General features: G+C 55.8%; 53 protein-coding genes and 5 tRNA genes (2 of these 58 running past the window's edge). 26 read left to right on the forward strand and 32 right to left on the reverse strand.

Annotated elements, in window-relative coordinates:
- Positions 1-110 carry the 3' end of an HTH-type transcriptional activator IlvY gene (gene ilvY, locus SR894_RS15765; protein ID WP_133729771.1) on the forward strand. Its footprint begins 769 nt before the window's first position, so 110 of the gene's 879 nt are visible here — the last part of the coding sequence; the start codon falls outside the window, past its left edge; it ends in the stop codon at positions 108-110.
- A 69-nt stretch (positions 111-179) separates the two neighbouring features.
- Here ilvY and SR894_RS15770 read toward each other — a convergent pair whose 3' ends face one another.
- The 3 genes from SR894_RS15770 to uraH are packed head-to-tail and all read right to left on the reverse strand — an operon-like array spanning position 180 to position 2,497.
- Positions 180-914, reverse strand: a complete 735-nt coding sequence (locus SR894_RS15770) for a GntR family transcriptional regulator (RefSeq protein ID WP_223288059.1) — start codon at positions 912-914, stop codon at positions 180-182.
- Positions 915-929: 15 nt separating this feature from the next.
- A complete protein-coding gene (locus SR894_RS15775; protein ID WP_223288060.1) occupies positions 930-2,132 on the reverse strand; it encodes a urate hydroxylase PuuD in 1,203 nt (400 codons plus the stop codon).
- Between the two features lie 11 nt (positions 2,133-2,143).
- Entirely contained in the window at positions 2,144-2,497 is a 354-nt protein-coding gene (uraH, locus tag SR894_RS15780; RefSeq protein WP_223288061.1) for a hydroxyisourate hydrolase, read from the reverse strand.
- Positions 2,498-2,634: 137 nt separating this feature from the next.
- Here uraH and uraD point away from each other — a divergent pair, with 137 nt between their 5' ends.
- The gene (uraD, locus tag SR894_RS15785) at positions 2,635-3,174 is read left to right on the forward strand and encodes a 2-oxo-4-hydroxy-4-carboxy-5-ureidoimidazoline decarboxylase (protein ID WP_223288062.1); all 540 of its coding nucleotides are present in this window, start codon (positions 2,635-2,637) and stop codon (positions 3,172-3,174) included.
- Between the two features lie 105 nt (positions 3,175-3,279).
- On the opposite strand, the gene SR894_RS15790 is transcribed toward uraD, so the two are convergent.
- From SR894_RS15790 to SR894_RS15800, 3 genes are all read right to left on the reverse strand, one after another.
- The gene (locus SR894_RS15790) at positions 3,280-3,636 is read right to left on the reverse strand and encodes a phasin family protein (protein ID WP_223288063.1); all 357 of its coding nucleotides are present in this window, start codon (positions 3,634-3,636) and stop codon (positions 3,280-3,282) included.
- 180 nt (positions 3,637-3,816) lie between these two features.
- On the reverse strand, positions 3,817-4,506 hold the full coding sequence (locus SR894_RS15795; protein ID WP_223288064.1) for a glutathione binding-like protein: 690 nt from the start codon (positions 4,504-4,506) through the stop codon (positions 3,817-3,819).
- A 114-nt stretch (positions 4,507-4,620) separates the two neighbouring features.
- Positions 4,621-5,313: a glutathione S-transferase family protein gene (locus SR894_RS15800; protein WP_223288065.1), complete on the reverse strand. Its 693-nt coding sequence runs from the start codon at positions 5,311-5,313 to the stop codon at positions 4,621-4,623.
- Between the two features lie 378 nt (positions 5,314-5,691).
- On the opposite strand from SR894_RS15800, the gene SR894_RS15805 reads away from it, so the two are divergent.
- Positions 5,692-7,383, forward strand: coding sequence for an L-lactate permease (locus tag SR894_RS15805; protein ID WP_133729763.1), 1,692 nt, complete (start codon positions 5,692-5,694; stop codon positions 7,381-7,383).
- Positions 7,384-7,478: 95 nt separating this feature from the next.
- Here the strand turns inward: SR894_RS15805 and SR894_RS15810 are convergent, their stop codons facing one another.
- Both SR894_RS15810 and glcC read right to left on the reverse strand, forming a co-directional pair.
- On the reverse strand, positions 7,479-8,003 hold the full coding sequence (locus SR894_RS15810; RefSeq protein WP_223288066.1) for a gamma carbonic anhydrase family protein: 525 nt from the start codon (positions 8,001-8,003) through the stop codon (positions 7,479-7,481).
- 40 nt (positions 8,004-8,043) lie between these two features.
- Entirely contained in the window at positions 8,044-8,823 is a 780-nt protein-coding gene (gene glcC / locus SR894_RS15815) for a transcriptional regulator GlcC (RefSeq protein ID WP_223288067.1), read from the reverse strand.
- A 205-nt stretch (positions 8,824-9,028) separates the two neighbouring features.
- Here glcC and glcD point away from each other — a divergent pair, with 205 nt between their 5' ends.
- From glcD to SR894_RS15835, 4 genes are all read left to right on the forward strand, one after another.
- Positions 9,029-10,528 carry a glycolate oxidase subunit GlcD gene (glcD, locus tag SR894_RS15820; RefSeq protein ID WP_223288068.1) on the forward strand — a complete coding sequence of 500 codons (1,500 nt, stop codon included), beginning with the start codon at positions 9,029-9,031 and terminating at the stop codon, positions 10,526-10,528.
- A 68-nt stretch (positions 10,529-10,596) separates the two neighbouring features.
- Complete coding sequence (gene glcE / locus SR894_RS15825) at positions 10,597-11,691, forward strand: glycolate oxidase subunit GlcE (protein ID WP_223288069.1); 1,095 nt, start codon at positions 10,597-10,599, stop codon at positions 11,689-11,691.
- 14 nt (positions 11,692-11,705) lie between these two features.
- Complete coding sequence (gene glcF, locus SR894_RS15830; RefSeq protein ID WP_223288070.1) at positions 11,706-12,938, forward strand: glycolate oxidase subunit GlcF; 1,233 nt, start codon at positions 11,706-11,708, stop codon at positions 12,936-12,938.
- Between the two features lie 85 nt (positions 12,939-13,023).
- A complete protein-coding gene (locus SR894_RS15835) occupies positions 13,024-13,428 on the forward strand; it encodes a heme-binding protein (protein ID WP_223288071.1) in 405 nt (134 codons plus the stop codon).
- A gap of 126 nt (positions 13,429-13,554) precedes the next feature.
- Here the strand turns inward: SR894_RS15835 and SR894_RS15840 are convergent.
- From SR894_RS15840 to SR894_RS15865, 6 genes are all read right to left on the reverse strand, one after another.
- A tRNA-Asp gene (locus tag SR894_RS15840) sits at positions 13,555-13,631 on the reverse strand.
- Between the two features lie 77 nt (positions 13,632-13,708).
- Positions 13,709-13,784: transfer RNA gene (locus SR894_RS15845), tRNA-Val, on the reverse strand.
- Positions 13,785-13,865: 81 nt separating this feature from the next.
- Positions 13,866-13,942, reverse strand: a tRNA-Asp gene (locus SR894_RS15850).
- A 40-nt stretch (positions 13,943-13,982) separates the two neighbouring features.
- Positions 13,983-14,059 (reverse strand) — tRNA-Asp (locus SR894_RS15855).
- Positions 14,060-14,132: 73 nt separating this feature from the next.
- Positions 14,133-14,208, reverse strand: a tRNA-Val gene (locus SR894_RS15860).
- A 104-nt stretch (positions 14,209-14,312) separates the two neighbouring features.
- Entirely contained in the window at positions 14,313-15,089 is a 777-nt protein-coding gene (locus tag SR894_RS15865) for an alpha/beta fold hydrolase (RefSeq protein WP_223288072.1), read from the reverse strand.
- 164 nt (positions 15,090-15,253) lie between these two features.
- Here SR894_RS15865 and ccoN point away from each other — a divergent pair, with 164 nt between their 5' ends.
- From ccoN to fnr, 11 genes are all read left to right on the forward strand, one after another.
- Positions 15,254-16,678, forward strand: a complete 1,425-nt coding sequence (gene ccoN / locus SR894_RS15870) for a cytochrome-c oxidase, cbb3-type subunit I (RefSeq protein ID WP_133729755.1) — start codon at positions 15,254-15,256, stop codon at positions 16,676-16,678.
- Between the two features lie 19 nt (positions 16,679-16,697).
- Positions 16,698-17,306, forward strand: a complete 609-nt coding sequence (ccoO, locus tag SR894_RS15875) for a cytochrome-c oxidase, cbb3-type subunit II (protein ID WP_088699417.1) — start codon at positions 16,698-16,700, stop codon at positions 17,304-17,306.
- Positions 17,307-17,309: 3 nt separating this feature from the next.
- Entirely contained in the window at positions 17,310-17,534 is a 225-nt protein-coding gene (locus tag SR894_RS15880; RefSeq protein WP_088699416.1) for a cbb3-type cytochrome oxidase subunit 3, read from the forward strand.
- Complete coding sequence (ccoP, locus tag SR894_RS15885) at positions 17,531-18,460, forward strand: cytochrome-c oxidase, cbb3-type subunit III (RefSeq protein ID WP_088699415.1); 930 nt, start codon at positions 17,531-17,533, stop codon at positions 18,458-18,460. The genes SR894_RS15880 and ccoP overlap by 4 nt, the downstream gene beginning before the upstream one ends.
- 220 nt (positions 18,461-18,680) lie before the next feature.
- Positions 18,681-20,117 carry a cytochrome c oxidase accessory protein CcoG gene (gene ccoG, locus SR894_RS15890; protein ID WP_223288073.1) on the forward strand — a complete coding sequence of 479 codons (1,437 nt, stop codon included), beginning with the start codon at positions 18,681-18,683 and terminating at the stop codon, positions 20,115-20,117.
- Between the two features lie 6 nt (positions 20,118-20,123).
- Positions 20,124-20,657, forward strand: a complete 534-nt coding sequence (locus tag SR894_RS15895; protein WP_223288074.1) for a FixH family protein — start codon at positions 20,124-20,126, stop codon at positions 20,655-20,657.
- Positions 20,654-23,155 (forward strand): heavy metal translocating P-type ATPase, encoded by a 2,502-nt coding sequence (locus tag SR894_RS15900; RefSeq protein WP_223288075.1) that lies wholly within the window; start codon positions 20,654-20,656, stop codon positions 23,153-23,155. Before SR894_RS15895 ends, SR894_RS15900 begins: the two co-directional genes overlap by 4 nt.
- On the forward strand, positions 23,152-23,397 hold the full coding sequence (gene ccoS / locus SR894_RS15905) for a cbb3-type cytochrome oxidase assembly protein CcoS (RefSeq protein WP_223288076.1): 246 nt from the start codon (positions 23,152-23,154) through the stop codon (positions 23,395-23,397). Before SR894_RS15900 ends, ccoS begins: the two co-directional genes overlap by 4 nt.
- Entirely contained in the window at positions 23,394-24,086 is a 693-nt protein-coding gene (locus SR894_RS15910) for a sulfite exporter TauE/SafE family protein (protein WP_223288077.1), read from the forward strand. Before ccoS ends, SR894_RS15910 begins: the two co-directional genes overlap by 4 nt.
- A 78-nt stretch (positions 24,087-24,164) precedes the next feature.
- Complete coding sequence (gene hemN / locus SR894_RS15915; RefSeq protein WP_223288078.1) at positions 24,165-25,598, forward strand: oxygen-independent coproporphyrinogen III oxidase; 1,434 nt, start codon at positions 24,165-24,167, stop codon at positions 25,596-25,598.
- 84 nt (positions 25,599-25,682) lie between these two features.
- Entirely contained in the window at positions 25,683-26,429 is a 747-nt protein-coding gene (gene fnr / locus SR894_RS15920) for a fumarate/nitrate reduction transcriptional regulator Fnr (RefSeq protein ID WP_133729747.1), read from the forward strand.
- Here fnr and ttcA read toward each other — a convergent pair.
- The 3 genes from ttcA to SR894_RS15935 form a co-directional block, all read right to left on the reverse strand.
- Complete coding sequence (gene ttcA, locus SR894_RS15925) at positions 26,422-27,342, reverse strand: tRNA 2-thiocytidine(32) synthetase TtcA (protein WP_223288079.1); 921 nt, start codon at positions 27,340-27,342, stop codon at positions 26,422-26,424. The genes fnr and ttcA overlap by 8 nt on opposite strands.
- Positions 27,343-27,604: 262 nt before the next feature.
- Positions 27,605-28,258, reverse strand: a complete 654-nt coding sequence (locus SR894_RS15930) for a 3'-5' exonuclease family protein (RefSeq protein WP_223288134.1) — start codon at positions 28,256-28,258, stop codon at positions 27,605-27,607.
- Between the two features lie 5 nt (positions 28,259-28,263).
- The gene (locus SR894_RS15935; RefSeq protein ID WP_223288135.1) at positions 28,264-30,120 is read right to left on the reverse strand and encodes a DUF294 nucleotidyltransferase-like domain-containing protein; all 1,857 of its coding nucleotides are present in this window, start codon (positions 30,118-30,120) and stop codon (positions 28,264-28,266) included.
- 708 nt (positions 30,121-30,828) lie between these two features.
- Between SR894_RS15935 and SR894_RS15940 the strand changes: the two genes are divergently transcribed.
- The 4 genes from SR894_RS15940 (at position 30,829) to SR894_RS15955 (ending at position 37,569) form a co-directional block, all read left to right on the forward strand.
- Positions 30,829-31,089, forward strand: coding sequence for a DUF4212 domain-containing protein (locus SR894_RS15940; RefSeq protein WP_133732148.1), 261 nt, complete (start codon positions 30,829-30,831; stop codon positions 31,087-31,089).
- Between the two features lie 6 nt (positions 31,090-31,095).
- Complete coding sequence (locus SR894_RS15945; protein WP_223288080.1) at positions 31,096-32,877, forward strand: sodium:solute symporter family protein; 1,782 nt, start codon at positions 31,096-31,098, stop codon at positions 32,875-32,877.
- A gap of 134 nt (positions 32,878-33,011) precedes the next feature.
- On the forward strand, positions 33,012-33,521 hold the full coding sequence (locus SR894_RS15950) for a hypothetical protein (RefSeq protein ID WP_133732146.1): 510 nt from the start codon (positions 33,012-33,014) through the stop codon (positions 33,519-33,521).
- Between the two features lie 106 nt (positions 33,522-33,627).
- Complete coding sequence (locus SR894_RS15955; protein WP_223288081.1) at positions 33,628-37,569, forward strand: hybrid sensor histidine kinase/response regulator; 3,942 nt, start codon at positions 33,628-33,630, stop codon at positions 37,567-37,569.
- A gap of 38 nt (positions 37,570-37,607) precedes the next feature.
- Here SR894_RS15955 and SR894_RS15960 read toward each other — a convergent pair whose 3' ends face one another.
- From SR894_RS15960 to SR894_RS15970, 3 genes are all read right to left on the reverse strand, one after another.
- Positions 37,608-38,270: a response regulator gene (locus tag SR894_RS15960; protein ID WP_007113812.1), complete on the reverse strand. Its 663-nt coding sequence runs from the start codon at positions 38,268-38,270 to the stop codon at positions 37,608-37,610.
- Between the two features lie 248 nt (positions 38,271-38,518).
- Entirely contained in the window at positions 38,519-40,468 is a 1,950-nt protein-coding gene (gene acs / locus SR894_RS15965; protein ID WP_133732144.1) for an acetate--CoA ligase, read from the reverse strand.
- A gap of 194 nt (positions 40,469-40,662) precedes the next feature.
- The gene (locus SR894_RS15970) at positions 40,663-41,211 is read right to left on the reverse strand and encodes a SprT family zinc-dependent metalloprotease (RefSeq protein ID WP_223288082.1); all 549 of its coding nucleotides are present in this window, start codon (positions 41,209-41,211) and stop codon (positions 40,663-40,665) included.
- A 63-nt stretch (positions 41,212-41,274) separates the two neighbouring features.
- Here SR894_RS15970 and SR894_RS15975 point away from each other — a divergent pair, with 63 nt between their 5' ends.
- A complete protein-coding gene (locus SR894_RS15975) occupies positions 41,275-41,934 on the forward strand; it encodes a YecA/YgfB family protein (RefSeq protein ID WP_133732142.1) in 660 nt (219 codons plus the stop codon).
- A 185-nt stretch (positions 41,935-42,119) separates the two neighbouring features.
- Here SR894_RS15975 and SR894_RS15980 read toward each other — a convergent pair whose 3' ends face one another.
- The 7 genes from SR894_RS15980 to ampD all read right to left on the reverse strand — a co-directional run bounded on the left by SR894_RS15980 (position 42,120) and on the right by ampD (position 51,557).
- Entirely contained in the window at positions 42,120-43,241 is a 1,122-nt protein-coding gene (locus SR894_RS15980; RefSeq protein ID WP_133732141.1) for a phospholipase D-like domain-containing protein, read from the reverse strand.
- A gap of 41 nt (positions 43,242-43,282) precedes the next feature.
- Positions 43,283-44,002, reverse strand: a complete 720-nt coding sequence (locus SR894_RS15985) for a class I SAM-dependent methyltransferase (RefSeq protein ID WP_223288083.1) — start codon at positions 44,000-44,002, stop codon at positions 43,283-43,285.
- Positions 43,999-44,697, reverse strand: a complete 699-nt coding sequence (tsaB, locus tag SR894_RS15990; RefSeq protein WP_223288084.1) for a tRNA (adenosine(37)-N6)-threonylcarbamoyltransferase complex dimerization subunit type 1 TsaB — start codon at positions 44,695-44,697, stop codon at positions 43,999-44,001. The genes SR894_RS15985 and tsaB overlap by 4 nt, the downstream gene beginning before the upstream one ends.
- A 141-nt stretch (positions 44,698-44,838) precedes the next feature.
- Positions 44,839-45,492, reverse strand: coding sequence for an adenylate kinase (gene adk / locus SR894_RS15995; protein ID WP_133732138.1), 654 nt, complete (start codon positions 45,490-45,492; stop codon positions 44,839-44,841).
- A gap of 272 nt (positions 45,493-45,764) precedes the next feature.
- Positions 45,765-47,810 (reverse strand): dihydrolipoyllysine-residue acetyltransferase, encoded by a 2,046-nt coding sequence (aceF, locus tag SR894_RS16000; protein ID WP_223288085.1) that lies wholly within the window; start codon positions 47,808-47,810, stop codon positions 45,765-45,767.
- A gap of 58 nt (positions 47,811-47,868) precedes the next feature.
- Positions 47,869-50,541, reverse strand: coding sequence for a pyruvate dehydrogenase (acetyl-transferring), homodimeric type (gene aceE / locus SR894_RS16005; protein WP_133732136.1), 2,673 nt, complete (start codon positions 50,539-50,541; stop codon positions 47,869-47,871).
- A gap of 437 nt (positions 50,542-50,978) precedes the next feature.
- Entirely contained in the window at positions 50,979-51,557 is a 579-nt protein-coding gene (gene ampD, locus SR894_RS16010; RefSeq protein WP_223288086.1) for a 1,6-anhydro-N-acetylmuramyl-L-alanine amidase AmpD, read from the reverse strand.
- A gap of 93 nt (positions 51,558-51,650) precedes the next feature.
- On the opposite strand from ampD, the gene nadC reads away from it, so the two are divergent.
- Positions 51,651-52,505, forward strand: coding sequence for a carboxylating nicotinate-nucleotide diphosphorylase (nadC, locus tag SR894_RS16015; RefSeq protein WP_223288087.1), 855 nt, complete (start codon positions 51,651-51,653; stop codon positions 52,503-52,505).
- Positions 52,506-52,508: 3 nt separating this feature from the next.
- Here the strand turns inward: nadC and SR894_RS16020 are convergent, their stop codons facing one another.
- Entirely contained in the window at positions 52,509-53,033 is a 525-nt protein-coding gene (locus SR894_RS16020) for a GNAT family N-acetyltransferase (protein ID WP_133732133.1), read from the reverse strand.
- A 140-nt stretch (positions 53,034-53,173) separates the two neighbouring features.
- On the opposite strand from SR894_RS16020, the gene tsaA reads away from it, so the two are divergent.
- Positions 53,174-53,908 carry a tRNA (N6-threonylcarbamoyladenosine(37)-N6)-methyltransferase TrmO gene (tsaA, locus tag SR894_RS16025; protein ID WP_223288088.1) on the forward strand — a complete coding sequence of 245 codons (735 nt, stop codon included), beginning with the start codon at positions 53,174-53,176 and terminating at the stop codon, positions 53,906-53,908.
- A gap of 19 nt (positions 53,909-53,927) precedes the next feature.
- Here tsaA and purC read toward each other — a convergent pair whose 3' ends face one another.
- The 3 genes from purC to dapA all read right to left on the reverse strand — a co-directional run bounded on the left by purC (position 53,928) and on the right by dapA (position 56,622).
- Positions 53,928-54,644: a phosphoribosylaminoimidazolesuccinocarboxamide synthase gene (gene purC, locus SR894_RS16030; RefSeq protein WP_008955951.1), complete on the reverse strand. Its 717-nt coding sequence runs from the start codon at positions 54,642-54,644 to the stop codon at positions 53,928-53,930.
- 32 nt (positions 54,645-54,676) lie between these two features.
- Positions 54,677-55,660, reverse strand: coding sequence for an outer membrane protein assembly factor BamC (bamC, locus tag SR894_RS16035; protein ID WP_133732131.1), 984 nt, complete (start codon positions 55,658-55,660; stop codon positions 54,677-54,679).
- A 77-nt stretch (positions 55,661-55,737) separates the two neighbouring features.
- The gene (dapA, locus tag SR894_RS16040) at positions 55,738-56,622 is read right to left on the reverse strand and encodes a 4-hydroxy-tetrahydrodipicolinate synthase (protein WP_133732130.1); all 885 of its coding nucleotides are present in this window, start codon (positions 56,620-56,622) and stop codon (positions 55,738-55,740) included.
- A gap of 280 nt (positions 56,623-56,902) precedes the next feature.
- Here dapA and SR894_RS16045 point away from each other — a divergent pair, with 280 nt between their 5' ends.
- Positions 56,903-57,379, forward strand: a complete 477-nt coding sequence (locus SR894_RS16045; RefSeq protein WP_133732129.1) for a peroxiredoxin — start codon at positions 56,903-56,905, stop codon at positions 57,377-57,379.
- Positions 57,380-57,446: 67 nt separating this feature from the next.
- Here SR894_RS16045 and SR894_RS16050 read toward each other — a convergent pair whose 3' ends face one another.
- Positions 57,447-57,671 carry the final stretch of an AI-2E family transporter gene (locus SR894_RS16050; protein ID WP_133732128.1) on the reverse strand. 885 nt of this gene lie beyond the right edge of the window, so the window shows 225 of its 1,110 coding nt (coding positions 886-1,110); its start codon lies off the right edge, out of view — the gene reads right to left on this strand; the stop codon is at positions 57,447-57,449.

Raw genomic sequence — 57,671 nt, forward strand, 5'->3', positions numbered from 1 at the left:
TCCGCGTGCTCGACGTGACGCCGGAACTGGAGCCCTACGATATTGGTTTATTTACCCTCAAGAAAAACCTAAAGAACCCGCTGGTCGACGCCTTTTGGCGCTTGATGTAAGCCCTCTTTAATAAGCCCTTCTTACATAAGCCCCAGGCGCTGTTTTTTAGCGATCCGACACAACCGTGCTTAACCCCCAAATATCTGCTGCAAATCCGGCACGTTTTCTTCCTCTTCCACCATGGAGAGTGACGCTTCGATGGCTTTTAGGTGGCGGCTCATAAAGGCTTTGGCGCGCTCGCCGTTGCCTGCTTCCAGATAGCCGATCAGATCGTCGTGGTCGTGGGATTCACAGCCTAAGTGGCCACGATGGCCGTAGACGGCGAGTATCAGCGATGAGCGGGAGCAGAGCCGCTCGACAAACTCTGCCAGGGTGGCGTTGCCTGATAGCTGCGCTAAGCGCACATGGAAGTCTGCCGATAGCCGAATGGCCACGCTCTGCTGGCCACTACGCAGCGCTTGGCGCTCTTCGCGAGCCATTTCGCGCAGCTCCGCGGCCTCTTTTTCGCCCATGCGCCGGGATACGTCGGGCATTAACCCGCACTCGATTAACTGGCGGGCATCGAAAACGTCTTTGGCTTCATCGGCAGTGGGCCGAGTGACGCTGGCGCCTCGGCGCGGTGTCAGCGTGACTAACTGCTCCAGCGCCAGGCGCTGCAGGGTTTTACGAATACCGGTGCGGCTAATGCCAAAGACATCCGCCAGCGCATCTTCGCGCAACCGTGCGCCGGGCTTTAAACGCTGCTCGACGATAGCATCGCTCACGGAGCGATAAATGGCGTCGTGGCGCTCATCACCCTCTTTGCTAGTTTTAGCTTCTTTAGCAGTAGCGCGCCGTTTCTCCGGCGCCTGCGCATCACTCATAGTTAGCCTCTCTGATTACTCCTCCCAAGCAGCAATGATATCGCGCTCTTCATCGCTCATGTTGGTCATATTGCCTAACGGCATATAGCGGCTGGCCACGACCTGCTGAATCTGCGTTTTCTGCCCCAGAATTTCATCCCAGCTTTCGAAAGCAAACCCGGCGGGCGGTGCCGAAAATCCGGCATGTTCAGGGTTGCGAGCATGACACTGAACACAGTGCTGCTCAATCAAGCCGGTGATTTGCGCCTGATCCGGCCCTTGCACGCCGTCATTACCACTAGGCGGCGATGAACTTGGTGCGGCCACCCAAAAGGCTAACAGAATGAGCCCTACCCCAACGGCGGGATACGCTGGCTGGGTTTTGCCTGCATGCATCAACACAAAGAATTGACGAATCAAAGCACCGGCAAAGATAAACAACACCATCACGACCCAGGCAAGCTCATGGGAGTAGATAAAGGAGTAGTGATTACTCACCATCAACAACACGACCGGCAGCGTGAAGTAGGTATTATGCACCGAGCGCTGCTTGCCGCGTTTGCCATCCAAAGGATTAGGCGCGTCGCCCGCCTTCATGGCTTTTACCATGCGGCGCTGGCCGGGAATAATCCAGAAAAAGACGTTAGCCGACATTGCCGTCGCCATTACCGCCCCTGTGAGCAGGAAGGCTGCCCGACCAGTGAACATCTGCGTGCTCAGGTAGGCAACGACCACCATCATTACGGCAACCGCAACGCTGAGCAGGCCGTCACGATCCATATTGGGGCTAATGCGTTTACACAGCTCGTTATAAACCACCCAACCACCCAGCAAAAATGCCAGCGCCAGCAGGTTGGCCTGCCAGCCCGTCATGTTGGCGGCCCACTCCCAGGGACTATTGGGGTTTACCAGATAGAAGCCCGGATTAACCATGTAGAGAATGACGAACAGCGCAAAGCCGGAAAGCCAGGTGGTGTAGGCTTTCCAGAATGACCAGTGCAGATCATTGGGCAGCTTGGCCGGTGCCGTGGCGTACTTCTGGTTGTGGTAGAAACCGCCGCCATGCACCGACCACATTTCGCCAAACACGCCCTTGTCGCGATCTTCCTCTGCCTTCGGTGCGCGCAGGCTATTATCCAGCATTACAAAGTAGATCGACTCGCCGATCCAGGCGATGGCCGCAATCACATGCAGCCAGCGCAGCAACAGGTTCACAAAATCAATAATATAAGCTTGCATGCCCGGCCCTCTTAACTACCGCGGTAGGTGGAATAGCCATACGGTGAAAGCAGCAGTGGCACATGATAGTGCTGGCTGGCATCAGCGACGCCAAAACGCAGCGGGATAACGTCCAAAAAGCGCGGCTCATTAGCCTCACTACCTTGGGCACGCAGATAGTCGCCGGCATGGAACACCAGCTCATACTCTCCCGCCGTTAGCGCATCGCCCTCTAGAATAGGTGCATCGCAGCGGCCGTCGCTGTTAGTGACTACGGTACTGAGATGTTGGCGCTCATTACCGGTAAGGCGGAATACTTCGATAGTAATCCCCTGGCCTGGCTGACCTTGGGCGGTATCCAGTACGTGGGTGGTTAAGCGTCCCATAGCCACTCCTTATTGATAGCGTTGTTTGACCAATTGGTCAAAGAGTACCTTTGATACTATTTGTTGTATACAGTAATTCCATCCCCGCACATTGTGAATCAACGACGCTTTAACATTGCCCGCTTTGGAGAGTGCCAGTGCCAACATCACAGCCGTTACTGCTTTCACCCGCGCCCAGCAAGTGCAGCCTTGAAATGCTTACCCATCACTATGGAGATGTTTATGAGCACTCCCCCTGGGTGGCCGAAGCGGCCTGGCAGCACGGCCTGACTGAAGCCCACGACGAGCCTGACGCATTAGCCGAGCTGATGGGGCTTATGTTGCAGCAGGCGAGCAGTGAACAGCAAATCAAGGTGATTCAGGCGCACCCTGACCTTGCAGGCAAAGCTGCTATGGCCGGTGAGTTAACCCAAGACTCAACCAGCGAGCAAGCAGGCGCCGGGCTTGATCAATGCAGCCCTGAGGAATTCGCGCGCTTTGAATACCTCAATACGACGTACAAGGAGAAATTTGGCTTTCCGTTTGTCATTGCCGTTAAAGGGCTGGATCGGCACGCCATTCTAGCCGCCTTTGAAGAGCGCCTGAACAACGATACGGCCACCGAACGGGAAACGGCTATTGAGCAGATCATCCGTATTGCACGTTTACGCTTAATTGACCGGGCGACAAAATCCTAGTGTTAAACAACACAGGATAAGCGCTCATTTTGTATACAGAAACGCCGCGCCCATTGGGGCGCGGCGCAATTTAGCGGTACTACTTTTCGACGTCTGCCTATTCGATTACTGCTTGGCAGTCTCTACCGCTTTCTTAGTGGTTTCTTCTACTTGCTTCTGGCTATCTTCAGCAAAGCTTTTGCAAATGGAGGTCACTTTTTCTGTGTCTCCTTTCACACGCTCCATAAAATTACTTGCCGTTTTCTGCTGGCTTTCCATGGCTTTCTTGAAGCTGTCTGCGTCTTTTACATCAAGCCAGGTGCGCGCTTGCGAGATCGCCATATCCGAGTAGGCACGTGCGGCGTCCATCTGGGCTGTAAACAGCTGGTCATAGTAGTCAAGCGCTATCAGCGTGTACGAGCGCATCGGTGAAACAAAAATAGACTCAAACTGTTGCGTGGTTTTCTCAGTCGCTTTATTCATAATCGTATCTCCAAGAGTGAGCTAGCACATAAACACGCCTTGATTAGGCGGTTCTTAGCCAGGCTTTTGCCTCTGCTGTCCTTAAAGCTAGCAGTGCTTTTTGTGCAGCGCAACATGATTTTTCTTCATGCTGCGCCTGCTCACTCGCAGATCGTTAGTAAGACTGAGTGTAGCCTGCTACTAGCGGTTACCGAACAAATGCTTACGCGCCTGCTCATCCATTTCTACGCCGGACTGGGGGTTAACATCTTCGACCAATGCGTAAGCTCTACGTACGGCTGGGCGTGCTTTGATCATGTCAAACCAGCGCTCTAAATCAGGAAACTCTTCCAAGGTTTGACGCTGTTTTTCCCAAGGCACAATCCAGGGATAGATCGCCATATCGGCAATCGAGTAGTCATCACCACCCACATAAGTATGATGCGCCAAACGTTGGTCTAATACGCTATAAAGCCGATTGGTTTCACGCACGTAACGTTCAATGGCGTAATCGATCTTTTGCGGCGCATAGTGGCAAAAGTGGTGATTTTGGCCTGCCATGGGCCCTAGCCCGCCCATTTGCCAGTGCAGCCACTGCAATACGATATAGCGTTCGCGACCAGACGCGGGTAAGAAAAGGCCACTCTTGTCGGCCAGGTACTCAAGGATTGCGCCAGACTCAAACATCGACAGCGGCTGGCCGCCATCCTGTGGTGAGTGATCGACAATAGCGGGAATGCGGTTATTGGGGGCAATAGTGAGAAATTCAGGATCAAACTGCTCACCTCGGCCAATATTAATCGGCTTCACTCGGTACGCCAGATTGGCCTCTTCGAGCATAATGGAGATTTTATGGCCGTTAGGTGTTGTCCAATAATACAGGTCAATCATTGCCATCTCCTTGTTGAAAACCTTGATTCACTCGCCATGAGCCTACCAAGCTTTCAAAATTTATCGGGCGGTACCTTAGCGTACCGCCCTGATCAGGTCATCCAGCCGTTAGCGCTATATATCGCGTACGGTTATGGCATTACCGGCAGCCCCATTGTGCACGCTGAGCATACGCTTAAACCACTCATCCACCGGGTCGCCAGGCTCGACTACCGCCTGTGTCGATACGACGTGAGCCCACATCATACTGCCAAACAGAAGGTAATCTGAGCCGCTGGGTGCATCACCGTCTAAAAATGCGCTCTCCCGCAGCAGGTCACGCACCGGTGCCAGCGCCTGCTTAAGCTGCTGCTTACCTTTTTCGGGTTGTTGGAACTCTTCAAGCGTGCAGCCAAACCGCGCTTCGCGGGTTTCACGGAAATAACTACGGTCTTCGGGGTGGACGGCGGCAAATAAATCCATGCCGATAATGCGGAATAGCGCAGGATTCACGCTGCGCTCAACAAAGTATTTGAACAGTAATACCCGCTGATAGCTGACGCCTTCACCCAACACGGATGCCTCGGGATACGCCTTATCCAGGTAGCGCATGATCTCGAAACTGTCGGTAACGACCTGATCGCCGTCACAAAGCACCGGCACTTTGTCGTAGTTGGCAAACGCCAGCGCTTCTTTATCGAGGAATCGCCACGCTACGGAGGTGAATTCCAGCCCTTTATGGGCGAGTGCCATACGTACGCGCCAGCAATAAGGTGAGAAGCGGAGCCGTTCGTCCCGGCCGCAAAGATCATAAAGAGTCATTGCCACTGTCATAACCTCCGTGTGGTTGATCATAGTGAATAAACAGCACTTCAGCCGATAACAATGAGCGTAAGCCAGCTATGACGCAACTGGCGAGTTCTGTACTTATCCTTTTGCTGGCAACTGTACTGTCTATTAGTCTAATGACTCAGCGCGTTTAGACTTCCAGCCATTCATCAAAAAACCATTTAAGAACATACACATAAGAAAACAACAGCCGTGTAAAACCAGCTATCAAACAAGCACTTCAGTGGTAAGACCAATTTTCCAATGTAGTCATATGGTTAGCCTAATCGTATCTTTCACCTACACCCGACTGGCGGTACAACTGCTAGACGGAAATTGCGGAGCATACCAAATCAATAACAAGGGGCAGTTCCTTCCATGAATGAAACGATACTTGCACTTCTGGCTTTCCTGCCGCTGTTGCTGGCCGGTATTTTGCTCATAGGGTTTAAAATACCTGCCAAGATAGCGATGCCGATTGTTTTCCTGACCGCGGCCATTATTGGCTTAACCGCTTGGGATATGTCCTTTAGCCGCGTGGCGGCGTCGACCATTCAAGGCCTGATTCAAACTGCGGGTCTTTTGTGGATCATCTTTGGCGCCATACTGCTGCTTAACACCCTTAAGCACTCCGGTGGCATCACCGCTATCCGTAATGGCTTTTCAGGCATTAGCCCTGACCGTCGCGTACAGGCGCTGATTGTTGCCTGGCTGTTCGGCTGCTTTATCGAAGGGGCGTCAGGCTTCGGTACGCCCGCCGCCGTTGCGGCACCGCTAATGGTCGCTCTTGGCTTTCCGGCGCTGGCGGCGGTGGTCGTGGGCATGATGATTCAATCGACGCCGGTCTCGTTTGGTGCGGTGGGCACGCCTATTGTGGTCGGGGTCGGTAGTGGCCTGGATCGTGCTGGCATTAGCGCCGAACTCGACTCGGTAGGCTCAAGCTGGGATGTCTTCTTCCAACTTGTCACCAGCGAAGTGGCGATTACTCACGGCATCGTGGGCATTTTAATGCCGCTGATTCTCGTTACCGTGATGGTGCGCTTCTTCGGCGCCAACCGCTCCTGGAAAGAAGGACTGTCGATTACCCCCTTCGCCATCTTTACCGGTATCTGCTTTGTAGTGCCTTACATGCTGGTGGGCGTGCTTTTGGGCCCTGAATTCCCGTCAATGATCGGCGCGATGGTGGGCTTGGCGATTGTCGTACCCGCTGCCAAACGCGGCTTTCTGATGCCTAAAGATACCTGGGATTTCCCCGAGTCCTCTTCTTGGCCAGACGAGTGGATCGGCAACCTGCAGATCAAGCTTGACGACGTTGTCGGCAGAGCGCCGATGTCCACCTTTAAAGGCTGGGTACCCTATGTGCTGCTCGCACTGTTTTTAGTGGCCTCTCGCATTATTGAGCCCCTCAAAACAGCACTTACCTCTATTAACCTCAGTTGGAACAATATTCTTGGTGAAGCGGGCATCAGCGGTGGGGTTCAGCCGCTCTACTTGCCCGGCGGTATTATAATTGCCGTGGTCATTGTGACCTATTTCCTGCACCGCATGAATCCGCAAAAGATTAGCGCTGCGGTGTCTGAATCTACCAAAACGATTTTTGGGGCGGGTTTCGTTTTGATCTTTACCGTGCCGATGGTGCGCATCTTGATCAACTCCGGCGTTAACGGCGCAGACCTTGTTTCAATGCCGGTAATGATGGCCCAGGCAGTGGCTGATAGCGTTGGCGGTATTTACCCCTTCTTTGCGCCAATGGTAGGGGCGATGGGCGCCTTCATTGCAGGCTCCAACACGGTCTCCAACCTGATGCTGGCGGAATTCCAGTTTAGCGTTGCGGAAACTCTGGGGCTTTCCACGGCCATGATGGTAGCGCTGCAGGCAGTGGGTGCAGCGGCGGGTAATATGATCGCCATCCATAACGTAGTCGCAGCATCGGCAACGGTCGGCTTGTTAGGCCGCGAAGGGGCTACAATCCGTAAGACGATTCTGCCCACCATCTACTACCTCATCTTTACCGGCATCATCGCGCTGGTGGCGTTCTACGTGATTGGGGTCACGGACCCGTTGATGTGATGTAGCGGTCGTAACCACTACGCTAGAACCGCAAACCCCCAGGCCTAAACCTGGGGGTTTTGTCGTTTTGGTGTGATCAATCTAGCCAGCTAGCGTCAGTCTATTCGCTTTAGCTCCTGACTATGGCGCATACCGCGCTCGACATAGCCTTGGGCATTATTTTTCAAACCCGCAATGGCCTCATCGGAAAGCGCCCGCACTACTTTGGCAGGCGAGCCAACGATTAACGAGTTGGGCGGAAACACCGCGCCTTCCTTAATAAAAGCACCGGCACCGACCAGGCTATTTTCACCAATCACCGCGCCATTGAGCACTACCGCCTGTATACCGATTAAACAGTCATCGCCAACGGTGCAGCCATGCAGCATGGCCTGATGCCCGACCGTCACCCCTTTGCCTACTTTCAGCGGAAAGCCTGGGTCAGCGTGGAGAACCGCGCCATCCTGGATATTGCTCTCTTCGCCTATTTCAAGATGGTCGCTATCACCGCGCAACACGGCCTGATACCAGACACTTGAGCGTGCTTTTAAAGTGACCTGGCCGATAACATCCGCCGTTTCTGCAATATACACGTCGTCCTGAATATCGGGCCGATACTCGCCGTATTGATAAATGGCCACGTTGACCTCCTGGGTTGTTGTTGGTGTATTAATGATTGAACTACTGCCACTCTTCAAGGCGCATTGAGGAGCGCTCTAGCCGTTCGTGCTCCTCTTCTAAATCGCGCAGCAGTTGGCTAATGCTGGAGAGGTGCTCCAGCGCCACCTGTTCTGCCTGCTCCGCCTCGCCGTTGACTACCGCCTCATGCAGCTGCGCATGCTGCTGATTGATCATCGTTCTGGGCGCCGGCAAGTGATAAAGATGCTTGACCGAGGCAAATACCGAGCTGAGCAGTAAATCGGTCAGGCTCTGCAGCGTATGCACCAACACCGGGTTGTGGGATGCCTGGGAAACCGCCAGGTGAAAGGCGTGATCAAGTCGAGCTAGGCGCTCGACATCAATGGTTTCTGCACTTTCCGCGTAGTCGGCCATTTCGCGATAGCGTCGGGTGATCAGCACCCGGTCGGCGGAGGTGCCACGACTCGCGGCTAACCGCGCCGACTCCCCTTCCAGCAAGGCGCGCACCTCTAACAGGTCAAATAGCGTGCGCGGATGATCTTTAAACAGGTGCATCAATGGGCTTTGGTTACCCACCGGTAAAAGCGTGGCAACCGTCGAGCCATGGCCCTGGCGGGTATCGATAATTCCTTTACTGCGCAGAATTCTCAACCCCTCGCGCAACGAAGCACGTGAGACGCCCAGCCGATCGCACAGCCGCCGTTCAGAAGGAAGCAGTTGGCCGGGTCGAAAAACGCCATCAAGAATTAAACGCTCAAGCCGGGTAGCCACCTGATCCGGCATTCGCAGCCCGGGCGACAAAGCTTGATTCTCCTCTGGCATGTTAGCTCTCCTGATGGGCTTTATGTCCAGCTTGCCAGTACTTAACCCAGTACTAAACAAAGAAGACAACACAGTCGACTAATTACTGGTCAGACCAATGCACCACAACCTAGACAGGCGGGTAAAAAAAGCCCAAATTGAGGCCATGTTATCTACAGACCGTTTTAGCATTTACCTTTAACGATAATAAGCATGGGATGTCTTAATGAATATCCTCTTTGATGAGCGCCTGGACGGCGAACTGGTTCGGCGCGATAAAAGCGAGGTTTTAACCGACCTGCAGCAAGCCGTCCCCGACATGACGCTGCTGCACCGTGAAGAAGACCTGCGCCCCTTTGAGTGCGATGGGCTGGCGGCCTACCGCGTGCTACCTATGCTGGTGGCGCTGCCTGAAACCTTTGACCAGGTGAAAGAGCTGCTCAAGCGCTGCCATGCGCTTAGCGTGCCCGTAGTCACCCGCGGCGCGGGTACCGGACTTTCCGGCGGCGCGCTGCCGCTGGAACAGGGCGTGCTACTAGTGATGTCGCGCTTTAACCAAATTCTTAAAGTCGATCCTGATGCCCGCCTGGCGCGGGTTCAACCCGGCGTGCGCAACCTGGCAATTTCCGAAGCCGCTGCGCCTTACGGCCTCTACTACGCGCCGGATCCCTCTTCGCAAATTGCCTGCTCCATTGGTGGCAATGTGGCGGAAAATGCCGGCGGCGTGCACTGCTTAAAATATGGCCTAACGGTGCATAACGTCATGCGCGTGGACGTGCTCACCATCGAGGGCGAGCACATGACCCTGGGCGCGGAGTCTTTTGATGCGCCGGGCTTTGACCTACTGGCATTGATGAACGGCTCAGAGGGCATGCTCGGCGTCGTCACGGAGATTACCGTCAAGCTGCTGCCCAAGCCGGAAACCGCCAAAGTGCTGATGGCGAGCTTCGATGACATTGAGAAAGCCGGACGCGCCGTCGGCGATATCATAGCGGCAGGCATTATTCCCGGCGGCTTAGAGATGATGGATAAACTGGCAATTAAAGCCGCCGAGGATTTCATCAAAGCAGGCTACCCAGTGGAAGCAGAAGCGATTCTGCTCTGCGAGCTGGATGGCGTTGAAGCTGACGTAGACGACGACTGCGATACCGTGCGCCGCGTACTGGAAGCCGCGGGTGCCACCGATATTCAGCAGGCTCGCGATGAAGCCGAGCGCGCCAAGTTCTGGGCTGGGCGTAAGAACGCCTTCCCTGCGGTGGGCCGCATGTCGCCGGATTACTACTGCATGGATGGCACTATTCCCCGCCGCGAGCTACCCCGAGTGCTGAAAGGCATTGCCGCACTTTCTGAAGAGAGCGGCCTGGCGGTGGCCAACGTGTTCCACGCCGGCGATGGCAATATGCACCCGCTGATTCTGTTTGATGCCAATAAAGAAGGCCAGCTGGCGCTTGCCGAAGAGGTGGGCGGTAAGATTCTGGAACTCTGCGTAGCCGCGGGCGGTTCGATCACCGGCGAGCATGGCGTAGGGCGCGAAAAGATCAATCAAATGTGCAGCCAATTCCAGGCGGATGAAATCAGCGTTTTTCATGCCTTGAAGGCTGCCTTTGATCCACAGCGACTGCTCAACCCCGGCAAAAACATTCCGACGCTGGCGCGCTGCGCTGAGTTTGGCGCTATGCATGTGCATAACAACGAACTACCGCACCCGGAGCTGCCGCGTTTCTAGCCGCTAGCCTAGCCGTGATAATAATTAGCCAAAACGAATAATGGAAAAGACCAATAGTGGGAAAGACCATGACTGAACGAGCGATTGCCGACCGCGATATCGCTGGCGCCTTGTGTGAACAGGTTCGCAGTGCCTATGACGCACGCACACCGCTTCGCATTGTAGGCGGAGATACCCGCGCCTTCTATGGCCGACCGGTGGAAGGCCAAGCACTGCAGATGGCCGAACATAGTGGCATTGTGAGCTACGACCCGGTGGAACTGGTGGTGACCGTGCGCGCCGGCACGCGACTCAGCGACCTGCAGGAAGTGCTGGCCGAGAAGCACCAAATGCTGGGCTTTGAGCCCCCCATGTTTGGTGAGGCTTCCACCATTGGCGGCGCCGTGGCCACCGGCCTCTCCGGCCCACGCCGCCCCTGGGCAGGTGCTGCACGAGACTTTGTGCTGGGCACGCGAATCATCACCCAGGAGGGCAAGCTGCTCCGCTTTGGCGGCGAAGTAATGAAAAATGTCGCCGGTTACGACCTGTCGCGCCTGATGGCAGGCGCCCAGGGTACGCTCGGCGTATTGACCGATATCTCCTTTAAAGTGCTGCCTATTCCCACCGCGACTCACAGCCTGCGCTTAACCGTCGGGCTGGATGAGGCACTCAAAAAACTCGCCGAACCGGGTCGAAAGCCGCTGCCGATTACCGCCGCAGCTTGGCACCACGGCGAACTGTTTTTGCGTTTGGAAGGCGGCAAAAGCTCTGTTAGCGCGACTCAGGCAAGCCTAGGCGGCGAGCCGCTTGATGCTAACTTCTGGCAGGAGCTGCGCGACCATACTCACGCTTTCTTCGCCTGTAACAACGGCCAAGCGCTATGGCGCTTGTCACTACCGCCAAATACAGCACCGTTGGCGCTGGATATTCCCGAGGCCGATATTTTTTACGATTGGGCCGGTAGCCAGCGCTGGGTAAAAACCACCCTGGATGCCAGCACCCTACGCGATGCCTGTCGCGCAGTAGGCGGCCACGCCACTTGCTACACACCCAAGCTCCAGGGCGGCGCCGCAGAGCCGTTCACACCGCTCAATGCCGTGGTGGGGAAATATCATCGTAATCTAAAGGCGGAGCTGGATGCCCATGGCATTTTTAACCCCGGTCGTCTTTATGCGGCGTTTTAATCAGGAGAGCTGACATGCAGACGCACTTTACCGATGCCGACCTTCAGAAACCGCATATTCAAGAAGCGGAGCGCATTCTGCGCACCTGCGTTCACTGCGGTTTTTGTAACGCCACCTGCCCGACGTACCAGCTGTTAGGGGATGAGCGCGATGGCCCCCGTGGGCGCATCTATTTGATGAAGGAGCTGCTGGAGAGCCGCGACGATGACGACCAGGTCACCGATGAGACGCGCCTGCACCTTGACCGCTGCCTTACCTGTCTTAACTGTGAAACCACCTGCCCTTCCGGCGTGGAGTACCACAAGCTGCTCAACATTGGCCGTGCCGAAATTGAGCGGCGCGTTCCTCGCCCGACAGCTGAGCGGGCCCAGCGCTATGCGCTGCGAAAAATGATGGTCGAGCCTAAACGTTTCCAAGCGCTGCTAAAACTGGGGCAAACCTTTAAACCACTGGTGCCTAGCAAGCTGCGCAATAAAATGCCCGCAGCGCCGATAGATGCAGGCGAACGCCCGGATGCCAACCGCCATACCCGGCGGGTATTAATACTGGAAGGCTGCGTTCAGCCGGGGCTGTCACCCAACACCAATGCTGCCACTTCGCGCATTCTTGATCGGCTGGGCATTAGCGTAACGCCGGTGGCTGAAGCGGGCTGCTGTGGCGCCGTTGATTTCCACCTTAATGCCCAGGACGATGGCCGTGCGCGCATGCGCGCCAACATTGATGCCTGGTGGCCGTACATTGAGCAAGGCACCGAAGCCATCGTTCAAACCGCCAGTGGCTGCGGCGCCTTTGTCAAAGAGTATGGTTACATGCTCAAGGATGACCCTGACTACGCCGTTAAAGCGCAAAAGGTGAGCGCTCTAGCCAAAGATATCGTCGAAATCCTGCGCAATGAGCCGCTGGACGCCTTGAACGTTAACGCGTCACAACGACTGGCGTTCCACTGCCCCTGCACGCTACAGCACGCCCAGAAGCTTAACGGTGCAGTCGAAGGCGTGCTGAGCAAGCTTGGCTTTGCGTTAACCCCGGTGCAGGATGGGCATCTTTGCTGCGGATCGGCGGGTACCTATTCGATCACTCAACCAGAGCTGGCCACCCAGCTGCGTGACAATAAGCTCAACGCCCTGGAGGCCGGTGAGCCGGAAGTGATCGTAACGGCCAATATCGGCTGCCAAACCCACTTGGCGGGCGCCAATCGCACTCCGGTACGCCACTGGGTTGAAATCGTCGATGCCGCGCTCAGCTAGCGCTTCAACACTAACGTTTAACCCCCGGCCGCGCAGACCTGAACCGCGCGGCCACTTCACTCTCTCCCTTAACAAGGATTTAAATATGCAAACAAAAGCCATTCTCGCTCAGGCCGATGTGATCAACGTACTCGATGCCGCACAGAAAGAGGCGGACAGTAATAACTGGCCGGTAACCATCGCGGTGACCGACGACGGAGGCCATTTATTGGCGCTGCGGCGTTTGGATGGCGCGGCCCCGTTCAGTGCCGAAGTCGCTACTCACAAAGCACGCAGTGCAGCGCTAGGCCGTAAAGAGACCCAGGTGTTTGAAGAGATGATTAATGGCGGCCGCACTGCGTTTGTCACCGCACCGCTGCAAGGCCTGCTCTCAGGCGGCGTGCCAATTACGGTTGATGGCCATGTAGTGGGCGCTGTGGGCATTTCCGGCGTAAAACCCGACCAGGATGTGCAGGTTGCCAAAGCCGGTGTTGCCGCGATTACAGGCTAAAAAACTGCCCATTAACACGCAGACATACGAAAAAGCCCGGATCAATGATCCGGGCTTTTTTTGAATTCGTTCGGCAGATGCCGACAGGTTGTTAACAACACAAATGGCTAACAACAAAATGCTTAATGGCGGACCGGACGAGACTCGAACTCGCGACCTCCGGCGTGACAGGCCGGCATTCTAACCGACTGAACTACCGGTCCACGTTAAAGCACTTTCAAAACAACCATCAAAGCTAACAGTTATAAGCGGTTCAGAGGCGCTTCTAAAAGGTAGGCGATGGTGGGTGGTACTGGGTTCGAACCAGTGACCCCCAGCTTGTAAGGCTGGTGCTCTCCCAACTGAGCTAACCACCCAATCTATTGGTAAGTATTTGCTGTGCTTACCAACTTTTTCTCACCAGCTTAGTTCTCACCAGCTTGGCTTAGCAGTTATCGTGGCGGACCGGACGAGACTCGAACTCGCGACCTCCGGCGTGACAGGCCGGCATTCTAACCGACTGAACTACCGGTCCGAATTGCGATAACAACTTTTAGCAGACGTTGATTTGATGATGGCGGACCGGACGAGACTCGAACTCGCGACCTCCGGCGTGACAGGCCGGCATTCTAACCGACTGAACTACCGGTCCGCTATGCACATCAAATACAAGTCGTACTAGGTACTACTTTCACACTTCCAGACCATCTTTCAACAACTTAAGATGGTGGGTGGTACTGGGTTCGAACCAGTGACCCCCAGCTTGTAAGGCTGGTGCTCTCCCAACTGAGCTAACCACCCGCTGGTCACGTGGCGCTGCATTCTACAGAAGGCTTACCGAATGTCAACATGCTGCGTTTAAAAACTGTCGTCTAAACTAGGATTTAAAACAGCGCGTTACTCTCTTACGTAAGGCCTGTGCCATGAGCGCGGACGAAGGATGCCGCAACTTGGGTAGCTTCGTCAATCAAAACCGTTTGGGTCAGGCCAGAAAATCGCCGCGGCTTGAAGTCATGGTCGCCATCCCTCAGCCAAGCAAGCTGCACGTTCGACGGCAATGTATAGCCGGCTACCTCGTCTTGAGTACCGAAGGGGTCACGCTCGCCCTGTAAAATCAGCATGGGGCAGGCAATTGCAGGCCAGTGATCCAGGCGTAGCTTGTCAGACGCTTTAATAGGATGAAACGGGTAACCTGCGACCACCACTCCCGGCACCGCGCTATCAGAGGACAGTTCACTGGCTAGCGGGTTACTGGTTGGCTGTTTACTGGCAAATAGGGTCGCCACACGGCCGCCCATCGATTTGCCTCCAATCCATAGCGGTTCGTCAAATAGGTCAGCAAGTAGCGCATACCATTGGGCAAACTGGTCAAGGGTCTGGGCGATAGGTGGCGGCGGTCGACGTTTGCCGGTTTCCTGCATCTGCTGCATATAGGGGAAATCAACACATAAAACCTGAACACCCTGAGCCGCCAGCGAGGTGACAAATTGACGCATGAAGGGAGACTGCTGACCAGCCCCTGCGCCATGGGCAAACAGCAATCGACCCAGCCTGGCCTGCCCATGAATGGCCAACGGCCCCATGCCCTGCACCAGAAAAGCGCCATTGGGTTGGCGTTGAAGCGCCTCTTTTAATGCCTTGGGAGGCACTTCGATATATCCAGACAAAGCGTAGTAGGACACCCATCACTCCTGATAATTCAGTCTTTAACCAATTGGTGTGTTCAGGTTAAGCCTCTGCTGCGCTATAATCTTGGTCGGATCTTGACCTGCATCATCAAGCGGGTGGCCGCACCCGTGCAAAATGCCACGGGTTACCCCCTAACCGCGTTCGATGGGAACATGACATGAGCACAGCATTTGAACACCCGACCTACAACTACAAGGTAGTTCGGCAGTTCGCGATTATGACCGTTGTGTGGGGCATTGTGGGAATGACAGTGGGTGTCATCCTCGCCTCGCAACTGGTTTGGCCGCAACTGAATCTTGGCATACCTTGGACTAGCTTTGGGCGCCTGCGTCCGTTACACACTAACGCCGTAATTTTCGCCTTTGGCGGTTCGGCGCTCTTTGCCACGTCGTACTACGTAGTACAGCGCACCTGTCAGACGCGGCTTTTCTCTGACAAGTTGGCGGCCTTTACGTTCTGGGGCTGGCAAGCGGTCATTATCTCAGCAGTCGTGTCGCTGCCTATGGGCTACACCACGACCAAGGAGTACGCTGAGCTGGAGTGGCCGATCAACATTTTGATCGCGGTCGTATGGATCAGCTATGCCATCGTGTTCCTGATGACGATCAAGAAACGTACTACGTCGCATATTTATGTGGCGAACTGGTTCTTTGCAGCGTTTATTTTGACGGTTGCGGTGCTGCACATCGTCAACAACGCGGCTATCCCTGTCACTCCCATGTACTCCACCTCGATCTATGCTGGCGCGGTAGATGCCATGGTGCAGTGGTGGTACGGGCACAACGCGGTAGGCTTCTTCCTGACTGCAGGCTTCCTGGGCATGATGTACTACTTCGTGCCGAAACAAGCTGAGCGGCCGATCTACTCTTACCGCCTCTCAATTGTCCATTTCTGGGCATTGATCATGATCTACATGTGGGCAGGCCCTCACCACCTGCACTACACAGCGCTGCCTAACTGGGCACAGTCGCTAGGTATGATCATGTCCATCATCCTGTTGGCCCCCTCCTGGGGTGGCATGATCAACGGCATGATGACCCTGTCAGGGGCTTGGCATAAGCTGCGCACGGATCCAACGCTACGCTTCTTGGTGGTTGCGCTGTCGTTCTACGGCATGTCCACCTTTGAAGGCCCGATGATGGCGATTAAGACCGTCAACGCGCTGTCGCACTACACTGACTGGACAATCGGTCACGTTCACTCCGGTGCGCTTGGCTGGGTCGCGATGATCACCATCGGCTCCATGTATCACCTGATCCCGCGCGTCTTTGGTCGCACTGAAATGTACTCGGTCAACCTGATCGCCGTGCACTTCTGGCTGGCCACGATCGGTACCGTGCTGTATATCGCCTCCATGTGGGTAAACGGTATTCTACAGGGCCTGATGTGGCGTGCGATCAACCCTGACGGCACCTTGATGTACACCTTCGTTGAATCCGTTGAAGCCAGCGGGCCGGGCTACTTTGTTCGCTTAATCGGCGGCCTCTTCTGGGTCACCGGTATGCTGATCATGGCGTTCAATGTGTACATGACCGTTAAACGTCGTGAGGCTATCAGCCATTCAGCGCCACAAGCTGCCTAAACCGGGGAAGTTGAGACCAATGAAACACGAGATTGTCGAAAAAAACGTTGGCCTGCTTGCCGTGTTGATCCTTGTCGTGATCAGTTTCGGCGGCTTGGCTGAGGTGGTGCCGCTGTTTTTCCAGAAGCAGACCACCGAGCCGGTTGAAGGCCTGGAGCCGCTGTCTGCTCTGGAGCTGGAAGGCCGTGACATCTACCGCCGCGAGGGCTGCGTGGGCTGTCACTCGCAAATGGTGCGTCCGTTCCGCGCGGAGACCGAGCGCTACGGCCACTACAACGTGGCAGGTGAGCAGGTTTACGAGCACAACTTCCTATGGGGTTCCAAGCGTACCGGGCCAGACCTGGCGCGTGTTGGCGGCCGCTATAGCGACGACTGGCACCGTGCTCACCTCTACAATCCCCGAGATGTAGTTCCTGAATCGGTTATGCCGGCTTACCCCTGGCTGTTTGAAAATACCCTCGATGGTGACGCTACTCCCGCTAAAATGCGCACCCTGCGCCAGCTAGGCGTGCCGTACACCGACGAAGATATTGCCAACGCCACTGACGATGTTCGCGGTACTCAGGAAATCACTGCCCTGGTCGCGTACCTACAGCAGCTCGGAACCGTGCTCGAGGGCACTCGCTAAGTTATGGATACGGGAACTTTTCGCGGTCTCATCACGCTAATCTTGATTTTCGCGTTTATTGGCATCGCCCTCTGGGCGTACTCCAAGCGACGCAAGCCAGATTTCGACGAAGCGGCTAATTTGCCCTTTGCCGACGACGATGAGCTACCGACCAGTGACAAGCACGCTTCGCGTGAACGCGACAGCGAAGCGCATTCCCGCGACGACAGGGGAGATAAGAATATATGAACAATCTATGGGGTGACTCCCTATCCGGCTTCTGGAGCGCCTGGATCATTATCATTACGCTGGGCACGATCGCGCTGAGCGTATGGATACTGCTGGCCAATCGCCGCACCGATAAAACGCCTGACGCGGACGGTAACGTTGAAACCACGGGCCATGCCGCCGATGGCATCGAAGAGTATGACAACCCACTGCCAAAGTGGTGGTTTCAGCTATTCGTCCTAACCGTGGTCTTTGCACTGGGCTACCTGGTGTTTTATCCCGGCTTGGGCAACTACGCGGGGATACTGGGCTGGTCGCAAGAGGGCCAGTGGGAAGAGGAAGTCGCTCAGGCCGAAGAGCGTTTCACACCGATTTTTGCCCAGTATCAGGAAGTGCCCATTCCTGAGCTTGCCGAAGATCCCGAGGCGATGCAGGTTGCTGAACGTATCTACCAGAACAACTGCGCGGTGTGTCACGGTTCCAACGCTCAGGGCGGTTACGGCTTCCCCAACCTGACCGACGACGACTGGCTGTACGGCGGTGAACCAGAAAATATCCTGACCACCCTCAACCAAGGCCGCAACGGCAACATGCCTTCTTGGCAGCAGTTGGGGCAGGAGAATATTGAGAACCTTACGCAGTATGTTCTGTCGCTTTCTGATGAAGAGCACGATGCTGAACGCGCGGCGAGCGGCGAAAGCACCTTCGGCGCGGTGTGTGCAGCCTGCCACGGCCCCAGCGGAACGGGTAATACGGCTCTTGGCGCACCCAACCTGACCGATAACACTTGGCTTTATCTGGCACCCGGCCAGGATGTCGGTGACTCTATTCGTCAAACGCTGCGTAACGGCCGTAATGGCCATATGCCTGCGCAAGCGGCTTATATTGGTGAAGAGCGTGTTCACTTGGTCGCCGCCTACGTGTACAGCCTGCGCTTAGCGGACTGATTGACTGCAGACAGATAGTCATTACTGTCTGCAACGCTAGCCAAGCAAGGGTGCGGCCCCAAACCGCACCCTTTCTTTATACCCAACCCGATACAATATTAGCGAAACGCCTAGACCGCGACTAAGCATCACACTTAAAAAAGCACTTCGTTTAATTGAGCATTTCGTTTAGTTGAAGAAAGGTGCCACCTCTCCTGCCTTCTGAGCCGGGAATATCGCCATGGAAAAGATACCAACCCAAGACGTCACGCCGAATCCGGTGGGGCATCACGCCCCCTCTGAAACGGTTACCCAGGAAATGTACGCCAAGCGGCGACACATTTACGTGCGCGAAATAAAAGGCGTTTTTCAAAAGTTACGGCGCAGCGCCAACTGGGCATTAATGCTGGCATTTTTTCTCTTACCGTGGATTAACATCGGCGGGCGGCCATTAATTCTCTTCGACCTGCCTAACCGTGAGTTCCATATTTTTAGCGCCACGTTTTACCCGCAGGAGTTTATTCTGCTCTCATGGCTGCTGATTATCTGCGCCTTTGGGCTATTTTTTATTACCGTTTTTGCGGGCCGGGTCTGGTGTGGTTACACCTGCCCACAAAGCGTTTGGACGTTTCTATTCATTTGGCTTGAACACCGTATTGAGGGCTCGCGCAATCGGCGCATCAAACTCGATAACCAACCGATGACCGCCGACAAAGCCTGGCGCAAGGGGGCTAAACACACGGCTTGGCTGCTCATTGCCCTCGCCACCGGCATTACCTTTGTGGGTTACTTCACGCCGATTCGCGATTTAGTGACAGAGCTTCCCACCCTTGAAGCTCACGGCTGGTCTTACTTCTGGGTTGGTTTTTTCCTGGTATTTACTTACCTCAACGCTGGTTGGCTGCGCGAACAGGTGTGCATCTACATGTGCCCCTATGCGCGTTTCCAGTCGGTCATGTTTGACCGCGATACATTGATCGTCTCCTACGATGAATCACGTGGCGAACCCCGTGGCCATCGCAAAAAAAGCTTAAGCCACTTAGAAGCCCGCGAGGCAGGCTATGGCGACTGTATCGATTGCGATCTTTGCGTGCAGGTCTGCCCTACCGGCATTGATATCCGCGATGGGCTGCAGTACGAGTGCATTACCTGCGCCGCCTGTATTGATGCCTGCGATAGCGTGATGGATAAAATGGGCTACCCAAGAGGCTTGGTGCGCTACACCACCGAAAACGCCCTTGAGGGTAAAAAGAGCCACATCATGCGCCCGCGCCTGCTCGGCTACTTCGCCGCTCTGGTGCTGATGATGGGTGCCTTTGCCTGGGCCATTAACGACCGCATGCCGCTCAATTTTGACGCTGAGCGCGAGCGTACCCAGCTTTACCAAATGACTCGTGACGGCCAGATTAGCAATGTATTTAGCCTGACCATTCGAAACCTGGATGATCAAGACCACACCTACCAGCTGAGCGTTGCTGGATTGCCCAGCCTTACTCTAGACAGCAGTACGATTCGAGTACCTGCAGGGGAATCGCGCTTCGAAGCCGTCACTGTGACCGCTGATCCCGACGATTTACAGCAACCCAGCCATCCCATTGTATTTACGCTGCAGGCTCAACAGGATGCGGATATTCGCCTTGAGCGCGAAACCAGCTTCCTGGGCAACATTAGGAGATAAGCAACTATGTCATCCCTACCTTCTGGCGATAAGGTGACGCCTTGGTATAAACAGTTTTGGCCGTGGTTTTTAATCGGCATTCTGCTCTCGTCCATTATGTTTAGCATTACTTTTGCCGTTATGTCGGTTAAGAGCTTCGATGGCATGGTTGTTCAGGAGGATTATTACAAGCATGGTAAAGCCATCAATATGGTACTTGCCAAGCAAGACCGTGCCCGAGAGTTAAACCTAAGCGCAGATTTACGCCTTGATCCGCTTACCAGCGACATTGTGATTGATTTAAGCGGCGATGCGCGACCGGACAGACTTTATTTAGATCTTATCTTCCCGACCGAAGATGACCGTGATCAATCCTTTGTACTTGAGCATGTCCGCGATGGGCGCTATATCACCCAAGGCCCTGACAACCTGCGTTACCGCTGGTATCTACAGATTCAACCCGCGCTGGAAAATGCCGATTGGCGCCTTACCGGTGAGGCTACGTTCCCCGATGAAAACAGCGTCGCGCTAATGCCAGGAGGGCGTACAGAAAGCGAATGAGCGATGTAACGGATGTAACGACTCCTGCGCCCTGCTATCACTGTGGTAACCCGGTGCCCGCTGGGGCTCCCTGGTCGATTACCCTTGATGATCATGCCCATCCGCTCTGCTGCCCTGGCTGCGAGGCAGTGGCTCATGCCATCGTCGACGGTGGTTTAGAAAGTTACTACCGCTACCGCACCGAACTGCCCGAACGTCCGGATGAGCGCCAGGCTGCCAAGGCCGATACCTGGTCGGTGTTTGACGACCCCGGCCTGCAGGCGCAGTTTGTTCACCCCGACGGCGATGAGGGCAATGTCAAAGCGACCCTCGCCATCGAAGGCATTACCTGTGCCGCCTGTGCCTGGCTGATCGAACACCGTTTAAATGCTTTAACAGGGATTGCCTCCAGCGCGGTGAATTTAACCCACCACCGCCTGCGAGTGAGCTGGGATCCCCAGCAATTGAAACTCTCGCAACTACTGGCAGAACTGGCCGCCATTGGCTACGACGCCCAGCCCTACGAGCCAGATCAGGCTCAGACGCGCATGCAGCATGAAGAGCGTATGAACGTGCGTCGGCTGATCATCGCCGCTGTCGGCATGATGCAGGTGATGATGTTCTCTATCCCGATCTATGTCTCCGGCCCCGGTGAAATCAGCGACGACTTCTACGCGCTGTTTCACTGGCTCTCCTTTGCCCTGGCCACACCGGTGGTGTTTTTTTCCGCCCAGCCGTTTTTCCGCAACGCCCTGCGCGACCTGCGCACCGGCGTACTGGGCATGGACGTACCGGTCTCGTTAGCCATTGGTGGCGCTTATCTTGCTAGCAGCTATGCCGTGCTATTCGACGTCGGCGAGGTCTATTTTGACTCGGTGGCCATGTTCACCTTTTTTTTGCTGTTTGGCCGCTACGTGGAAGGCCGTGCCAGACGCCGCAGCGGGCATAGCGGCAATGCGCTGAGCGGCGTGCTGCCAATTTCGGCCACGCGATTAGAAAGCGATGGCAGCGAGCGTATTCTGCCCGCCAGCGAACTCTCTCCCGGTGATCGCGTATTGATCAAGCCCGGTCATGACGTGCCCGCAGATGGCATCATTGAGGAGGGCGAATCGAGCCTGGACGAATCGATGTTGACCGGTGAATACCTACCGATAACCCGCCGAGTGGGCGACCCGATTACCGGCGGTAGCCAAAACATGGAAAACCCACTGGTCATCAGGGTGACCCACGCCGGGCGCGATGCCCGTGTCGCGGGTATCGTCGATCTTACCGACCGTGCCTTTGCCAGCCGCCCTAGGCTTGCCCAGATGGCTGCGCGTATGGCGCACCTATTCGTGCTGCGCCTGCTAGTGGTCACAGCCTGCGTGACTATCGCCTGGTGGTTTATCGACCCCTCACGGATGCTCTGGGTGCTACTTTCGGTGCTGGTGGTAACCTGCCCCTGCGCGCTGGCGCTGGCCACCCCAGCAGCACTGACCGCCGGTCACGGCCAACTGCGTAAGCGCGGCGTATTGATCACCCGCGCCGATGCTATGGAGACGCTCTCTAACGTGACCCGGGTGATCTTTGATAAAACCGGCACCCTAACCCGCGGCGAAATGCACCTTACCCAAATCCAGCCCTTTGGTGAATTAACCGCCGAGCGTGCACGGGCCATTGCCGCCGCCCTTGAAGCCCACTCGGAACACCCGATCGCCCGCGCCTTTCGGCCATTCCGGGAGGCTACCCTGCAAGCCAAAGATATTCACAGCCACACAGGGCAAGGGCTAGAAGGGAGCCTAAACGGCGCTCGTTGGCGGTTGGGCAAGCCCAGGTTTGCAATAAATGGCGCAATGGATAGCGCAATAAATGGCGCCGTGGATGACGTCATAGCGGCGCCTGCCAAAGGCCAGTGGCTGCTGCTTAGCGAAAACGGTGCGCCCCGCGCCTGGTTCGGCTTGCACGACGGCGTCCGCGATGACGCTGCGGCAACGATCAAAGCCCTCCAGGCCCTGGGGTTAAGCGTTGAGCTGCTCTCTGGCGATACCCAGGATGCCGTGGAAAGCTTGGCCAACCAACTTGATATTGCCACCTGGCATGCGGGCACCAGCCCGGAAGGCAAGCTAGCCCGGATAAAAGAGCTCCAAGCCGCAGGCGAAACCGTGGTGATGATTGGTGACGGCATTAACGACGTGCCGGTGTTAGCCGGAGCCGATGTGGCGATTGCCATGAATGGCGCAACTGACCTAGCCCGCACCCGCGCGGACGCGGTACTACTCAGCCCGCGCCTGATGCGAATTTTTGAGGCTATCGAGATTTCCCGCGCCACCCGGCGTATCATGCGCCAGAATATGATTTGGTCAGTGTGTTACAACTTTTCGGCGCTGCCGCTGGCAGCAATGGGGCTGGTGCCGCCCTGGCTAGCCGCGATTGGTATGTCGCTTAGTTCGTTAGTGGTAGTGGGTAATGCGCTGCGACTGTCTCGCTGGCGCACCCAGCCCGCGCCAGCGCTCGACACTTCAACACCGGTAACCGCATGACGATTCTATACCTGCTCATTCCACTCTCGCTGATTTTGCTCGGCCTGGCCGTCTGGGCGTTTTTCTGGGCGGTGAAAAATGATCAGTTCGACGACTTAGAAGGTCCGGCGCACCGGATTCTATTTGATGAGGATGAAAACGACCTCAGCCCCGAGCAGCGCCGCCAGCGTCAGCAAACCAAGCAAAAAAACGCTGCGCCAGCCGATGCAAACTCACCCGACGACCCAGAGCCCCGTTCATGAATCCGACGGGGCTCGATCTGCCGCCGCTCATGGCGGCGTTTGTGTTCGGCTTGATGGGTGGCGCCCACTGTATCGGCATGTGTGGCGGCATTATGAGTGCGCTCACCTTTGCAGTACCCCCTAGCATGCGCCACCCGGCACGCATGGGGGGCCTGCTGCTCAGCTATAACGCAGGCCGTATTATTAGCTATATGAGCGCAGGCGCGCTGGTGGCGCTGCTAGGCACGCTGTTTTCCCTTTCTGCTACGGCACGCCTGCTGCTGCAGATATTTGCCGCGCTGATGCTGATCTTAATGGCACTGTATATCGCCAACTGGTGGAAAGGGCTGCTCAAAATTGAGGCCGTAGGCCGCCGCCTATGGCGCTTTATTGAGCCCGTGGGGCGTCGCTTAATGCCCGTGGTGCACCTTCCCCAAGCCTTTGCCCTGGGGGCACTCTGGGGCTGGCTCCCCTGTGGTTTGGTCTACTCCATGCTGGCCTGGAGCCTGGCGATTGCCGACCCGCTTCAGGGCGCGCTACTCATGGGCGCCTTTGGGCTTGGCACCCTGCCTGCACTACTTGCCACTGGCCTCGCTGCCCGCCAACTCAGTCATTTGATACGTCACCCCGCGACCCGCAGTGTGGCAGCGCTGACAATTATCGCTTTTGCGCTGTGGCAGCTGTGGACACTCACCGCACACAATCTCTAATAGCATGACGTGGCTCAACCTTTACGCCTTCGTCGCGGGTTAGGCTAGCGGCATTTCCTAACGTCGGAGCGCCCCTTCATGCCCGTTCATGCCCCCGCTGCATTGCCTCTTGCACCCGCAGCTGCCGCAGCCCCTATGCAGCCGGTGTGGGATGAAGCGTTACTGCGCCGCTACGACACCAGCGGCCCACGCTACACCTCCTACCCCACGGCACTGTCGTTTCACGAGCAATTTACCCCTAGCAACCTGACCCAGGCGCTGGAGCGTAGCAATGCCAGCAAGCGATCGCTCTCGCTGTATGTTCACGTGCCCTTCTGCCGCAAAATCTGCTTCTACTGCGCGTGTAATAAAATCGCAACCAAAAACACCGCCCTGGCCGAGCCCTATATAGCCCGGCTTGACCGTGAAATGGTGCTGACCGCACGCCACTTGGATACATCACGACCGGTGGAGCAGCTGCATTGGGGCGGCGGTACGCCGACGTTTCTCAGCTTGAACCAGATGGGCGACCTGATTGATCGCCTGGATGCCCGCTTTGGCCTTTCGTCGTCGACTGATCGCGATTACGCGATTGAAATAGATCCTCGCGAAGCGGATGTGTTTACGCTGCGCCATCTCGAATCCCTCGGCTTTAATCGCATTAGCCTGGGCGTGCAGGATTTAAACCCTCTGGTGCAGAAAGCGATTAATCGCATTCAACCTCGGGTACTTACCGAAACGCTGATGGATGAGGCGCATCGTTTGGGCTTTCGCTCGCTCAATCTCGATCTAATTTACGGTTTGCCATTTCAGACTGAAAAAAGCTTTGCCGACACGCTACGCCAGGTGATCGAGCTCAACCCGGCGCGCCTTTCAGTGTTTAATTACGCACATATGCCCGAGCGCTTTGCCCCGCAGCGGCGTATTAATGTCGATGACTTGCCGGGTGGCGATGAGAAACTGGCGATTCTGCGCACCACCATCGAAATGCTCACCGCAGCAGGCTATGTGCATATTGGTATGGATCACTTTGCCCGACCTGACGATAGCTTGGCTATTGCTCAGCGCGAAGGCTCGCTACAGCGTAACTTTCAAGGCTACTCCAGCCACGCTCAGTGCGACTTAATCGGGCTTGGCGTTTCGGCGATTTCACGCATTGATGACGTCTATGCGCAGAACCCGAGCGATCTGGCAAGCTACGAAGCGGCGCTGGATAAGGGTCAACTCGCTACCGGGCGTGGCGTGCGGTTGAGTGATGACGACCTGATCCGGCGGGACGTGATTGAGCGGCTGATGTGCGATATGGGCATTGACCTGGCCGCCGTTAGCCAACGCTGGAACATCGATGCCCCCCGCTACTTTGCGCCAGCGCTTGAGCGCCTGCAGAGCGCCGAGCAGGATGGCCTGCTGACCCGCAGCGGCGACCAGCTTAACGCCACGCCGATGGGGCAGCTGCTGATTCGCCATATAGCGATGGCGTTCGATGCTCACCTGGCGCAGCAAACGGGCCAACGTTACTCAAAGATTGTTTAATCATCTTTAAGCAGGCATGCTAAAGCGACTACAATAGGTAAGGCTTTTCTAATTGATAAGCGGGATTCTCTCAAGGAGCAAAGCATGTTGGAACCCATGAGCCGTCGGCGCTCGCTACTCCATGAAGCTCGCTGCCAAACCTGCAGTTTGAGTTCACTGTGCCTGCCACTTGCCCTTGAGCTGGACGACGTGGGGCAGTTTGACGCCATTATTCGTCGTCGCGCGCCGCTGAAAAAAGGCGAACCGCTGTTTCGTCAGGGCGACGCCTTTACCAGCGTTTACGCTGTACGTTCGGGCAGTTTGAAGCAGACCAGCGCTGAAGGTAACGGCAGCGAACAGCTAACCAATTTCTACCTACCCAGTGAGCTGGTGGGACTGGATGGCATTGACGAAGAGCACTACCCCGGTAGCGTTATCGCCCTGGAAACCACCACCGTCTGTGAGATTCCTTTTGACCGCCTGGACTTACTCTCAGAAGAGTTGCCCGAACTGCGGGGCCAGCTGTATCGGAGCATGAGCAAAGAGTTGCGCGATGACCGACGCATGATGCGCCTACTCTCGCGCAAAACCGCCGATCAGCGGCTGGCCACCTTTTTGATTACCCTTTCGGACCGTTTTCGTCGCAGAGGCTATTCGCCTTACAGCTTTCGCCTCTCAATGCCCAGGGCTGATATCGGCAACTATCTGGGCCTCGCGGTTGAAACGGTCAGCCGCATACTAAGCCGCTTTCAGCAACAGAATGTGGTGGCGGTCTCCGGGCGAGAGGTCAACATTCTCGATATGCAGCGTTTGATTACCCTCGCCGAAGAGGAAGAGCAAACGGTTAGCTGACGTTATAGGCCTGGATGCGCCCTGCCAGCAGCTCTGCCTGCTTGGCCTCTAGACCTTCAAAATCGAAAAGGTTGCGGTCAGCCAACTGGGAAGGGGCAATGTTGGTGACGGCCTTGAACATGCTTTCCAGACGGCCAGGAAACTTTTTGTCCCACTCGGCGAGCATCTCTTTCACCACCTGGCGCTGCATATTAGGCTGTGAGCCGCAAAGATTGCAGGGGATAATCGGAAACGCCATCAGCCGCGAAAACTCGGCGATATCAGCCTCTTTGCAGTAGGCCAAGGGCCGAATAACGATATTTTTACCATCATCGGATAACAGCTTTGGCGGCATCGCTTTTAGATTGCCGCCAAAAAACATATTGAGAAACAGCGTTTCGAGAATATCTTCCCGGTGATGACCCAGGGCAATCTTATTGGCGCCTATCTCTTCAGCGAAACCATATAGCGAGCCGCGCCGCAGCCGTGAACAGAGCGCGCAGGTGGTTTTACCTTCGGGGGTTTTCTCTTTCACCACCGAGTAAGTATCGCGCTCGACAATGTGGTACTCCACGCCCTGCTTATCCAGATAAGCGGGCAGTACGTGTTCGGGAAAGCCCGGCTGTTTTTGATCCAGGTTGACCGCTACCAGCGAGAAATTGACCGGCGCATTGCGCTGCAAATTGCGCAAAATCTCCAGCATGGTGTAGCTGTCTTTTCCACCGGAGAGGCAGACCATCACGCGATCGCCTTCACTGATCATTTGGTAATCAATGATCGCATTGCCCACTTCTCGGCGCAGACGCTTTTGCAGCTTGTTAAATTCACGCTTCTGCTTCGCATCAGCCAGCTCAGGCTGGTCGTGCTCAGCGTCAGCTGGGGTGGCTCCAACCGTATTAAGGTGAGCAGGATCAAAGTGATCAAGAGTTTGCATGGTATAAGCACTGCCGAGGGTAGAAGGCGTGAGATAAAAAAGTAATAACTATTCTAACAACACTCACCGCCTGACCCAACTAATCAGACGTAGCCACACAAGATATCGCAATTGAAAATGACTATTTTGAACGCTGTACCATATCTCGGTGCGAGGGTAGCTTGGAGCGAGGGTCTTTTGTCATGGATGACAAAAGTAGCGCCCAGGGAGGGGTTCACAGCGCCCTCGCGGAAAGCTGCCCTCGCCACGATGAAGGAGACTACTATGCCACCTCCGCCATAATACGCTGCAGGCGCATATACAGCAGTGCGCTGGCGGTGGCCTCTCCAAGCACACTCTGCACGTCTATGGCGGGCACTTGCCAACACGCCAACGCCTGGGCGAAGCTGCTGGGCGCCTCGACCTCCGGGTGCAAACGCCGTAGCTGGCGCTGATGCAGTTTTGCCACATCGACCTGGGCGTTGGGCAGAGCAAAATTCAGCCGCTTAGTGAGAAGTGCATTTAACGCCCCGATGCGCTTCTCCAACTGCCAGCCAACGATGGGACGATTGCCGATAAATTCCACTAACGCGCCCAAGTTATCACTGCTTGGCGGCAGCACCGCCCCCGCCTCGCATAGCAAGTGATGACGGCGCAGCGTTGCACTTTCGGGCTGCTTCGTGCTGCCCAAGGTGATTACAAAGGCACGACTGGTATGCACCTGCTGCTGGCTCAGTACCACTGCTGCCAAGCTAATGATCGGTACGCAGGCCGTGGGAGTGACGGTGCAGGCAAGCGCCACCAGCTCCTCCCCCATATAGGGCTGAAACAGCCAGGCGTAGGGGGATTCTGCACAGCGTCGCCGGTCGCTTTCGCGACGTAGCAGGGTACGCAGAGAGCCGCTAAATAGCGCCACATGTCGATCTAACAGCCGCATTCCGCTCACGAATACTCCAAATGGTAACGATGGGAAAGCCGCTGCTTAAAGTCTTTGACAATATGCATCGCTTCACGCAAAAGATCGCGCTCCAGGGAAGAGAGGTTTTGCACTACAACACGGTTAGCGCGACTGCTGTTTTGGGAGCTAGCGTCCTGGGCACTGGCTTGAGCACCGACAGGCGTCTCCAACGCGGTTAGCTGCTGTTTAAGACGTAGCTCGGAAAACAGTGCCAACGCTTCGCCCAGGTCATCGGCAAAACGGCGATCCAACCGACCATCAGCAGCCAGTGCATCCAAACGATCAAACGTCGAGGTGGCTTTGATGCGCCGCTCAAGCGCCATGGTGCGCACGCCGTGAACGATAGGGAAAATACCGCCTTTCTTAATATCGATACCGTGCTGAGGCTTTTTTAGGGAGCCGAACAGCGTCAGAGGCGTCGAGAAACGTAGCGCCGTACGAGCAAAATAGGAAAGCAGCAGCTCATCGCCCGAACAGCGTTCAAATAACTCATCACGGACGCTTTCAAGCAGGCTGGGGTTGCCCGCTACGGCATGGGCATCGAGCATAATGGCCAGCTTCATCAGACTATCGCCATCACGCTCCCTGGCCCACTTGGCAATATTGCCTTTCCACTGGGATACCGTAGCCACCCACTCGGAATTAGACACCATAATATTGCCGGGGCACGGCGGGTAACCAAGCTGAATCAGGGTATCGGTGAGCGTCTGCATGTGGCTGGCAAGATCAGGCCACTGGGTGTCATCGGCAAGTATCAAGCCGTTATCCTGATCCGTTTTTAGAATCTGCTCACCGCGCCCTTCGCTGCCCATCACCATCATGCAGCTCTGCTCGTGGTAGCGCTCATCAATGGTGAACTCCCAGGCTTTACTTATAATACGGCCATTCAGTGCAGCGAGCAGATCCATTGCAAAGCGAAGCTTAACGCCCTGAGCCATCAGCGCTTTGACGAGCTCCGGCGTGCGCTGGCTGGCCGCCGAAAGCGCCTCCAAATTGGCCGCCTGCTCGACCTGCAGGCTCACCACATAGCTTCGGCTTGAGAAGTAGCTAAGCACGTCAGTGAGTTCTACAACGCCTTTCAAGGCGTTCTGCTCCATCACTACCACCCGCGAGACTTTATGGCGGGTCATTAGCACCAATACTTCAAATAAGTACTGATCCGGCGCCACGGTCACTAAATTAAAATGGGCGATCTCATCCACCGCTGATGTTACCGCGCTACCTTTCAACACTAACGCGTTGAGCAGATCGGTTTTTGTCACCATGCCAAGGATGTCCTGGGTCTCTACCAACAGGCTGTCGGCGTGGCTTTCTTTGAGCTGTTTTACAGCGCTGGCAATATCGGTCGCCGCCGCCATCAGCAGCGGCTCGCGCATACACTCGCTCACCTTTGCCAACATAAACCCCGCCATGGTGACACCACCTTCGGCGCGCTTTTCGGTCAACAGGCGCGCTTTATGGGTCAGCGACTGGCGAAAAAAATTGCTGAAATCAGGGTATTGGCGACACAACTGTTGAAACAGCGCTTTGGGTAGCAGGTAACAAAGACACTCCTGCTCAGCCTTAAAGCGGTAGCGGCTTTTACCATTGAGTATGCTGATCGCCCCAAACAGATCCCCCGCCGTGTAGTGGCCAATGCGTGATGTAGATGAGGGTAGCGTCGGATCAATTTCCGCCACTTCGCCTTTATGAATCAGAAAAACAAACTCACCCGCTTGCCCGGTCTCTAAAATGATTTCGTCACGGTCAAAATAGGCAAGGTCAATACCACGGCGAATGTGGTCACGCCCCTCATCATCAAGAAGCGTAAACGGCAACTGGGATAGATCCACATCGACCATGGGGTATAACCTCATTAAACGGGCTGCGACTAACCGGATCTTGCCTTATGGCGAGCTAGCAGACATAAGCAAAAATAAATAAACGTCGTGACTCGATACTGGCCCACATAAATTGGCCCACACCAGCGCTTCAAAAACTGTTGTCGATTATTATATGAAGGTGGCTGTACGGGTATAAAGGATTCACTTCCCAAGTAGCAAGTAGAACCTTGTTATACCTTTAGCTATCACGCTAAAGTCGAAGCGACTTTTGATACGCGACCAAAGTATCGACTCATACTAACCGTCACTCCCTATTAAACGCTGTGCATGTATTTAAAGTAGCCAATAACTGCTTTTATTTGCTTACTAGACTATCGTCCCATAGCCTTGCAAACACCTGCAAACTTCGCTTAAACAGCCTTTAAAAACTCATATTTTCAACGACATGCAGGTTGAACAAAGCCACTTAGCTGTTTATTGATACCAAAGTCTGGGATTTATTTTTTGACGTTTATTGCCCAGTATTAACAATGAGTCATGCAGGGTAATCGCACGTCGCTAACTAACTCGAAATTTCATATCGAATAATAAGGTGACGTGCCAAGAGAAGCTGACTCACCACTCCTAATGTTTGAGTGGCTTTAGACGTGCGATTGCCCTGATGGGTCACACGCTATTCCTCGTGAACTTTCCCAACCTTAAAAATCACAAGTGGAGAGCAACACAATGGCAGACGACAAAACCAATGCTGCTGAATACTGGAAAGCAAACGTCCGCTTAATTTTCGGATGCCTGGCTGTTTGGGCATTTGTGTCTTACGGATGCGCTATCCTTTTTCGCCCACTGCTCGCCGGCATTCCGGTTGGCGGCACTGATCTTGGCTTCTGGTTTGCACAACAGGGCTCTATCTTGACATTTATCGCGCTGATCTTCTTCTACGCCTGGAAGATGAATAAGCTCGATCAAAAATTTGGCCTTGGGGAGTAAGCCGGTATGAGCCAGTTTGCAATTAACTTACTGTTCGTCGGCGCCTCCTTTGCCTTGTATATAGGCATTGCTATTTGGGCGCGCGCCGGCTCAACGAAAGACTTCTATGTTGCCGGGGGCGGGGTTCACCCCATCACCAACGGCATGGCCACCGCAGCTGACTGGATGTCAGCGGCATCGTTTATTTCCATGGCGGGTCTGCTGGCCTCGGGTGGCTACGCCAACTCCACCTTCCTCATGGGCTGGACCGGTGGCTACGTTATCCTCGCGATGTTGTTAGCACCTTACCTGCGTAAGTTTGGTAAGTTCACCGTGCCTGACTTCATCGGTGACCGTTTCTACAGCAACACCGCTCGCCTCGTTGCGATCGTGTGCTTGATTGTGGCCTCGGTTACCTACGTTATCGGTCAAATGACCGGTGCGGGCGTGGCTTTCTCGCGCTTCCTTGAAGTCAGCAACACTTGGGGTATCTGGTTAGCAGCGCTGATCGTTTTCCTCTACGCCGTATTTGGCGGCATGAAAGGCATCACCTACACCCAGGTGGCCCAGTACATCGTTCTAATCATCGCTTACACCATTCCTGCGGTGTTTATTGCCTTCCAACTAACTGGCAACCCGATTCCGATGTTCGGTATGTTCAGTACCCACACAGAATCCGGCATGCCTTTACTGGCCAAGTTAAATGATGTGGTCAATGCACTTGGCTTCCGGGACTACACTGCTGACGTGGACAACAAGCTCAATATGGTGTTGTTCACCCTGTCGCTGATGGTCGGTACTGCCGGTCTACCCCACGTTATCATTCGCTTCTTCACCGTCCCGAAAGTCGCCGATGCGCGCTGGTCTGCAGGCTGGGCACTGGTATTCATTGCACTGCTCTACCTCACCGCTCCAGCGGTAGGTTCGATGGCGCGCCTTAACTTGGCGACAACCGTGTACCCAGAGATGGCTGGTCAGACTGAAAACTATGAAGAGGCGGCGCTAAACCCTATCCTGTACGAAGAGCGTCCAGATTGGGTTCGCACATGGGAAGAAACCGGCCTGATCAGCTTCAACGATCTCAACAACGATGGCCGTATTCAGCTATATAATGATTCTGCTGACTACTCGGATCGTGGCTGGGAAGGCAACGAACTAACCGTTAATAACGACATTCTGGTACTCGCCAACCCGGAAATTGCCAACTTGCCTGGCTGGGTTATTGGTTTGATCGCAGCAGGTGGTATCGCGGCGGCACTGTCTACCGCAGCAGGCTTGCTACTGGCGATCTCGTCGGCGATCAGTCACGACTTGATCAAAACCATGATCAATCCCAAGATCACCGAAAAAGGCGAGATGTTGGCGGCGCGAATCTCCATGGGCGGCGCGATATTGCTGGCCACTTACTTAGGGCTTAATCCGCCTGGGTTTGCGGCGCAAACGGTGGCGTTGGCCTTTGGTATCGCCGGTGCATCGCTGTTCCCGGCGCTTATGATGGGTATATTCTCTAAGCGGATGAACAGTTCAGGTGCGGTTGCCGGTATGCTGGCGGGCTTGATTTGTACTCTGCTTTACATCTTCACCTATCTGGGCTGGTTCTTCGTACCAGAGACCAATATGCTGGCCAACACGCCGGATAACTGGATCTTCGGTATCTCGCCGCTCTCATTCGGTGCCGTAGGTGCGATGATCAACTTCGCCGTTGCCTTCGCGGTTTCCAGAGTGACAGCTGCACCGCCGCAGGAAATTCAGGATCTGGTGGAAAGCGTTCGCTATCCGAAAGGTGCTGGCATGGCGATAGATCACTAAGTCATACTCCTTCCTGACGCGTTGTCGCCTACGGCGGTAACGCTTTGGAATCGACCTCACCATCGGGCTTCCTTAGGGAGGCCCGATGGCTTTTATAGATAGCTTTTATAGCCGGCTTTTTGAAAGGATGATTTATGATTTGGCATTTGATCGCCGCCGTTTTCGCAGGCCTTGCGGCCGCGGGGATTGGCCTGATACTGCGTAATTTGAGCGGCAAACGTTTGCCCAAGTGGATAGTGCCGGTGTTTGGCGGGCTGGGTATGCTGGGCTATCAAGTTCAGGTGGAGTACAGCTGGTTTGACCACAAGCAGGCGCAACTGCCCGAGACCGCCACGGTTATTTCAACCGAAAGCACCACGGCGGTATGGCGCCCCTGGACCTTTGCCATTCCCATGACCACCAAGTTCACCGTGGTGGACAGCGAGAACATCCGTATTACCCAGCAGGATGGTGCCCGTTTAGCGGAGTTCATCCTTTATCAGTTTGAGCGCCATCACACTGACATTTTGATCACCCAGCCCTATATACTCAACTGTGAGAGTCGTGAGTTGGTACCTCTGGATCAAGACAGCCGTGACCCTATTCTTGAAGAGATACGTACGCTGCGCGAAACATCACCGCTGCTCAGCAACGTATGCACATAGACAAATAAACAGCTCGTGGTACAAACGGTCGTACACGACCCGCTGTTTCGCCTAGAATGAAGCCTTTTGACTGACGCACGTTAAACACTCTGGCGGGGAGAAAGGCATGTTTCACGGCGGGCTACTGGTAGCGGTTTCGTTACTCTACATTGCCGTTCTATTCGGCATCGCATGGTACGGTGACCGCCGCGCGCGTACCCATGGCGCCACCCGTCGGCGTCCGATCATATATAGCCTGGCGCTGGCTATTTACTGTACCTCGTGGACGTTTTACGGCGCGGTTGGTCAAGCCGCCACAGCGGGATGGTCGTTTGCGAGCATCTTCGTCGGTCCAATTTTAACATTTTTGCTATTCTGGCCGGTGCTGGCCAAGATGATCCGGGTTGCCAAGCATCAAAACGTCACCTCGATTGCCGATTTCATTGCCTCCCGTTACGGTAAAACCCAGTCGCTGGCCGCCTTTGCCAGCCTGGTCGCCCTGGTAGGCACCCTGCCCTACATTGCCCTACAGCTAAAAGCAGTTTCCACGACTTTTAGCGTTCTTACCGATGCCACAGATGTGACCCATACGCCGCTATTTGGCGATACGGCCTTCTATGTGGCCATTGTGATGGCGATTTTCGCGATTCTATTTGGTACCCGCCACACCGATGCCACCGAACACCACGAAGGCTTAATCCACGCAGTAGCGTTTGAATCGCTGGTCAAACTGCTCGCCTTCGTGGTGCTTGGCGCCTTTGTTACCTGGGGCATGTTTGATGGCCTGGGCGAGCTGATGGGGCACGCCGAAAGTCAGCTCGAGCTCCAGCGCCAGCTTGCCAACCAGGATTTTGGTCAAAGTTTCTGGGCACAAACGCTGCTCGCTATGTTGGCAATTCTGTGTCTACCGCGCCAGTTCCATGTGGCTGTGGTGGAGAACATTCACCCTGACGATGCCACGAAAGCACGCTGGCTGTTCCCTCTCTACCTGCTGGCCATTGCCTTTTTCGTGGTGCCCTTGGCCGCCGCTGGCCTGCTGCTGTTTTCCGAAAGCGGCGTAGAGCCCGACACCTACGTACTGGCACTATCCATGGCCTCGGGCCACCAGTGGTTAACGCTACTCACCTTTATCGGCGGTTTCTCGGCGGCAACGGGCATGGTGATTGTTGCCGCCGTGGCCGTGTCGATCATGATCTCCAACGAAATCGTTATCCCAGCGCTATTCCGACTGCGCTGGTTTGATACCAAGGCGCGGGATTATGGTCGCTTGGTGCTGCGTGCGCGGCGTTTAACCATTGTCGCCGTACTGGCCATGGCCTACGGCTTCTATCAGCTGATTGCTGAATTTACCTCGCTGGCCTCGATTGGCATGCTCTCGTTTGCTGCCGCTGCCCAGTTTGCGCCAGCCTTGATTGGCGGGCTCTACTGGAAGCGCGGTAACCGGCTTGGAGTCATCGTCGGGATGAATGCGGGCTTCGCCATCTGGGCCTATAGCCTGCTAATGCCCGCGATGATCAATGCAGGCGTGCTGCCTACCGCTTGGCTTGACGGTGGCCCATTGGGGCTCAATTGGCTATCGCCCACGGCGCTATTCGGCCTCAACTTGGGTGACAGCTTTACCCACGGCGTGATGCTATCCCTCGGGGTTAACCTGTTCTGCTACATTTTTGTTTCCCAAATTACCTCTCAGCGTGTGGTCGAGCGTATTCAGGCCTCGCTGTTCGTGGATAGCGTGGAAACGCGTCAAACCTCGGTTAACCGCCCCTGGACTGGGGCGACCACCGTGGGCGATTTAAAAGTCCTCTGCGAGCGCTTTTTAGGCGCGGGTCAGGTGGATCGCGCCTTTGAAGACTACGCCCGCCGAGTGGGTAAACCGCTGGATGACGGCACCCGAGCCTCGATTGATATTATCCAGTTTACCGAGCGCTTTCTGGCCTCGGTGCTGGGCGCTTCATCGGCACGCATCGTGGTTAACTCGGCGCTTCAGGGGCGCGGTATCGGCATCTCGGATGTGATTTCGATAGTCGATGAAGCCTCCCAGGTATTGGAGTTCAACCGGGCGCTGCTCCAGGCCACCATTGAAAATATTAATCAGGGTATCAGCGTGGTCGACCAGAACCTGCGCCTGGTGGTGTGGAACCAGCGCTATCTGGAGCTTTTCCGCTTCCCTGACCACCTGATTCGCGTTGGCGCACCCATTGACCGTATATTCCGCTACAACGCCCACAACGGCGAGTATGGCCCGGGCGACCCGGAAGAGCATGTCCAGCTACTGCTCGACAATATTCGCGAAGGCCAGCCCCACCGCTACGTGCGCTACCGCCAGGACGGCAGCGTGCTGGAAGTGCAGGGCAACCCAATGCCCGGCGGCGGCTTTGTGTATACCTACCAGGATATTACCCAGCAGAAGCGCATCGAAGAGGCGCTAATTCGCTCGGAAAACAATATCCGTATCTATACCGACAACGTGCCCGCGTTGATTGCCTACTTCGACAAAGAGTGCCGTTACCTATTTACCAACCGTGCCTACGAGCAGGCGTTCAATATTGACCGCAATGCGGTCATTGGTCGGCGCTTTGAAGACGTGCTGCCAGTTAAGCAGGCGGAGGAGCGCGCGCCATGGGTCGCGCGCTCCTTGAACGGCGAACGGGTCAGCTTTGAAGTCTCGCTGCGGGTGAACAACGCCATGCGCTATATGCTGGTCACTTACACGCCGCACTTTGGCGACAGCCAGGCAATCCTGGGCTTCTTTGCGCTCTACCAGGATATTACCGAACGCCGTCAGGCTGAAATTGCCCTTAAAGAGACCAACGAAACTCTTGAAGAGCGCGTCCGCGAACGCACCCAGGCGCTCTCTGAAGCCAACGCGGCATTGCGCCAGGAGAACCGGGTACGCGCCGAGGCGGAGCTTGCGCTGCGCCAGGCCAAGCAGCTCGCGGAAGATGCCAACGCCTCAAAGACGCGCTTTTTGGCCGCGGCCAGCCACGACTTGCTGCAACCCCTGAACGCGGCGCGGCTATTTACTTCTGCGCTGATGCAGAACGTGACCACCACCGATACTCAGCGCATCGTTGGCCATATCGATAACTCGCTGCAGGCCGCCGAGGAACTGCTAAGCACCCTGCTGGATATCTCCAAGCTGGACGCAGGCGCCCTAACGCCCCGACGCAGTCACTTTGCCCTAGCGGATATCTTCCGACCGTTACGCGCTGAATTTGAGGTGATGGCAGACGATCGCGGACTGGACTTAGAAGTCGTGCCTACCCAGCTTTGGGTCGACTCAGATCCTCAAATGCTGCGCCGTATTGTGCAAAACTTCTTGTCCAATGCGATTCGCTACACTCAAGAGGGGCGCGTGCTGTTGGGCTGCCGTCGCCAAAACGGCTGGCTCTCTATTGAAGTGTGGGACAGCGGCCCCGGCATTCCCGAGTCTAAATTGAGCGAGATTTTTCAGGAATTCCGTCGCTTGGATCAGGTCTCCCGCCACAAAGAGAGCGAAAAAGGCCTCGGTCTTGGGCTCTCCATTGCCGACCGCATGAGCCGCGTGCTGGATCACCCTATCAAGGTACGTTCAACGGTAGGCAAAGGCGCGGTTTTCTCAGTCAGCGTACCGATTGTCACCGCCCACGAGTCAAGCAACACCGAGCTTGAGCCACAGACCCGGCGCGGCAGCCATAAGCTGAGCGGTACGCGGATTGTTTGTATCGATAACGAGACACTAATTCTGGAAGGCATGACCGCCATGCTTAGCGGCTGGGGCTGCGAGGTATTTACCGCCACTAGCATCGGCGGGGCCAAATCCATCTTACGTAATATGGATGGCGACCCTGACGCTATTCTGGCGGACTACCACCTGGATAACGAAGTCACCGGCTTAATGGCGCTAGAGGCACTCAGCGAGCGTGTTGAGGGGGCAGTGCCGGGGATTGTGATTACCGCTGACCGCACCGAAGCGGTGGCTGAGGAGATCAAGCGGGCGGGCTATCAACTGCTATTGAAGCCCGTTAAACCGGCGGCGCTGCGGGCACTGTTGACGCGCACACTGCAGGCCAATCGCGCGGCGCGTTAAGCGCGCCGCGGTTAACGCCGGCAGTACTTGCTAATTGCTTAGGAAACGACTTTCGGCGGCTCGACTTCAAGTTTCTGAGCCGCGATAACTGCCTGGGTACGTGAGTGCACGCCCAGCTTGCGTAGAATCGCGGTCACGTGGGCCTTGATCGTGGCTTCTGAGACGCTCAGTTCATAAGCGATCTGTTTATTCAGCAGACCTTCGGTCAGCATATTCAAGACGCGGAACTGCTGGGGCGTCAGCGATGCAATCGCCTCGGCAAAACGCGACTCCTCTTCGCTGGTCTCTTCCAGCACGTTGGCCAACGCTTCAGGCAACCACACTTCGCCTTGCAGAATTTCACCGACGGCTTCAGCAATTAGTTGTAGAGACGATGATTTGGGGATAAAACCCGACGCGCCGTAGTCAATAGCACGACGCACCACGTAGGGCTCATCACTGCCAGACACGACCGCAACGGGGATATCGGGCATCTGGCCGCGCAGTTGGATCAAACCAGAGAAGCCGTGGGCTCCCGGCATGTGCAGATCGAGCAGAATCAAATCGGCATCTGGGTGGCGGTTCACCACGTCAGTGGTTGCTTCCATGGTATCCGCTTCGACAATTTCCGCCTGGGGGGCCAACTGGCGTAACGCTTGGGTCAGCGCTGCACGAAACAGCGGGTGATCGTCAGCGACGATAAACTTATGAGCTACTGCCATGGATATTCCTCCGGTTCCTCGAGCAGCGGGGTTGTCTGCCGCCGCGACGCTAGGCTCTTACGGTTGTGAAGCATGGTACCCCATGGGCTTCATCATGCCCAAGCATCACATGCACAATTTATAATAGATCGTTCACACAAGTGAAACACGTATCTATAAACGCAACCGTGCCGACCTACTCAGGTCGGCACGGTTTTGAGTCGGCAAACAAGCTTTATTGGGCTAGATAGCCTACAGTGTTGTCGCCATTATTGGTTGGCGCGATGCTCAATCAGCTCATCGACCACCGACGGGTCGGCCAGCGTACTGGTATCACCCAAGCCATCGCACTCATTGGCGGCAATCTTGCGCAAAATGCGGCGCATGATTTTACCCGAGCGAGTTTTAGGCAAACCTGGCGCCCACTGGATAACATCCGGCGAAGCAATCGGGCCAATATCCTTGCGCACCCACTGGGTCAGCTCTTTTTTGAGTTCGTCTGTCGCCTCAATACCGTCATTCAGGGTGACATAGATATAGATGCCTTGTCCCTTAATATCGTGCGGGAAGCCAACAACGGCTGCTTCCGCAACGGCGCTGTGGGCGACCAGAGAGGACTCAATCTCAGCGGTGCCCATACGGTGGCCCGAAACGTTCAGCACGTCGTCCACACGCCCGGTGATCCAGTAGTAGCCATCCTCATCGCGGCGACAGCCGTCACCGGTGAAGTACATACCGTCGTAGGTCGAGAAGTAGGTCTGAACATAGCGCTCGTGGTCACCCCAAATAGAGCGCGCCTGACCCGGCCAGGCGTCAAGGATGACCAAGTTGCCTTCAGTGGCACCTTCCAGTTTATTGCCTTCGTTATCGACCAGCGCGGGCTTCACACCGAAAAACGGTACGGTCGCAGAGCCAGGCTTAAGCGGGGTAGCGCCCGGCAGCGGCGCAATCATGATGCCGCCGGTTTCGGTTTGCCACCAGGTATCCACTATCGGGCATTTTTCGTTGCCGATAACGCGGTAGAACCACTCCCAGGCCTCCGGGTTAATTGGCTCACCCACGGAGCCCAACAGGCGCAGAGTATCGCGCTTGCTCGAATCCATGACATTGTCGCCATGGGCCATCAAAGCACGCACCGCGGTGGGCGCAGTGTAAAGAATATTAACGTTGTGCTTATCAACGATATCCCCCATCCGGCCATGGGTAGGATAGCTGGGCACGCCCTCAAACATCAGGGTCGTCGCACCGTTGGCCAAGGGGCCATAAACGATATAGCTGTGCCCGGTGACCCAGCCAACATCCGCGGTGCACCAGTAGATTTCTCCCTCTTGATAGTCAAACACGTACTGGTGGGTCATGGCGGCGTAGGTCAGGTAGCCACCAGTAGTGTGCTTCAAGCCTTTCGGCGCACCGGTAGAACCCGAGGTGTAGAGAATAAACAGCGGGTCTTCGGCGCCCATAGCTTCCGGCTCACACTCGCTGGACTGCTTGTCGACCAGCTCGTCAAACCAGACATCGCGGCCCTCTTTCCAATCGATCTCACCGCCGGTGCGCTTCACTACCAGGACGTTTTTGCACACATCAGTGCCGTCACGGGTCAGCGCGGCGTCCACGTTCTCTTTCAGCGGCACGTGCTTACCACCGCGCACCGACTCATCGGCGGTAATCACCAGCTTGGAGTCAGCGCCAATGACCCGCTGAGCAACGGCGTCTGGCGAGAAGCCACCAAAGACAACCGAGTGAACGGCCCCGATGCGCGAACAGGCAAGCATCGCCATGGCCGCTTCGGGAATCATCGGCATATATAGCGTGACGGTATCGCCTTTACCGATACCCAGCTCTTTCAGCGCGTTGGCCAGCTGATTCGTGCGTGCATAAAGTTCACGATAAGTAATGTGCTTGGAATCATCGGGATTGTCGCCTTCCCAAATGATCGCCGTCTGATCACCGCGTTTATCCAGGTGGCGATCGAGGCAGTTGGCGCTGACGTTAAGCAGGCCATCCTCAAACCAGCGAATATCGACATTGTCACGCGCAAAGGAGGTATTTTTAATTTTGCTGGGCGCTTTAATCCAGTCGAGCCGCTTGGCTTGTTCAGCCCAGAAGCCCTCAGGGTCGTCTATCGACTGCTGATACATGGCCTCATATTTGGCTTTATCGGCCCAGGCATTGGCGGCGAAATCGTCGCGCACCGGATAGACGTTCTGTTGATCGCTCATAAAATTGCCTCTGTCCGTGAAAATGCACTCTCTAAGAAACTGTAGTCGATAAGCTTATTTATGGGGCTGATTAGCCATTATCGGGAGTATCGACTGCCATTAATGTTCCCCTAGCATAAACCTCCTCGCGCGGGCTTCCCTTTAGACATTGGTATTATCATTTTTTATTTAAAAAACAAACATTTATAAACTAATCACGAGACAACTTCCGGCCTGTAGACCAAGGTCTTAGCGCAGTATCGGCAGCGATAATGACGCCCGTTTACCACTAAAGCATGACGTCTCGGGGTAAATTGATGAAAGCGGCAATCGCATTGGTAACGATAAGGTGCGGACTGCGCCTGCTTAATATCAAACCGATGGGTTACGCTGGGAACTAAGCCAAAAAGGTCGCGCATGACCGTTTTCCACTCGCGGCCGTGAGGTTTTAAACGCGGGCCATTGTCCAAATGGAACACCAGCCAGTGAGCCATTTCGTGAGGGATCACCTCATCAAAAAACGCCGTGCGGTTCTCACTCAGTAGTACCGGGTTAAAGCGCAGACCGCCGTGGCCAAGGTGCGCCTGACCGGCCGAAGCGCCGCGCAGGTTAAACCACACTTTTGGGGCTGGTAGAGCAGGGCACACTTCACAGCAGCGCTGCCACGCCTGCTCAACGCGAGTAAGCGTGGCCTGGTGTAACTCTGTTTCCGACATGGTCGCCAATTCAGAGGCAGGCCAAGGGGGCAGTGGTGAGGTCTTCATTAGTGATAAACTAGCCGCTATAAATAACCATTGATGAACGTTTGTATTAACGAGGCTTTACTCATGGCAGAGCGCAGCGATACGCCTGAAACGAACACGCCACCGCAGCCACTGCTCGAGGATGAGCAGTTGGATAGACTGGACGATTTCCTCGACTCGGATCAAGTCGATGAAGACGCCCTGGATCTTATCTCCGCCCATGGCTTTTTAGTGGCCCTTGCCGTGGCCCCCAGCGAAGTGCCGCCTACCCAGTGGCTGGCTGAGCTGTTTCAGGGCGAGCCTCGCTACGCCGATGACGCCGAGCGTGATGAGATTATTACCCTGCTCACGCTGCTGCGCGACAACGCAGTGGCGGTACTCGAGCAAGGCGGCTTGCCTGAACTGCCGTTTGAGCTAACCCTGGGGGGGGAGCCCGCCGAGGAGACCCCCATTGGCGACTGGTGTGCGGGCTTTATGGAAGGCGTCTTCAGTGACGAAAGCGCTTGGTTCCAGGACGATGAAGAAGCTGCCGCCACCCTGCTGCTGCCGTTTATGCTGCTTTCTGGGCTATTCGACGAAGAGCCGGACATGGCCGAGCTGGCCAAGGATCAACAGCGCCAGGAATCGCTGGTAGTACAATTACCGGAGCTGGTTTTGGATCTTTACCTGCACTACCGCGTGCCACCGGAAACGCCCAAACCCAAACCGCGTAAAAAAACGCCTGCAAAGGGTAAAAAGGGCTAGCAGTCTGTCGGGCTTGGCCGATCGTCGCGAGAAGCACGGATTTTGAGCCAAATTTATCGATCGATTGAGGCGAATAGCTCGCTATTTAACGAAATTGATCGAATAAAGTTGGCCAAAATACCGGGATTCGCAGTAGATCAGTGTTAAGTCCGACAGGCTGCTAGGCTAAGCACTTAGCTTAAGCACTATTTAAGCCGCGTAACCATGGCATCCAGCACGCCATAGATCCACTCACGGGCGCGCTGCCCCCAGGGGCGCGCCGCCCAAGCCGCGGCATCTACCTCCTGGCTAGCGGCAAAATTTCGCTCAAACAGTTCGCACACGTCTGCCGCGAGCTGCGGATCAACCACCTCCTGGTTTGCCTCTAGGTTCCAGTGCAAATTCCAGTGGTCAAAGTTACACGAACCAATGCTCACCCACTCATCGGCGAGCACAAATTTAGCGTGGATAAAGGTCGGCTGAAACTCAAAAATGCGTACCCCAGCCTTGAGCATGGTGTGATAAAAGCGCTGACCGGCAAAGCGAACGCTGGGATGGTCATGCTTTGCCCCCGGCAGCAGTAAGCGTACGTCTATCCCTCTGCGAGCCGCTCGAACCAAGCGCCGACGCAGGGCAAAGGTGGGCACAAAATAGGGCGTGCATAACCAGAGTCGTTCATTTACCTGGCTGACCCGATAATGCAGTGAGTGACGAATCGCTTGATAACGGTAACCTCGCGCCGACATCGCCCGACCAGGCACGCCATTGGCAAGCGCCTGTGGTTCACGGCGCTCCGGAAGAGCCTGCTGACGGCCATCACCTCTCTCAGTACGGGTCAGCCGCGAGTGCCACAGGCGCCGAAACAGCAGTTCCCAATCGGCCACTACCGGCCCCTCAATACGCAGAGCAATTTCGTACCAGGCATTCAAAAACTCATCCACCGCGCCAAAGCCACCGGTGAACGCCAGTTCACCATCAATAACCACTATTTTGCGGTGATCGCGACTCAGGTTCAGCGCCAAGGAGTGAAGGCCTATGGGATTAAAAAAGCGCAGTTGAACCCCGCCCTGCTTCAACCGTTGGCGATCATGGCTGGAGAGGCCCATCGAGCCATACCCATCCAACAACAAACAGACGCAGACCCCGCGTTGGGCAGCCTCAATTAGCGCATCGCTGACTTGATCCGCCAGCTCTCCTGACTCCATCAAGTAGAGCTCTACCAGCACATAACGTCGCGCAGTACTGACCGCCTCAAACATGGCCGGCAGAAAGCGTGTGGCCTCCGGCAGTAGCGTAAATCGATTACCTTCTCGCCACGCGTTCTGCATGGGTGCTCCTTGCTTTGCCACTGAGTAAGTACACTAACAAGCTACCGTGCTAATGAGCGATGTACATATAAATCGTAGCGGCTGGTTTTACCCTCAAGGGTATGCTGCGGCACAGGGCCCGCAATAGGTGGCGCCTTCCGGGGCCGCTTAACCACGACGCGGTGAGTGGCCACATCCAGCGCTGCCTCGAGCAAACGCGGAGCATCATTATCGTCACCGGCCAACTCACGAAACAGACGCATCTCTTTTTTCACCAGCGCGGATTTCTCACGGTGGGGAAACATCGGATCCAGATGTATCACCTGGGGAGAAAAGTGAGCACTGGCAACCAGTTCAGCTAGAGATTGCACGGCGTCACCATGACGCAGAGTCATGCGGGCGACGATGTCTGCCGTATCGCTATGTCTGGAGGCGCGCCTCAAGCCATCTTCCAACAGCGCAGCAATCGCCTCGACCCGCTCAATTAACAACACCTGGGCGCCTAGGCTGGCCAACACAAAGGCATCGCGCCCCAGCCCGGCAGTGGCATCGACAACACAAGGGCTAACACCCTTGGCTAGCCCGCAAGCCTTTGCAACCAGCTGGCCACGCCCACCGCCAAAGCGGCGCCGATGGGCCGCTTGGCCCGCCACAAAATCAACGCTAAGCGGCTTGCCGTAGCGTTTTTCATCACCGCCCAGCGCCAACCCTGCTTCGTACTGCACCAAGCGCAGGCCGTCAGGTAGCACGATGCTTTCAACATCGCTCTTCACAAAGCTCATGCGGGCTTTTTCCAGGCAACGTCGTTGCGCAGATAAACCGGCTGAACCAAGTGCGCGGCCTGCCCCAGCCCAGCAGCAAAATCACGCGCCGCCAGCCACGCCATCTCTTCGGCACGGGGCTCTAAATCATCCAAATGCTGAGGCATGCTCAGTTGCACATCGACAGTGAAGCGCTCCCACAGCGTAAATCCGCTACCCACGCCTACCCAGTCGGTTTCCTCCCCCGGCAGGCGCAGCGACTCAGGGGCTAATACCGCCTCAGCGCTCATCGGCGTGATGGCATCTTTAAGGCAGTGCCAGGTGGCGACGTACACCTCCCCCATGCGGGCGTCTAAGGCAGTCACCACGTGGCGTAGGTGATAGCGGCGATGGGCCTGAAGCGCTAGCGCCTCCAAAGTAGAAACACCCAGCAGAGGGCAGTCCAGGCCAAACGCCAACCCCTGGGCAGCGCCCGCCGCGATGCGTAGCCCGGTAAACGAACCTGGCCCCCGACCGAAGGCTATCGCGTCGAGCTGGGAAGGGGTGAGCTGCGCTTCGGCAAGCACTTCATCCACCATCGGCAGCAGCCGGCGGGTATGGGCGCGGGGCGTCATTTCGAAGCGCGCCAGGCACTCAGTACCCGAATCATCTTGGCGCAGTAAGGCTGCAGAGCAGGCGCTTGAAGAGGCGTCCAGGGCAAGCAGATGTAACGGCATAGCAAGTAGCCACTCGAAAGAAAGGTTGCGGCATTATACCTTTGTCATACTAATACGACGATGGCCCGCATTAAGCGGGCCATCGGCAAAGGCGTAAAACGCTTTTGTTAGCTGAAGGCTCTTCTCAGTTGAAGGCTCTTATCAACTAAGGGCTTCTTTAACCTGGCGGGTAATATCCGTCACGCTGCCAACGCCTTCAATACGGTGGTACTGGGGCGCATTCTGCGGATCCTGCTTGGCCCACTGCTGATAGTAATCGACCAGCGGCGCCGTTTGATCGTGGTAAACAGATAGGCGATTACGCACCGTGGACTCTTGGTCGTCCTCACGCTGAATAAGCGTTTCACCGGTCACATCATCTTTACCCGGCTCTTTGGGCGGATTGTGCTCAACGTGATAAACGCGACCCGATGCCTGATGCACACGGCGTCCCGCCAAGCGACTAACGATCTCCTCGTCGGGCACGGCAATTTCCACTACGTGATCCAGCTTAACGCCGCCCTCTTTCATGGCGTCGGCCTGGGGGATCGTGCGTGGGAAACCATCGAACAGAAAGCCGTTTTCGCAGTCTGGCTGGCTGATACGCTCTTTGACCAAGTCGATGATGATGTCATCGGAGACCAGGCCACCGCTGTTCATGATCTCTTTTACTTTCAGTCCCAGTTCAGTGCCATCTTTAATGGCCGTGCGCAGCATATCCCCGGTGGAAATCTGAGGAATCTTAAATTGCTCGCAAATAAACTGAGCTTGAGTCCCCTTCCCCGCGCCGGGGGCACCCAACAGGATTAAACGCATGGCACTGCTCCTTGAAGTTCTTGGTATGAAAAAAGCGTATGAAGAATGAGTATGTAAATTCTGTTAACTGACAATAACCGCGCCTCTCAAGCGACACAACTCCCCAAAAGCCTGAGAGACCCGCTTTTATTTCAATTTTTTTAAATTAAAACAGCCAAATGCCCTAAATCTACCACTTTGGTCGCCCTGCGATAGATTTAGCAAGCCTTTAAGTTGAGTAAACACAAGCGGCGCCCCGAGGGGCGCCGCTTGTATAAGCACATCGCTACCAATTACAGCAGTAAGCGACGAATATCGGTCAGCACATCTGCCAGGAAGGCAGTAAAGCGTGCCGCGTCGGCGCCATTGATCGCACGGTGATCATAGGAGAGCGATAGCGGCATCATCAGGCGCGGCTGGAAGGCGCTGCCATCCCAAACCGGTTTCATCTGGGCTTTGGACACGCCCAGAATGGCCACTTCCGGCGCATTGACGATCGGGGTAAACGCCGTGCCACCAATCGAACCGAGGCTCGAAATGGTGAAACAACCACCGGTCATCTCGTCGCGCTTGAGCTTTTTAGTCTGGGCTTTCTTGCCTAGCTCCGCCATCTCCTTGGCAATCTCGATCAAGGATTTTTGATCGGCGTTGCGCACTACCGGCACCATCAGACCATCAGGCGTATCCACGGCAATACCGATATGGACGTAGTTCTTCCATACCAAGGTTTCACCGTCACCCTTCAAGCTAACATTGAACTGCGGGAATTTACGCAGCGCAAAGGCGCAGGCTTTGACCATAAACGGCAGCGGTGTCAGCTTGGCGCCCTGGGCTTCCGCTTCGGCCTTCATCGCCTTGCGGAAAGCTTCCAGTTCGGTGATGTCCGCTTCGTCGAACTGGGTGACATGGGGCACATTGAGCCAGCTACGATGCAGGTTGGTCGCGCCCATCTTGAGCAGACGCCCCATCGGTTTCTCTTCCACTTCACCAAACTGGCTGAAGTCGACTTCCGGAATGGGCGGAATACCCGCGCCACCAGTAGCCGCGGCTGCCGCGCCGGGCTGGGCTTTACCCTGATTGGCAATCGCCTGCTTTACGTAGGACTGTACGTCCTCTTTGAGCACGCGATCCTTCGGGCCGCTGGGCTTAACGAGCCCCAAGTCGACACCCAGCTCACGGGCCAGCATGCGTACCGCAGGGCCAGCATGAACCAACTTGCCATCCCGGGGCTTGTGGGCCGCCATTTGGGCTTCCGGGCTGGGCGTGCCCGCCGGAGACTCAGTAGGTTTAGCGCTGTCCTTGCTATCACTGCTCTGCGAGGCTTTTTCTGGTGCGGCTTTTTTCGGTGCCGCTTTCTTGGCACCCGCCACTTCCATATAGCCGATCACATCGCCTTCAGAGACGGTATCGCCCTCTTTAACGGTCAGCTCAAGGAGCTTGCCTTTATAGGGGCTGGGCACGTCCATAGAGGCTTTATCAGACTCTAGGGTGATCAACGGGTCTTCTTCATTGACTTCGTCACCCGCCGCTACGCCGATCTCAATAATCGGCACATCAGAGGAGCCAGAAAGATCCGGTACGCGAATCTCTTTGCGCTCCGGCTCGCCGCTAGCGGCCTCTTCCTGATCATCTTCAGCCGTTTCTTCCGGCTCGCTACTGGCTTGGCTAGAGGACGGTTCTGGAGAAGAGCTCTCTTCCGATGCGTCTTCACTGTCGCCGCCTTCGCTGACGATCTCCATCTGGCCGATCACATCGCCCTCAGACACCGTGTCGCCCTCTTTCACGGTAAAGCTAACGATCTTACCGCTATGGGGGCTGGGCACGTCCATGGAGGCTTTGTCAGACTCCAGCGTGATCAAGGTGTCTTCGGCCTCAACCTCATCACCTTCGCTGACCGCAACTTCGATAATTTCGACGCTGTCCGAGCCGCCGAGATCGGGCACTTTGATATCCACCGTCTGCTTACCACCGGCGGACTTTTTAGCCGCGGGCTTCTGCTCTTGAGACGGCTCTTGGGTTTTTTCTTGCTTGGCTGGGGCCTCTTCAGGCTGGCTGTCAGACGAGCTCTCTTGCTTCTTCTCTTGCTGCTCGTCGCCACCACCTTCGACTTCCAGCTCAACGATATCGTCCCCTTCTGAGACACTATCGCCTTCTTTGACCAGCACTTTGAGTACCTTGCCGCCTTTCGGGGCCGGTACGTCCATGCTGGCTTTGTCGGATTCCAGCGTGATTAGGGTGTCTTCCGCTTCAATGACGTCGCCTTCTGACACCGCAATCTCGATGATTTCGACATCGGTATCGCCGCCGATATCGGGAACTTTGATGATTTCGCTACTCAAGGTCGCGCTCCTTCCAAATCGGATCGAGCCGGTGGGCCACCGCCCACCGGTCAGCGGTTTAGCTAGTCAGCGGGTTAGGCTTATGGGCATCAATGCCGTACTTCTTAAGCGCTTCACCAACCTGCTTGCGATCAATCTCGCCACGCTCAGCCAGCGCACGTAGCGCCGCCACGGTCACGAAGTAGCGATCTACTTCGAAGAAGTAGCGCAGCTTCTCGCGGGTGTCTGAACGGCCAAAGCCATCGGTACCCAGTACAGTGTAGTCACCCGGTACCCAGGCACGCACTTGATCGGCATACAGCTTCATGTAGTCGGTCGACGCGATCACCGGGCCGTCGCGCCCTTCCAGACACTGCGTGACGTGAGGCTTGGTGGCCTCGGCGTCCGGGTTCAGGAAGGCTTCACGGTCCAGCAGCAGCGCTTCACGACGCAGCTCGTTAAAGCTGGTCACGCTCCAGATGTCGGCGCCGATGCCCCAATCGTTCTCGAGTAACTCAGCGGCGGCTTCCACTTCGCGCAGAATCGTACCCGAACCGAGCAGCTGTACGCGGCCCTTGTCCCCTTTGGTTTCGCGCAGTAGGTACATGCCTTTGACGATATCGTCGGCGGGCACGTTTTCCAGCGCAGGGTGTTCGTAGTTCTCGTTCATCACCGTCAGGTAGTAGAAGCAGTTCTCCTTGTCGGTGAACATGCGCTTCAGGCCATCCTGCAGAATCACCGCGACTTCATGGGCATAGGTCGGGTCGTAGCTGCGGCAGTTGGGGATGGTGGAGGCCTGAATCAGGCTGTGGCCATCCTGGTGCTGCAGGCCTTCGCCGTTGAGCGTGGTGCGCCCTGCGGTGCCGCCGACCATAAAGCCACGGGCTTGCAGGTCACCCGCCGCCCAGGCTAGGTCGCCGATGCGCTGGAAGCCAAACATCGAATAGTAGATGTAGAACGGCAGTAGCGTGACGTTGTTGTTGCTGTAGGAGGTCGCCGCGGCGATCCAGGCCGACATGGCGCCGGCTTCGGTAATGCCCTCTTCGAGGATCTGACCTTTCTGATCCTCGCGGTAGAACATGATCTGGCCTTTATCCACCGGCTCGTACTTCTGACCTTCCGAGGTGTAGATACCCAGCTGACGGAACATGCCTTCCATACCGAAGGTTCGCGCTTCGTCAGGAATAATCGGTACGACCTTCTTGCCCAGCGTTTTATCTTTGACCAGGCCGTTAAGCACCCGCACAAACGCCATGGTGGTGGAGACTTCACGCCCTTTGGAGCCCCCCATTTGCGAGGCAAAGGTCTTGTCTTCGAGGCTGGGGATCTCCAGGGCCTCGAAGTCGCTTTGACGGCTGGGTAGGTAGCCGCCCAGGCGCTCGCGCTGCAGGTGCATGTACTTGAGCTCGGGAGAGTCGTCTTCCGGCTTGTAGTACGGCACTTCTTTGAGCTGTTCGTCGGTTAACGGAATACCGAAGCGATCGCGGAAGGTCTTGAGCGCTTCGTACTCCATGCTCTTGACCTGGTGCGCTTCGTTGGCCGCTTCGCCATCGCCGCTGCCCATGCCGTAGCCTTTAACGGTGTGCGCCAGGATGACCGTGGGCTTGCCGTTGGAGGTATTCACCGCTTCGTTATACGCCGCGTAAACCTTGAACGGGTCGTGGCCACCGCGGTTGAGCTTCCAGATATCTTCGTCGGAGAGGTCGTTGACCATCGCCTCGGTTTCGGGATATTTGCCAAAGAAGTGCTCACGGGTGTAAGCGCCGCCGTTGGCTTTGTAGTTCTGGTACTCGCCGTCGACCGCTTCATCCATACGTTTCTGAAGGATGCCTTTCTTGTCCTTCTCGAACAGCGGATCCCAGTGACGGCCCCAGACGACCTTGATCACGTTCCAGCCCGCGCCACGGAAGACGCCTTCGAACTCGTCCATCACCCGGGAGTTGCCGCGTACCGGGCCGTCCAGGCGCTGCAGGTTGCAGTTGATGACAAAGATCAGGTTGTCGAGGTTTTCGCGACCGGCCAGTGAAATGGCACCCAGGGATTCCGGCTCATCACACTCACCGTCGCCCATAAAGCACCAGATCTTGCGGTCATACATATCCTTCAGCTCACGGTGATGCAGGTACTTCATCACGTGGGCTTGGTAGATCGCTTGGATGGGGCCAAGGCCCATGGAGACGGTGGGGAACTGCCAGTAGTCAGGCATCAGCCAGGGGTGCGGGTAGGACGAGAGGCCATCGCCATCGACTTCCTGACGGAACTTGTCCATCTGCTCTTCTGATAGACGTCCTTCCAGATAGGAGCGTGCGTAGATGCCCGGCGCTACGTGGCCCTGGATATAAATCAGGTCACCGGCAAAATCGCCCTGGGGGGCGCGGAAGAAGTGGTTAAAGCCCACGTCATACAGGGTGGCCGAGGACATAAAGCTGGCAATATGGCCGCCCAGGCCCGGCTTGGCGCGGTTATTACGAATCACCTGGGCAATGGCGTTGTAACGGATCAAGGAGCGGATACGCCGCTCCATGAACAGGTCGCCAGGCATGGGTGCTTCGCGGTGAACCGGGATCGTATTACGGTGCGGGGTTGTCACCGAGAAGGGCACCTTCATGCCGTCCCGGCGCAGGCGATCCGCCAGGCGGGTCATCAGGTAGCGGGCACGATCTTCGCCCTCACGATCCAATACCGACTCTAGGGAATCAATCCATTCCGTAGTTTCGATCGGATCGAGATCTTCTCTTGTCTCCAGACTCATAGAGGTCTCTCCGAATGACGATAAATGACAAAAATCCCCGCTACCCTAAAGGGCCTGGGGCGGCGGTGCGAAAATTCACCACGCGCCAACAATCAGCCGGTGATCAAACGCCGGATAGGGGTTTTAGCTCTACATTCAACAAGCTACGTGCTTGTTAATGTAGTAAAGCTACACAATTCTGTTAAAGGTTAGCCTTTTGTATAGGCGAAGATACCTCAAAGTCGCCACGCTGCCAATTCTGTCGCAGCGGAAAAGCCTATCGAAAACAAACTATTGCACTGCAACATAAGCAAAACATATAGCATTTGCCACTACTACCAACAGAGAATCGGCTGTAATTAAACTACCGTTTTATTGCGTTGCTATTGAGTTACTTAGTTACTGAAACACTCAGTCATTCACCCACTTGGTGACTAAAATAGTTGAGTAGACCATCATCACTCAAGGCGCGACGATAGCCGCTGCCGAAAATAAACCCAATCAAATGCCGGGCCGGGGTCAGTTTTGCGCAGCGGCGCAACATGCGCATGGCTGGTAATACGATCAGCATTGAGCTGTGGATAGCGCGCCATTAGCCACACTACCGCCTCTGTTAGCGCGTTATACTGGGCTTTGCTATAGGGAGTAACGTCATCGCCCTCAAGCTCAATGCCCACCGAAAAATCGTTGAGTGCCGTTCGCCAGTTTAGCTGGCGGGCATCCCACCATCCTGAACGCCCTGCGTGCCACGCTCTATGATCTGTATCAACAAACTGTACGCATTCACCATCGCGGCGTATCAGCAGATGCGCAGAGACTCTTAAGTGAGCAATTTCAGCGAAAAACGGGTGTTCACCAACCGTCAGCTGATTGGTAAATAGCGCCTCAATAGCGCCGCCGCCAAACTCGCCAGGAGGTAAGCTAATCGCATGAATGAGTAGCAGCGAGACCTCTTCATCGGGCCGGGCATCGCAGTTGGGCGAAACGACTTGCCGAGCGCCACTCCACCAACCGCTAAGGGGTTGTTTGTCTTCCATACGCATGGTCTCCTCTAAGGTAACGCGTTCTTCCACGGCTCACTTTCATTATAATGGCCGCCCACAATCGACGACGTTCAGAGAATCACTGCCATGCATTATCAATCCGCTCTTGCTGAAGAAATCCGCGCCAGCGCCGCTCGCCTGTTGGCAGAGGACGTTGGCCCGGGTGATATTACCGCGCAATTGATCCCTGAGCACCAGTGGGCCAGCGCCAATGTGATTACCCGTGAAGATGCGGTGCTGTGTGGCGCGCCCTGGGTAGATGAGCTGTTTCGCCGCCTGGATAGTCGGGTAAGCCTGACCTGGCACGCCGCTGACGGCGATAAGCTAGAGGCCGGTGAGTGCTTTTTAACCCTGGAAGGCCCCGCCCGTGTCCTGCTCACCGGCGAGCGGGCGGCGCTTAACGTGCTGCAAACGCTATCCGCCACCGCCACCGCCACCCGCGCTTATGTCGACCTAATTGAAGGCACCGGTGTACGTCTGCTTGATACGCGTAAAACATTACCTGGCATGCGCTTGGCGCAAAAATATGCGGTCACCTGCGGAGGTGGACACAACCACCGCATTGGCCTTTGGGACGCGTTTTTGATCAAAGAGAACCACATTGCTGCCTGCGGAGGCATTCAAACGGCGGTCGCCCAGGCGCGCAAGCTAGCCAGCGACCTGCCTGTAGAAGTCGAGGTAGAAACCTTTGAAGAGCTGGATCAGGCGCTGGCAGCGGGGGCTGATATTGTCATGCTCGACAATTTCGCCATTGAAGACCTGCACGTTGCGGTTGAAATTAACGGCGGCCGAGCCACCCTGGAAGCCTCGGGCAACGTGGATGCCACCACTCTGCGGGCAATCGCCGACACCGGCGTTGACTGTATCTCTAGCGGCGCATTGACCAAGGACATCGCCTCGATCGATCTTTCCATGCGTATTACCCGCAGCTATAGCGTGTGATGATTAAGTTTCGACGGCATTAAGCCGCTTGGAAAGCTTATAACGCAGCAGTCGTTCCCCACTTCGCTCGACCCACTCTTCGCCGTGGTTCTCCCAACCACGGCGCATTAGGCGCTCATAGAGCATCGAACTGGCCTCTATTTCCACCCGCCCAAGCCCCTGCTCTAGCAGCAGGCGCTCGGCATGCACCAGCAGCGTGGTGCCAATCCCGCGGCCGGCCAGTGAGGGCCATACGTAAAGAGTTACAACCCGACCGGCGACTAAATCCAACTCCAGGAACCCCACGCAGCGCCCATCGCAGGTAGCCACTAAGGTCGTGTAGAGCGCTTGCCGCACTCCCCACGCACTGCCCTCTCGAGGCAGTGCATTAGCCCACGCACGCCGCTCATCCAGCGTGTAGTGAGTAGCTGCCCCCTGCATGACAGCGTGGTAAAACACTTCCGCCTGGTCAGCGGCATCACGTGCCAGTGCCGCGCGATACATTACCCGCGTACCGGTTGGCGCTTGCTGCTCCTCGGTATTGGTCATGCGTCACCTCTGCGCTGTTTCGCTATCATTTGATCAAGACACATTCGATCACGCCCTATTTGGTCGCGCCTAAGCCATTGGCCTGCTTTATACTACTTGGATCAATTCTACGCGAATCAACCCTAGCAGAAGGCAGTGTGATGGACGATGCCCCTAACAGCGAGCATTTTACGCTGACGCCCATTGGCCATGTAATCAGCGACTACCCCGATAAATTCGGTATCCCCCGCCAGCCGGGGCTCGCACCGGCGGCCAATGCCCGGCTTGTGCTCACCGCTCCTTACAACGAGCCACTCGCTGTGCGCGGATTGGAAGACTTCAGCCACCTGTGGCTGAGCTTTATTTTTCATCAAAGCCCCGAGCGCTGGTCTCCACTGGTAAGACCACCGCGCCTGGGGGGTAATAAAAAGGTGGGAGTTTTTGCCAGTCGCAGCACTCACCGCCCTAACCGCCTGGGGCTCTCACTGGTGAGATTAGTCGGTATCGACACCCAGCACGGCGTTACCCTGCAGCTCCAGGGCTGCGACTTAGTCAGCGGCACCCCGGTGGTCGATATCAAGCCTTATCTGCCGTGGGCCGAATCTCATCCTAACGCACAGGCCGGATTTGCCCCCGAGACACCGTCACTGATGGCTGTCACCTTTCATCCAACGGCGCTTGATATGCTCGCCCAGCGCCAGGACAGTGCCACCCTACTGGCATTAATTGAGCAGGTGCTAAGCCAAGACCCAAGGCCCGCTTATAAGCAAAAGGATAGGGAGTCTGAGCGCCTTTACGGCGTACGCCTGCGCGATGTGGACGTTAAGTTTTGCCCTCGCCAGAAAGGCGAAGCCACCACCTTAGAGGTGATGGCTATCGAACCTTACGCCGAATAATGGCAAAAGCCTGGCGTTATCAGGCAGGGAAGGTAATACCCAAGCGGCGGCCAACTTCCTCATACGCCTCGATCACACCGCCCAATCCCTGACGGAAGCGATCTTTATCGAGCTTTTCACGGGTGTTGGCGTCCCAAAGGCGGCAACCATCTGGAGAGAACTCATCTCCCAGCACTACCTCGCCTTTGAATACACCAAACTCCAGCTTGTAATCCACCAGCAGCATATCGCCCTCAGCAAACAGCGCTTTGAGGATATGGTTAACCTTGAAGGTTAGCGCTTTCATCTTGGCTAACTGCTCAGGCGTTGCCCAACCGAAGGTCTCCGCCAGCGACTCATTGATCATCGGGTCGCCCTTCTCATCGTTCTTCAGGAACAATTCAAAAGTAGGTGGCGTAAGGGCAATCCCCTCTTCTACACCGAGCCGTTTTACCAAGCCACCCGCGGCGATGTTGCGCACCACGCACTCCACCGGGATCATCTGCATCTTCTTGACCAGACTCTCAGTATTGGATAGCTGCTTTTCGAAGTGGGTAGGAATACCCGCTTCCTGCAGCCGCTCCATAATGAAGGCATTAAAGATGTTATTGACCATTCCCTTGCGGGCCAGCGACTCCACTTTTTTGCCATCAAAGGCGCTGGTGTCATCACGAAAATTGAGCACCAACAAATCCGGATCGTCGGTGGTATACACAGATTTCGCCTTACCGGCGTAGAGTTCTTGGCGCTTTTCCATGGGGGCTCCGTAAGGGGTGAAGGATCAACAAATTAACGTAAATAGCCGGAGACACGCTCAAGCAGCTCGCGCTGATCATCGGCGCTGAATGCCCGCTCGCTGGCATTGATGGCACGCAGAATCGTCTGGTCGCCGTTAGGCTGCAGGGCAAGACGGATCTGCTGGGACATTTTGCGCACATCTGGGCTGAAGACGATTTGCAGCGGGTTGCGGTTACGCTCGGTTTCAGTCATGTACTCAACCATAAACTCATGACTGGCGGGGTCGGCGGCGAGCAAATCTCGCTGGCCTTCCTGGGCAAAATCCAGCTCAAGATAGTGGTTCAACTCGGCCCATACTCGATCAACCGGCTGTGGAATAACCACTTCCCATTCGTCGCCCTGCTGGCGGATCTGCAATGTCTGCTCATCGGTCAGACGCTGAGCCGTCCAGGAAGAGGAGACGCTGGCAGATGCACTGCGCGCGCTTAAATGGCTCTCTAGCGCATCGAGACAGCTCGCCATGGTTTGCCCGCCGCGCTCGCAGCGAACTTCGCTGCTACCTGCGCGTAGTGCACTTTGCAGGCGAATTTCCGCCTGGGGCGTGACGATAACGCCCTGGGAAGCGCTACTCTGCAGCACTTCCAACTGACGAGTACGTACAAACTCTTCCAACTGCGGCCACACCGTACCGGTATCGGCGGCCACCACTAGCCAGGTTTGATCGCCCACTTCGCGACGCTCGACATACTCAGGCTCCATCCCACTACCAATCGCCAATGACTGAGGTGGACGAATTTCTGCCGCTTCGTCAAGCCGTGTCCCTTGGGTGGCGGCTTGAGGAACCGGCAGCGCATCACGGTAGCGTTGGGTATTGCGGGTCTCTGGCAGCACCAAAGGCGGCGCTGGTGCGGCCTCGGTGTAGTCCAGGTTACGGTCGTGGTAAAAACCATCCCGCGCACAACCAGAGAGCGCGACAGCCGCTGCGAGTGCCAGCGGAACCCATTTAAGCGCACGTATTTCAAGCACAGAGCTCATCAAGCCACCTTAAGTCAACAAATCAGGTACCCAGCTCAGCGGTAGATGAGCTGGGTAGCAAAGGGTATTGCGTCGGGTTACTCCTCTACGACGCCCGCCAGCTGAAGCGCTTCGCTCACTGTGGCGTGGTACTTTTCCGACAGCCAGGTTAACGGTAAGCGAATACCCGCGTCCGCGTACCCCATACGATTCAGCGCCCACTTCACCGGAATAGGATTCGACTCTATACCCAGATTGGTGTGCAGCGGCATCAAACGCGTATTAATCTGGTGTGCCTTATCGGCATCACCGGCGACGGCTGCCGTGCAAAGCTCATGCATCGCCCGAGGAGCAACGTTGGCGGTTACTGAGATATCGCCATGCCCCCCCATCAACATAAAATCGCAGGCAGTCGCATCGTCGCCGGAGTAGAGCATAAAGCCACTGCCCTTTAGGCGAGTAATTAGATCTTCAGCACGCTCTAGGTTCCCCGTGGCGTCTTTTAAACCGATAATATTATCAACTTCGGCCAGACGTAACACGGTCTCGTTATAGATATCCGAGCAGGTGCGGCTAGGCACATTGTAAAGAATGACCGGCAGGTCGCTGGCCTCGGCGGTGGCCTTGAAGTGCTGAAACAGGCCTTCCTGAGTAGGCTTGTTGTAGTAGGGAGCCACCGTCAGACAGTAATCTGCACCGACTTCTTTCGCGTAGCGGGTCAACTCCACTGCTTCGGTGGTGTTGTTCGAGCCGGTACCGGCTATGACCGGGATACGGCCATTGACCTCTTCTACCACGCTGCGAATCACGTCAAAGTGCTCCGCGAAGGACATGGTTGTCGGTTCGCCCGTGGTACCAGCCGCCACAATGGCATCGGTGCCATTTTCGAGATGGAAGTTCACCAGGCGACGAAGCGCCTCCCAGTCGATGTCGCCATTGACTTTCATAGGCGTCGCCAGGGCGACAATGCTGCCTGTGATCATCCGTTTATTCCTCACCAGCCAAATTGTGATATCAACTATCTAGGTTTTTTTAAGTGCTAAGTGTTTTAGATACTTCTCAAAACCGAGCGCGATCGGGCTATTTTGCCTCAAGCACTACACCGCACAGAGGACAAATGGTACTCAGGCGATTCGAGCCTGTACAGCGTAAAGCGATGTGAGTTTGCCGTCACCCTGTTTTGAGCTTTGACAATGGCCCCCGGCTTACGTGTAATCGTGCTTCGCACTTCACTGTTAACACCCACGTCAATAAGGACGCCTTATGTCTGTTGAAATTGGTAAGCCCGTTGCCGACTTCTCCGCCACCGCCACTGGTGATACCACCGTGACGCTGTCCGAACTGCACGGCAAACAAGTGGTCATTTACTTCTACCCCAAAGCCAGCACGCCCGGATGCACCACCGAGGGCGGTGACTTTCGCGACCGTAAACCCGCCTTTGACGCCGCTAATACAGTGATTCTCGGCGTCTCTCGCGACGGTCTACGCGCTCAAGAAAACTTTAAAGCCAAACAGGATTTCAATTTCGATCTTATCTCCGACAAAGATGAAAATGTTTGCACACTGTTTGACGTAATCAAACTCAAGAAAATGTACGGTAAGGAGCACCTGGGCATCGAGCGCAGCACTTTCCTGATTGATAAGGAAGGTAAGCTAGCCAACGAGTGGCGCGGCGTTAAGGTACCTGGCCACGCTGAAGAAGTGCTTGCTGCGGCTGAAAAACTTAACGCTTCCAGCTAGCTTTCACAAAGCCCCTTTACAGCTAACGCCATTACCCGTGCCGATTCACCACGGGTAATGGGTAAACCTACTCGGTCTCCTGAACCGCCGGGGCTTGCAGCCCACGTCGCTCCTCACGCCCATGCATGCCGCGGGGCCAAGCGTAAATCAGCGCCTTCAGCAGCGTGGCCAAGGGAATGGCAAAGAAAATACCCCAGAAGCCCCAAATTCCGCCGAAGAATAGCACCGCCACAATAATCGAAACCGGATGAATATTATTGGTCTCAGAGAACAGCACCGGCGCTAGTACGTT

It is taken from the genome of Vreelandella neptunia (assembly GCF_034479615.1).
Taxonomy (GTDB): domain Bacteria; phylum Pseudomonadota; class Gammaproteobacteria; order Pseudomonadales; family Halomonadaceae; genus Vreelandella; species Vreelandella neptunia.

Bases quoted from the DNA above. Each gene is read 5' to 3' on its own strand.
- SR894_RS15770 (WP_223288059.1), bottom strand. From the start codon at position 914: ATGAGTGATGCGCAGGCGCCGGAGAAACGGCGCGCTACTGCTAAAGAA.
- SR894_RS15775 (WP_223288060.1), bottom strand. From the start codon at position 2,132: ATGCAAGCTTATATTATTGATTTTGTGAACCTGTTGCTGCGCTGGCTG.
- uraH (WP_223288061.1), bottom strand. From the start codon at position 2,497: ATGGGACGCTTAACCACCCACGTACTGGATACCGCCCAAGGTCAGCCA.
- SR894_RS15790 (WP_223288063.1), bottom strand. From the start codon at position 3,636: ATGAATAAAGCGACTGAGAAAACCACGCAACAGTTTGAGTCTATTTTT.
- SR894_RS15795 (WP_223288064.1), bottom strand. From the start codon at position 4,506: ATGATTGACCTGTATTATTGGACAACACCTAACGGCCATAAAATCTCC.
- SR894_RS15805 (WP_133729763.1), top strand. From the start codon at position 5,692: ATGAATGAAACGATACTTGCACTTCTGGCTTTCCTGCCGCTGTTGCTG.
- glcC (WP_223288067.1), bottom strand. From the start codon at position 8,823: ATGCCAGAGGAGAATCAAGCTTTGTCGCCCGGGCTGCGAATGCCGGAT.
- glcD (WP_223288068.1), top strand. From the start codon at position 9,029: ATGAATATCCTCTTTGATGAGCGCCTGGACGGCGAACTGGTTCGGCGC.
- glcE (WP_223288069.1), top strand. From the start codon at position 10,597: ATGACTGAACGAGCGATTGCCGACCGCGATATCGCTGGCGCCTTGTGT.
- glcF (WP_223288070.1), top strand. From the start codon at position 11,706: ATGCAGACGCACTTTACCGATGCCGACCTTCAGAAACCGCATATTCAA.
- SR894_RS15835 (WP_223288071.1), top strand. From the start codon at position 13,024: ATGCAAACAAAAGCCATTCTCGCTCAGGCCGATGTGATCAACGTACTC.
- ccoN (WP_133729755.1), top strand. From the start codon at position 15,254: ATGAGCACAGCATTTGAACACCCGACCTACAACTACAAGGTAGTTCGG.
- ccoO (WP_088699417.1), top strand. From the start codon at position 16,698: ATGAAACACGAGATTGTCGAAAAAAACGTTGGCCTGCTTGCCGTGTTG.
- SR894_RS15880 (WP_088699416.1), top strand. From the start codon at position 17,310: ATGGATACGGGAACTTTTCGCGGTCTCATCACGCTAATCTTGATTTTC.
- ccoP (WP_088699415.1), top strand. From the start codon at position 17,531: ATGAACAATCTATGGGGTGACTCCCTATCCGGCTTCTGGAGCGCCTGG.
- ccoG (WP_223288073.1), top strand. From the start codon at position 18,681: ATGGAAAAGATACCAACCCAAGACGTCACGCCGAATCCGGTGGGGCAT.
- SR894_RS15895 (WP_223288074.1), top strand. From the start codon at position 20,124: ATGTCATCCCTACCTTCTGGCGATAAGGTGACGCCTTGGTATAAACAG.
- SR894_RS15900 (WP_223288075.1), top strand. From the start codon at position 20,654: ATGAGCGATGTAACGGATGTAACGACTCCTGCGCCCTGCTATCACTGT.
- ccoS (WP_223288076.1), top strand. From the start codon at position 23,152: ATGACGATTCTATACCTGCTCATTCCACTCTCGCTGATTTTGCTCGGC.
- SR894_RS15910 (WP_223288077.1), top strand. From the start codon at position 23,394: ATGAATCCGACGGGGCTCGATCTGCCGCCGCTCATGGCGGCGTTTGTG.
- hemN (WP_223288078.1), top strand. From the start codon at position 24,165: ATGCCCGTTCATGCCCCCGCTGCATTGCCTCTTGCACCCGCAGCTGCC.
- fnr (WP_133729747.1), top strand. From the start codon at position 25,683: ATGTTGGAACCCATGAGCCGTCGGCGCTCGCTACTCCATGAAGCTCGC.
- ttcA (WP_223288079.1), bottom strand. From the start codon at position 27,342: ATGCAAACTCTTGATCACTTTGATCCTGCTCACCTTAATACGGTTGGA.
- SR894_RS15930 (WP_223288134.1), bottom strand. From the start codon at position 28,258: ATGCGGCTGTTAGATCGACATGTGGCGCTATTTAGCGGCTCTCTGCGT.
- SR894_RS15935 (WP_223288135.1), bottom strand. From the start codon at position 30,120: ATGGTCGATGTGGATCTATCCCAGTTGCCGTTTACGCTTCTTGATGAT.
- SR894_RS15940 (WP_133732148.1), top strand. From the start codon at position 30,829: ATGGCAGACGACAAAACCAATGCTGCTGAATACTGGAAAGCAAACGTC.
- SR894_RS15945 (WP_223288080.1), top strand. From the start codon at position 31,096: ATGAGCCAGTTTGCAATTAACTTACTGTTCGTCGGCGCCTCCTTTGCC.
- SR894_RS15950 (WP_133732146.1), top strand. From the start codon at position 33,012: ATGATTTGGCATTTGATCGCCGCCGTTTTCGCAGGCCTTGCGGCCGCG.
- SR894_RS15955 (WP_223288081.1), top strand. From the start codon at position 33,628: ATGTTTCACGGCGGGCTACTGGTAGCGGTTTCGTTACTCTACATTGCC.
- SR894_RS15960 (WP_007113812.1), bottom strand. From the start codon at position 38,270: ATGGCAGTAGCTCATAAGTTTATCGTCGCTGACGATCACCCGCTGTTT.
- acs (WP_133732144.1), bottom strand. From the start codon at position 40,468: ATGAGCGATCAACAGAACGTCTATCCGGTGCGCGACGATTTCGCCGCC.
- SR894_RS15970 (WP_223288082.1), bottom strand. From the start codon at position 41,211: ATGAAGACCTCACCACTGCCCCCTTGGCCTGCCTCTGAATTGGCGACC.
- SR894_RS15975 (WP_133732142.1), top strand. From the start codon at position 41,275: ATGGCAGAGCGCAGCGATACGCCTGAAACGAACACGCCACCGCAGCCA.
- SR894_RS15980 (WP_133732141.1), bottom strand. From the start codon at position 43,241: ATGCAGAACGCGTGGCGAGAAGGTAATCGATTTACGCTACTGCCGGAG.
- SR894_RS15985 (WP_223288083.1), bottom strand. From the start codon at position 44,002: ATGAGCTTTGTGAAGAGCGATGTTGAAAGCATCGTGCTACCTGACGGC.
- tsaB (WP_223288084.1), bottom strand. From the start codon at position 44,697: ATGCCGTTACATCTGCTTGCCCTGGACGCCTCTTCAAGCGCCTGCTCT.
- adk (WP_133732138.1), bottom strand. From the start codon at position 45,492: ATGCGTTTAATCCTGTTGGGTGCCCCCGGCGCGGGGAAGGGGACTCAA.
- aceE (WP_133732136.1), bottom strand. From the start codon at position 50,541: ATGAGTCTGGAGACAAGAGAAGATCTCGATCCGATCGAAACTACGGAA.
- ampD (WP_223288086.1), bottom strand. From the start codon at position 51,557: ATGGAAGACAAACAACCCCTTAGCGGTTGGTGGAGTGGCGCTCGGCAA.
- nadC (WP_223288087.1), top strand. From the start codon at position 51,651: ATGCATTATCAATCCGCTCTTGCTGAAGAAATCCGCGCCAGCGCCGCT.
- SR894_RS16020 (WP_133732133.1), bottom strand. From the start codon at position 53,033: ATGACCAATACCGAGGAGCAGCAAGCGCCAACCGGTACGCGGGTAATG.
- tsaA (WP_223288088.1), top strand. From the start codon at position 53,174: ATGGACGATGCCCCTAACAGCGAGCATTTTACGCTGACGCCCATTGGC.
- purC (WP_008955951.1), bottom strand. From the start codon at position 54,644: ATGGAAAAGCGCCAAGAACTCTACGCCGGTAAGGCGAAATCTGTGTAT.
- bamC (WP_133732131.1), bottom strand. From the start codon at position 55,660: ATGAGCTCTGTGCTTGAAATACGTGCGCTTAAATGGGTTCCGCTGGCA.
- dapA (WP_133732130.1), bottom strand. From the start codon at position 56,622: ATGATCACAGGCAGCATTGTCGCCCTGGCGACGCCTATGAAAGTCAAT.
- SR894_RS16045 (WP_133732129.1), top strand. From the start codon at position 56,903: ATGTCTGTTGAAATTGGTAAGCCCGTTGCCGACTTCTCCGCCACCGCC.